The organism is Candidatus Eisenbacteria bacterium (genome assembly GCA_013140805.1).
GTDB lineage: Bacteria > Eisenbacteria > RBG-16-71-46 > RBG-16-71-46 > RBG-16-71-46 > JABFRW01.
Map to the genome: position 1 here is coordinate 1 of JABFRW010000052.1, position 57,671 is coordinate 57,671.

41 protein-coding genes (1 of these 41 running past the window's edge) are annotated in these 57,671 nt (G+C 66.9%); 32 read left to right on the forward strand and 9 right to left on the reverse strand.

Features of this window, described 5'->3' with window-relative positions:
- The first annotated feature begins 271 nt into the window (after positions 1-271).
- The 10 genes from HOP12_04745 to HOP12_04790 all read left to right on the forward strand — a co-directional run bounded on the left by HOP12_04745 (position 272) and on the right by HOP12_04790 (position 12,275).
- Complete coding sequence (locus HOP12_04745) at positions 272-1,090, forward strand: hypothetical protein (protein ID NOT33462.1); 819 nt, start codon at positions 272-274, stop codon at positions 1,088-1,090.
- Between the two features lie 84 nt (positions 1,091-1,174).
- On the forward strand, positions 1,175-2,584 hold the full coding sequence (gene mnmE, locus HOP12_04750) for a tRNA uridine-5-carboxymethylaminomethyl(34) synthesis GTPase MnmE (protein ID NOT33463.1): 1,410 nt from the start codon (positions 1,175-1,177) through the stop codon (positions 2,582-2,584).
- A 7-nt stretch (positions 2,585-2,591) separates the two neighbouring features.
- Positions 2,592-4,517 carry a tRNA uridine-5-carboxymethylaminomethyl(34) synthesis enzyme MnmG gene (gene mnmG, locus HOP12_04755; GenBank protein ID NOT33464.1) on the forward strand — a complete coding sequence of 642 codons (1,926 nt, stop codon included), beginning with the start codon at positions 2,592-2,594 and terminating at the stop codon, positions 4,515-4,517.
- A gap of 66 nt (positions 4,518-4,583) precedes the next feature.
- The gene (locus HOP12_04760; protein NOT33465.1) at positions 4,584-6,215 is read left to right on the forward strand and encodes a formate--tetrahydrofolate ligase; all 1,632 of its coding nucleotides are present in this window, start codon (positions 4,584-4,586) and stop codon (positions 6,213-6,215) included.
- A gap of 501 nt (positions 6,216-6,716) precedes the next feature.
- Positions 6,717-7,370 (forward strand): 16S rRNA (guanine(527)-N(7))-methyltransferase RsmG, encoded by a 654-nt coding sequence (rsmG, locus tag HOP12_04765; protein NOT33466.1) that lies wholly within the window; start codon positions 6,717-6,719, stop codon positions 7,368-7,370.
- 143 nt (positions 7,371-7,513) lie between these two features.
- On the forward strand, positions 7,514-8,275 hold the full coding sequence (locus HOP12_04770) for a ParA family protein (GenBank protein NOT33467.1): 762 nt from the start codon (positions 7,514-7,516) through the stop codon (positions 8,273-8,275).
- Positions 8,268-9,155 carry a ParB/RepB/Spo0J family partition protein gene (locus tag HOP12_04775; GenBank protein ID NOT33468.1) on the forward strand — a complete coding sequence of 296 codons (888 nt, stop codon included), beginning with the start codon at positions 8,268-8,270 and terminating at the stop codon, positions 9,153-9,155. Before HOP12_04770 ends, HOP12_04775 begins: the two co-directional genes overlap by 8 nt.
- 78 nt (positions 9,156-9,233) lie before the next feature.
- Positions 9,234-9,641, forward strand: coding sequence for a polymer-forming cytoskeletal protein (locus HOP12_04780; protein NOT33469.1), 408 nt, complete (start codon positions 9,234-9,236; stop codon positions 9,639-9,641).
- A gap of 266 nt (positions 9,642-9,907) precedes the next feature.
- Positions 9,908-11,296, forward strand: a complete 1,389-nt coding sequence (locus HOP12_04785) for a PDZ domain-containing protein (GenBank protein NOT33470.1) — start codon at positions 9,908-9,910, stop codon at positions 11,294-11,296.
- A gap of 1 nt (position 11,297) precedes the next feature.
- Positions 11,298-12,275: an EamA family transporter gene (locus HOP12_04790; protein NOT33471.1), complete on the forward strand. Its 978-nt coding sequence runs from the start codon at positions 11,298-11,300 to the stop codon at positions 12,273-12,275.
- A 31-nt stretch (positions 12,276-12,306) separates the two neighbouring features.
- Here HOP12_04790 and tnpA read toward each other — a convergent pair whose 3' ends face one another.
- The 4 genes from tnpA to HOP12_04810 all read right to left on the reverse strand — a co-directional run bounded on the left by tnpA (position 12,307) and on the right by HOP12_04810 (position 16,708).
- Entirely contained in the window at positions 12,307-12,726 is a 420-nt protein-coding gene (tnpA, locus tag HOP12_04795) for an IS200/IS605 family transposase (protein ID NOT33472.1), read from the reverse strand.
- Positions 12,727-12,879: 153 nt separating this feature from the next.
- Complete coding sequence (gene lexA, locus HOP12_04800; GenBank protein ID NOT33473.1) at positions 12,880-13,494, reverse strand: transcriptional repressor LexA; 615 nt, start codon at positions 13,492-13,494, stop codon at positions 12,880-12,882.
- Positions 13,495-13,985: 491 nt separating this feature from the next.
- Complete coding sequence (locus HOP12_04805) at positions 13,986-16,037, reverse strand: TonB-dependent receptor (GenBank protein NOT33474.1); 2,052 nt, start codon at positions 16,035-16,037, stop codon at positions 13,986-13,988.
- Between the two features lie 77 nt (positions 16,038-16,114).
- On the reverse strand, positions 16,115-16,708 hold the full coding sequence (locus HOP12_04810; protein NOT33475.1) for a hypothetical protein: 594 nt from the start codon (positions 16,706-16,708) through the stop codon (positions 16,115-16,117).
- A 239-nt stretch (positions 16,709-16,947) separates the two neighbouring features.
- On the opposite strand from HOP12_04810, the gene HOP12_04815 reads away from it, so the two are divergent.
- The 5 genes from HOP12_04815 to HOP12_04835 all read left to right on the forward strand — a co-directional run bounded on the left by HOP12_04815 (position 16,948) and on the right by HOP12_04835 (position 22,871).
- Positions 16,948-18,525, forward strand: a complete 1,578-nt coding sequence (locus tag HOP12_04815; protein NOT33476.1) for a PilZ domain-containing protein — start codon at positions 16,948-16,950, stop codon at positions 18,523-18,525.
- A 79-nt stretch (positions 18,526-18,604) separates the two neighbouring features.
- Positions 18,605-19,510 carry a 4-hydroxybenzoate octaprenyltransferase gene (locus tag HOP12_04820; GenBank protein ID NOT33477.1) on the forward strand — a complete coding sequence of 302 codons (906 nt, stop codon included), beginning with the start codon at positions 18,605-18,607 and terminating at the stop codon, positions 19,508-19,510.
- Positions 19,510-20,064 (forward strand): UbiX family flavin prenyltransferase, encoded by a 555-nt coding sequence (locus tag HOP12_04825; GenBank protein ID NOT33478.1) that lies wholly within the window; start codon positions 19,510-19,512, stop codon positions 20,062-20,064. The genes HOP12_04820 and HOP12_04825 overlap by 1 nt, the downstream gene beginning before the upstream one ends.
- A gap of 1 nt (position 20,065) precedes the next feature.
- The gene (locus HOP12_04830) at positions 20,066-21,955 is read left to right on the forward strand and encodes a UbiD family decarboxylase (protein ID NOT33479.1); all 1,890 of its coding nucleotides are present in this window, start codon (positions 20,066-20,068) and stop codon (positions 21,953-21,955) included.
- A 7-nt stretch (positions 21,956-21,962) separates the two neighbouring features.
- Positions 21,963-22,871, forward strand: a complete 909-nt coding sequence (locus HOP12_04835; protein NOT33480.1) for a DMT family transporter — start codon at positions 21,963-21,965, stop codon at positions 22,869-22,871.
- Here HOP12_04835 and HOP12_04840 read toward each other — a convergent pair.
- Both HOP12_04840 and HOP12_04845 read right to left on the reverse strand, forming a co-directional pair.
- Positions 22,868-25,867 (reverse strand): hypothetical protein, encoded by a 3,000-nt coding sequence (locus HOP12_04840; GenBank protein ID NOT33481.1) that lies wholly within the window; start codon positions 25,865-25,867, stop codon positions 22,868-22,870. The genes HOP12_04835 and HOP12_04840 overlap by 4 nt on opposite strands.
- 131 nt (positions 25,868-25,998) lie before the next feature.
- Positions 25,999-27,414 carry a DUF255 domain-containing protein gene (locus HOP12_04845; GenBank protein ID NOT33482.1) on the reverse strand — a complete coding sequence of 472 codons (1,416 nt, stop codon included), beginning with the start codon at positions 27,412-27,414 and terminating at the stop codon, positions 25,999-26,001.
- Between the two features lie 218 nt (positions 27,415-27,632).
- Here HOP12_04845 and HOP12_04850 point away from each other — a divergent pair, with 218 nt between their 5' ends.
- From HOP12_04850 to HOP12_04860, 3 genes are read left to right on the forward strand one after another with little or no spacing between them, the layout of a single operon-like run.
- Positions 27,633-28,409 (forward strand): BtpA/SgcQ family protein, encoded by a 777-nt coding sequence (locus tag HOP12_04850; GenBank protein ID NOT33483.1) that lies wholly within the window; start codon positions 27,633-27,635, stop codon positions 28,407-28,409.
- A complete protein-coding gene (locus HOP12_04855) occupies positions 28,406-29,431 on the forward strand; it encodes a carbohydrate kinase family protein (GenBank protein ID NOT33484.1) in 1,026 nt (341 codons plus the stop codon). The genes HOP12_04850 and HOP12_04855 overlap by 4 nt, the downstream gene beginning before the upstream one ends.
- Positions 29,432-29,444: 13 nt before the next feature.
- Positions 29,445-30,359: a pseudouridine-5'-phosphate glycosidase gene (locus tag HOP12_04860; GenBank protein NOT33485.1), complete on the forward strand. Its 915-nt coding sequence runs from the start codon at positions 29,445-29,447 to the stop codon at positions 30,357-30,359.
- Positions 30,360-30,365: 6 nt separating this feature from the next.
- Here HOP12_04860 and HOP12_04865 read toward each other — a convergent pair whose 3' ends face one another.
- Positions 30,366-31,223 carry a hypothetical protein gene (locus tag HOP12_04865; protein NOT33486.1) on the reverse strand — a complete coding sequence of 286 codons (858 nt, stop codon included), beginning with the start codon at positions 31,221-31,223 and terminating at the stop codon, positions 30,366-30,368.
- 214 nt (positions 31,224-31,437) lie between these two features.
- Between HOP12_04865 and HOP12_04870 the strand changes: the two genes are divergently transcribed.
- The gene (locus HOP12_04870) at positions 31,438-34,032 is read left to right on the forward strand and encodes a carbohydrate binding family 9 domain-containing protein (GenBank protein ID NOT33487.1); all 2,595 of its coding nucleotides are present in this window, start codon (positions 31,438-31,440) and stop codon (positions 34,030-34,032) included.
- A gap of 119 nt (positions 34,033-34,151) precedes the next feature.
- Here the strand turns inward: HOP12_04870 and HOP12_04875 are convergent, their stop codons facing one another.
- Positions 34,152-35,132: a T9SS type A sorting domain-containing protein gene (locus HOP12_04875; GenBank protein ID NOT33488.1), complete on the reverse strand. Its 981-nt coding sequence runs from the start codon at positions 35,130-35,132 to the stop codon at positions 34,152-34,154.
- A gap of 213 nt (positions 35,133-35,345) precedes the next feature.
- Here HOP12_04875 and mqnE point away from each other — a divergent pair, with 213 nt between their 5' ends.
- The 4 genes from mqnE to HOP12_04895 all read left to right on the forward strand — a co-directional run bounded on the left by mqnE (position 35,346) and on the right by HOP12_04895 (position 39,908).
- Entirely contained in the window at positions 35,346-36,518 is a 1,173-nt protein-coding gene (gene mqnE / locus HOP12_04880; GenBank protein NOT33489.1) for an aminofutalosine synthase MqnE, read from the forward strand.
- Positions 36,515-36,892: a sulfurtransferase gene (locus HOP12_04885; GenBank protein NOT33490.1), complete on the forward strand. Its 378-nt coding sequence runs from the start codon at positions 36,515-36,517 to the stop codon at positions 36,890-36,892. Before mqnE ends, HOP12_04885 begins: the two co-directional genes overlap by 4 nt.
- Positions 36,889-38,940 carry a TonB-dependent receptor gene (locus tag HOP12_04890; protein ID NOT33491.1) on the forward strand — a complete coding sequence of 684 codons (2,052 nt, stop codon included), beginning with the start codon at positions 36,889-36,891 and terminating at the stop codon, positions 38,938-38,940. The genes HOP12_04885 and HOP12_04890 overlap by 4 nt, the downstream gene beginning before the upstream one ends.
- 71 nt (positions 38,941-39,011) lie before the next feature.
- Positions 39,012-39,908 (forward strand): radical SAM protein, encoded by an 897-nt coding sequence (locus HOP12_04895; GenBank protein ID NOT33492.1) that lies wholly within the window; start codon positions 39,012-39,014, stop codon positions 39,906-39,908.
- 8 nt (positions 39,909-39,916) lie between these two features.
- Here HOP12_04895 and HOP12_04900 read toward each other — a convergent pair whose 3' ends face one another.
- Entirely contained in the window at positions 39,917-40,099 is a 183-nt protein-coding gene (locus tag HOP12_04900; protein ID NOT33493.1) for an energy transducer TonB, read from the reverse strand.
- A 565-nt stretch (positions 40,100-40,664) separates the two neighbouring features.
- On the opposite strand from HOP12_04900, the gene HOP12_04905 reads away from it, so the two are divergent.
- From HOP12_04905 to HOP12_04945, 9 genes are all read left to right on the forward strand, one after another.
- On the forward strand, positions 40,665-41,459 hold the full coding sequence (locus HOP12_04905) for a menaquinone biosynthesis protein (protein NOT33494.1): 795 nt from the start codon (positions 40,665-40,667) through the stop codon (positions 41,457-41,459).
- 33 nt (positions 41,460-41,492) lie between these two features.
- Positions 41,493-42,056 (forward strand): NAD(P)H-dependent oxidoreductase, encoded by a 564-nt coding sequence (locus HOP12_04910; GenBank protein NOT33495.1) that lies wholly within the window; start codon positions 41,493-41,495, stop codon positions 42,054-42,056.
- Between the two features lies 1 nt (position 42,057).
- A complete protein-coding gene (locus HOP12_04915) occupies positions 42,058-42,858 on the forward strand; it encodes a TIGR00266 family protein (GenBank protein ID NOT33496.1) in 801 nt (266 codons plus the stop codon).
- A 164-nt stretch (positions 42,859-43,022) separates the two neighbouring features.
- Entirely contained in the window at positions 43,023-45,062 is a 2,040-nt protein-coding gene (locus HOP12_04920; GenBank protein NOT33497.1) for a M13 family metallopeptidase, read from the forward strand.
- A gap of 166 nt (positions 45,063-45,228) precedes the next feature.
- Complete coding sequence (gene mqnC / locus HOP12_04925; protein ID NOT33498.1) at positions 45,229-46,425, forward strand: dehypoxanthine futalosine cyclase; 1,197 nt, start codon at positions 45,229-45,231, stop codon at positions 46,423-46,425.
- A 3-nt stretch (positions 46,426-46,428) separates the two neighbouring features.
- Complete coding sequence (locus tag HOP12_04930; GenBank protein ID NOT33499.1) at positions 46,429-47,964, forward strand: anion transporter; 1,536 nt, start codon at positions 46,429-46,431, stop codon at positions 47,962-47,964.
- Between the two features lie 288 nt (positions 47,965-48,252).
- A complete protein-coding gene (locus tag HOP12_04935; protein ID NOT33500.1) occupies positions 48,253-51,420 on the forward strand; it encodes a PKD domain-containing protein in 3,168 nt (1,055 codons plus the stop codon).
- A gap of 31 nt (positions 51,421-51,451) precedes the next feature.
- Entirely contained in the window at positions 51,452-54,610 is a 3,159-nt protein-coding gene (locus HOP12_04940) for a PKD domain-containing protein (protein ID NOT33501.1), read from the forward strand.
- A gap of 22 nt (positions 54,611-54,632) precedes the next feature.
- A protein-coding gene (locus HOP12_04945) for a PKD domain-containing protein (GenBank protein NOT33502.1) crosses the window boundary here: on the forward strand, positions 54,633-57,671 show its 5' portion. Its footprint extends 117 nt past the window's final position; 3,039 of the gene's 3,156 nt are visible here — the first part of the coding sequence; its start codon is at positions 54,633-54,635; its stop codon lies beyond the right edge, outside the window.

Below are 57,671 nucleotides of genomic sequence, written 5' to 3' on the forward strand. Positions count from 1 at the left end.
TCGTGATGAAGCCGAAGCGGGAGCAGCGGATGACGGAAGCCGCCGTCGTCGCCGCGGACGTCGCGGAGGCCGTCGCCGCCGCCGGGATTCGGAGTCCCGCGAAGGGATTCGCACCTCGCCGGGCGACCCGAAACCGGCTGAGACGTCACGGGCGATTCGCCCGGCCGCACCGCCCGCACCGGCCTACGCCGCGAGCGAGCCGGCGCAGGCATGGCGCGAGCCCGAACGGAACGACGAGCCACGCGGGCTCGACGTCTCACGCGCCGAAGAGGTGTACGCGGGAACTTCGGAGAGCCTCGAGCTGCCGCACGACCCGCTCGAAGATCACGAAGTCGAGGCGTTCGACGCTCAAGACGAGCTCGACGAGCACCTCGATGCGGCGGAACATCACGATGACTCGGACGAGGACTCGCACGATGACTCGGATGAGGACTCCGACGACGACTCGGACGATGACATGGATGACGAAGCGGACGATGACATGGACGACGACTCGGTCGAGGAGGCGCAGGTGGAGGAGATCACGCTGCCGGAACGCGGGGAGCGCTCCACGCGTCGCGATCGGGACGATGACCGCGAACGCCGCGATCGCGGGCCCCGCATGCCCGCTGATGCGCTTCGGGACACTGCGGTTCGCCATGCCTCGGAGCTGCTGAAGGCGATGGGATTCGATGCCCACGTAACCGGCACGGCGGCGGACGATCGCGTGGACCTGGTGATCCAGGTGGCCTCGGGTGAGGAGTTGCTCACCGGCCGCAAGGGCGAGACGCGGGACGCGCTGCAGCATCTGCTGACGCGCAGCCTCAATCGCGGCGACGGGGCCTACTACCATCTGCAGCTCGAGATCAACGACTCGTGGAAGAAGCGCGAGGACGAGCTGGTCGAACTCGCGCATCATCTCGCCGATGCGGCGGTGACGACGGGTGCCGAACAGGTGACCGAGTTCCTGAATGCTCAGGAGCGTCGGATCATTCACGTCACTCTGCGCGAAGACGGACGGGTGCGAACTCAGTCGGTCGGCGATGGAATGGTCAAACGTCTGGCGGTGGCTCCGGCGCATTCCGCCGAGACCTCGGGCGCTGGTTCCTAAGCCACACCCGCCGTTCGGATTCGAATGACGCGCCGGAGCCCTCGAGGCCCCGGCGCGTTCTCGTTGCAGGCTGGAGCACCTTTCATGAGCGGGACCCTTCCGATCCTCGACGACACGATCGCCGCCATCGCGACTCCTCCCGGAGCGGGCGGGCTCGCCGTCGTGCGGGTGAGCGGTCGCGCCGCGATCGAGGTCGCCGATCGAGTGTTCGCGGGTGGCATGCGGCTCGACCAGGCCGCGAGCCACACGCTTCACCACGGCTGGGCGCGGTGGCCGGCGGATGTCGAGCCGTCGCTTCAACGGAGGCTCGACGAAGTGGTGGCGGCGGTGTTTCGGGCACCGCGCTCCTACACGCGGGAGCATGTGATCGAGCTGTCCTGCCATGGAGGCGAGCTACCGTCGCGCCGCGTGCTGGCGGCGCTGCTGGCAGCGGGGGCGCGTCTGGCGCGGCCCGGCGAGTTCACGCTGCGGGCATTTCTGAACGGTCGACTCGATCTCACGCGCGCCGAGGCGGTCGCGGACGTGATCGCCGCGGCGAGCGAGGCAGCGAGCGATCTGGCGCTCGCTCAATTATCGGGCGCGCTTTCGCTCCGGCTCGACGCCCTCCACGACCGAATCTGCGATGCCCTCGCAGAGATCGAGGCGCGCGTCGACTTCGCCGAGGACGTGGGTGGCGTCGAAGTTCCGCCTGCCGTGATTTCCTCGATCGACGAGGTCGCGAGCGAGCTGGGCGCGATGCTCGCGGGCTCAAGCTACGCGCGCGCGATCCGTGAAGGTGTGCGCGTGCCCCTGATCGGGCGTCCGAACGTCGGCAAGTCCTCGTTGTTCAACGCGCTGCTGGGCGAGGCACGGGCGATCGTCACGCCGTTGCCCGGCACCACCCGCGACCGGGTCAGCGAGGCGATCGAACTGGCGGGCATTCGAGTCACGCTCTCCGATACCGCCGGCATCCGGGCCACGCGCGACCCGATCGAGGCGCTCGGGGTCGAACGGTCTCGCGGCGAACTGAACGCGAGCCCGTTGGCGGTGTGGGTGGTCGACGCCTCACAGCCGCTGACATCGGAGGATTTTCAGATCGCTTCCGCCCTCGCGGGGCGCCGCTCGCTGGTGGCGCTCAACAAGAGCGATCTCGACTGCCGGGTCGGATCCTCCGAAGTGGCCGAGCTCCTCTCGGGTGGCCCGAGCATGGCGGTCCCGGTCTCGGCGCTGCACGGAGCTGGCGTCGATGCGCTTCGCGAGGCGCTCGCAACCGCACTCGGCGCGACCGACGGTGCACTCGGCGAGGCGGTCTCGAACCCGCGTCACGCCGAGGCGCTGGCGCGTGCGCAGGCGGCCGTCGTGCGCGCCGGTGCGGCGGGCCGTGCGAGCGCGCCGGGCGAATGCGTAGCGCTCGAACTTCGCGAGGCGCTCGCGGCGATCGGTGAAGTCACCGGGCGCTCGGTGAGCGAGGAATTGCTCGACCGCATCTTCAGCCGCTTCTGCATCGGGAAGTAGGAACGTCATGCGATCCGATTACGACATCGTGGTGGTGGGAGCGGGGCACGCCGGCTGCGAGGCTGCGATCGCCTGCGCACGACTCGGGCTCCACACCGCACTCGTCACGGTGCGGCTCGAAGACTCGGCGAAGATGTCGTGCAATCCGGCGATCGGCGGAATCGCCAAGGGCCACATGGTGCGTGAACTGGATGCGCTCGGTGGCGTGATGGGGGTGATCACCGATCGGGCGGGCATCCAGTTCAAGATGCTCAACCGTGCTCGTGGTCCCGCCGTGTGGTCGCCGCGCGCGCAGTGCGACAAACCGCTCTACTCGGAGGAGATGGCGCGACTCCTGGCGGCGACGCCGAACCTCGAGCGCCTCGCCGGCGTGGTCAATCGGGCGGTGATCGCATCGGGTCAGCTGGTGGCGATCGAACTGGACGACGGCCGCCGACTCGAGTGCCGGGCCGCGGTCATCACTCCGGGGACGTTTCTCAACGGCCTCATTCACGTGGGGGAACGACGCATCGAGGGCGGACGGATCGGCGAGCACGCGGCACGAGCGCTCAGCGATTGCCTCGCCGACCTGGGACTCGAACTGGGTCGCCTCAAGACCGGCACCCCGCCGCGGCTGCACCGCGACAGCATCGACTGGTCGGCCGTGGCGCCTCAGTCGGGTGATGATCCCCCTCAGCCCTTCTCGTACTGGACCGAACGGCTCGAGTTGCAGCAGGTGTTGTGTCACCTCACGCACACGAATGCGAAGACGCACCAGGTGATCCGCCGCAATCTCGCTCGCTCGCCGCTCTATTCAGGCGCGATTCGCGGCACCGGGCCGCGCTACTGCCCTTCGATCGAGGACAAGGTCGTCAAATTTCCCGAACGCGAGTCGCATCAGGTGTTCCTCGAGCCCGAGGGGCGCAGTGTGCCCGAGATCTACGTGAACGGCGTGTCGTCGAGCATGCCCGAAGAGGTGCAGCTCGAGTTCATCCGCACCATGGAGGGGCTCGAGTACGCCGAGATGATTCGACCCGGCTACGCGGTCGAATACGACTTCGTGAGTTCGCACCAATTGCGGCCGACGCTCGAGTTGAAGCAGGTGCGCGGGCTGTTCCTGGCCGGCCAAATCTGCGGAACTTCGGGCTACGAGGAGGCCGCCGCACAGGGCTGGGTCGCCGGCGTCAACGCCGCGCTGCAGGTGCTGGGGCGTGACCCGCTGGTGTTGCGACGCGATCAGGCGTACGTCGGGGTCCTGGTGGACGATCTGGTGTCGCGCGAGCACACCGAGCCCTATCGCATGTTCACATCGGCGGCCGAGCATCGGCTGCTGCTGCGCGCCGACAATGCCGACCAGCGGCTGGCTCCGATCGGACACGCACTCGGGCTGCTGAGCGATGCCCAACGGGAGCGTGTGCGCGAGAAGTACGCGGCGATCGAAGCCGAGGAGCGGCGTCTCTCGCGAATCAGCGTGAGGATTCCCGCGCACTCGCTCGCCGGTCCTGCCGGCCCTGCCGGCCCCGCCGGCTCCACGAGCTCTGCCGACCCGCCGCCGGAAGAGCCGCGGTCGGTGCGCGCACTGGAGTATCTCGCCCGGCCGGAATCGAGCCACCAGCGCCTGGCGGAGCTGGGCGTGCACAGCGAGCTGCCCGCGGCGTGGGCCGACGCGCTCGAGATCCGCACCCGCTACCGCGGCTACATCGAACGACAGGAGCGTGCGGCCGCGCGAGCGATGACGGTCGAGGGCGCTCCGATCCCGACCTCGGTCTGGGACGGTGACTTGAATGCATTGTCACGCGAAGCGCGGGAGAAGCTGTTGCGCTGGCGACCCGCGACGCTCGGTCAGGCGGCGCGAATCTCCGGCGTCTCGCCATCGGATGTCGCGGTGCTCATGGTGATGTCACGGCGACGCCCCGAAGCGGCAACGGTCGAAGCGGAGCCACTCACGCACTGACGCGATCGCGTGCGGATCGCGCAATCGGGCGAGCGGTCAGGATCCACCTTGCTATAGTGCGCCGCCATGCGCCCGATCCTCGAAATCGCCCGCCAGCTCGAACTCGATCCGGAAGCCCTCGAACCCTACGGTCGCTACAAGGCGAAGATCCCTCCCGCCGCACTCGCGGGGCGTGTCCCGCGCGGTGCGCTGGTGCTGGTATCGGCGATCACGCCGACGCCGGCTGGCGAAGGCAAGACCACCACCTCGGTCGGACTGTCGCAGGGGCTCGCGAAGATCGGCATGCGGGCCGCCGTGGCGTTGCGAGAGCCGTCGCTCGGGCCGTTTCTCGGCATGAAGGGCGGCGGAACCGGCGGTGGAGCCTCGCAGGTGGTGCCGTCGGACGACATCAATCTGCACTTCACGGGCGACATTCACGCCGTCACCAGCGCCAATAATCTGCTCGCCGCGATGCTCGACAACCACCTGCATCACGGCAATCAGCTGGGGCTCGATTCGCGCCGCGTGATCTGGCGCCGGGCGATGGACATGAACGATCGCGCTTTGCGCTTCATGGTGAGCGGGCTGGGTGGGCGCACCGAAGGGGTACCGCGCGAGACCGGTTTCGACATTTCGGCCGCCAGCGAAGTGATGGCGGTCTTGTGCCTCGCAAGCGACATCGGCGATCTCAAGACGCGGCTCGCGCGCATCGTGGTGGGCTTCCGGTCGGATGGTTCGCCGGTGACCGCGGCGAACCTCAAGGCGGTCGGCGCGATGTGCGCGCTGCTCAAGGACGCGATCAAGCCGAATCTCGTGCAGACCGTGGAAGGCGTTCCGGCGTTCATTCACGGCGGCCCGTTCGCGAACATCGCTCACGGCACCAACTCGATCGCCGCCACTCGCATGGCGCTCTCACTGGCGGACATCGTCGTGACCGAGGCGGGTTTCGCGTTCGAGCTCGGCGCGGAGAAGTTCTTCGACATCAACTGCCGCTACGGTGGATTCGCGCCGAGCTGCACGGTGCTGGTCGCCACGCTGCGCGCGCTCAAGATGCACGGCGGAGTTCCGCTGGCGCAGATCGCCTCGCCCGACGTCGCGGCGGTGGAGCGCGGTCTCGCCAACCTCGACAAGCATCTCGAGAACATTCGAAAGTTCGAACAGCCGTGCGTGGTCGCCATCAACCACTTTCCAACCGATACCGTCGAAGAGGCGGAAATGGTGCGCAGACACTGCGCGGCGGTCGGGATCGAAGCGGTGCCCTCGAAGCCATTCACCGAAGGGGGCGATGGCTGCCGGGCGCTCGCCGAGGTGGTGCGCGATCGCGTTTCGGCGAATCGCCCGCACTTTCGCCCGCTCTACGACTGGAACGCGCCGATCGCCGAGAAGATCCAGATCATCGCGCGCGAGATGTACGGCGCCGAGGCGGTCGACTTCAGCACCCGCGCCAGGCGCGATCGCGCGCAGCTCGAGAAGCTCGGTTTCGACAAGCTGCCGGTCTGCATCGCCAAGACGCAGCAGTCGCTGTCGGACAATCCCGCGCTGCTCGGTCGGCCGAAAGACTTTCTCGTCACGGTGCGCGAGATTCAACTCGCAGCCGGCGCCGGATTCATCGTGCCGATCACCGGAGAGATCCTGCGCATGCCGGGGCTTCCGAAGGAACCGCTGGCGGAACGCTTCGATCTCGAGGAGTCGGGCGAGATCGTGATTCGCAGCGAGTAGCACCGCGCTTCGGTCCGCGAGCCAGGCTGCGTACGCGGTGCTCGCAGTGCCGCCCTGTGTACGGCCGGGCCGCCGCTCGCGTAGAGTGCGCGAGCCATGACTCCGCCACGCTCGAACTCGAATCGCCGCGATTCCCGCACGTCGACCCGGCCTGCCCGTGTTTCGGGGGAGATTCGTCGCGGCTCGGCTTCCGAGGGCCGTGTGGGCGCGACCAAGAGTTCGAGGCGCGGTCCGGGAGCTCCAGCAGGGCCGGGAGCTTCCGGCTCATCGCGCCGCGGGCCCGGCACCAGCGGTCGGCCTGACTCGCGCGGCGGGACTGGCGCCGGCAGCGGCTCGGGGTTCGCCCGTGACTCGCGCGGTGGCTCCGGTTCGGCGCGCGGCCAGGGCTTCGGAGGGGATTCGCGAGGCGAGCGGTCCGAGCGTGCCGGACGGGGATCCTCCACCGCACGGCGAGGTGAGTTTGCGCCGCCCAGACGACGCGCGAATGCCAGTCCGGAACGCATGGTCGAGCGCCAGAACTGGGATTCGCTGATCCCTCATCTGTTGCGGCTCGGTGCGGAACCCGACACGACGCTCGAAAAGCTCAAGCTGTTCACGCGCGCCTTGCTCGAGTGGAATCGCGGCGCCTCGAACCTGATCTCGGCCGGCGACGAGGTGCGAGTCGTCGAACGTCATGTGGTCGAGTCGATCGAACCCGCCCACTGGCTCAAGCAAAATGGCGGAAACCGTTGGCTCGATTTGGGAAGTGGCGCTGGATTTCCGGGTCTGCTGCTCGCCATTTGCGGAGTCGGTGATCACTGGACGCTGGTGGAATCGCGCCGCAACAAGACTCTCTTTCTGCGAAAGATCTGCCAGGATTTCGCGCTTCGCCACGTCAAGGTGGTGACGGAACGACTCGAATCGCTGGTCGAGAACGAGGAATTCGCGCATGACTTCGATGGCTTCACCTCGCGCGCGACCATGAAGCTGACCCCGACCCTCGAGCTCGCAAATCGATTCGTTGTAACCGGTGGGCAGGCCTTCCTCTGGAAAGGCAGCGGTCGCGACAAGGAGATGGAGGACGCGCCGGAGTGGCGTTCTCACTGGCGCCTCGAGGGCCTGCTCGGAGTCGGATCCGGCCCCAATGTCGTGTGCAGATTCACAAGGACCGCTTAGCCTTCTGTCGTTTCGCGTGACGAAGTTCCACGTGGAACATACGCCTTGAGCGATCGCTCGGCTGTTGCTACTGTGCCCGCCCCAAGTTCACACCACCGAGATTCACGCGGTGGACACGATGTCCGCCCTAAGAATCCAACGGAATGGCCAAAGTCATCGCTATCGCCAGCCAGAAGGGCGGCGTCGGGAAGACCACGACCGCCATCAATCTGGCTGCGTGCCTCGCTCAAGAGAGCAAGCACGTTCTGCTGATCGACATTGATCCACAGGGTAACGCGACGAGCGGACTGGGAATCAATGGCAACGATCAACGAACCAGCATCTACGAGGCGCTGCTCGGCCAGATCGAGATGCGCGCTGCGAGCATGCCGACTGCGCTCTCGAACCTCGATCTCGTGCCTGCGGGCCAACGTCTATCGGGCGCGGAAGTCGAGCTCGTCGGCATGATGGCGCGCGAGAACCGCCTGAAGAGCAGCCTCGCCCCGGTGCGCGACGAGTACGAGTACATCATCCTCGACTGCCCACCGGCGCTGGGGATGCTCACCATCAATGCGTTGACGGCCGCGGACTCGGTACTGATCCCCCTGCAATGCGAGTACCTCGCACTCGAGGGCTTGACTTCACTCATCAACGCGATCGGCCTGGTCCAGAACAGCCTGAACCCGTCGCTTCGAATCGAGGGTGTGTTGTTGACGATGTTCGACGCACGGCTCAATCTGTCCCAACAAGTCGCCGACGAGGCTCGAAAATTCTTCTCCGATCGTGTGTATCGCACCGTGATTCCGAGAAACGTCCGACTCAGCGAAGCTCCGTCGTTCGGCAAGCCGATCGTTCTCTACGACCCACATAGCAGCGGCGCGGACAGCTATCGAGAGCTCGCGCGGGAGGTATTGGATCATGCCTAGGAACGCCCTTGGTCGTGGACTCGAAGCGTTGATTCCCGGAGCGGGCGCACAGGCGACCGCGACGCTTCCAGCCCCTGTGGAGAGTCCGGCCACCTCCACCGGAGAGGCTATTCGCTCGATTCCGATCGACCAGATCGGTTCGAATCCCTTTCAGCCGCGCACGCGTTTCAACGATGACTCGCTTCGAGAGCTCGCAGAGTCGATCAAGTCGAGCGGCATCATCCAGCCGATGATCGTGCGTCAGCTCGAAGCGGATTCCTTCGAGCTGGTCGCGGGCGAGCGACGCCTTCGTGCGGCGGCATTGGCGGGTCTCAAGCAGGTTCCCGTCATCGTCCGTACGGTCGATGAGCGCGAGATGATGGAGATGGCGCTGATCGAGAACGTCCAGCGCGAGGATCTGAATCCGATCGACGAAGCCAAGGGCTACCAGGCGCTCATGCAGAAGGTCGGGCTGACGCACGATCAGCTGAGCGAGAGAGTCGGAAAACAGCGCAGCACGATCACGAACTCGATTCGCCTGCTTGGACTTCCGACAGAAGTACAGGACATGGTTTCACGTGGAACATTGAGCGCTGGGCACGGTCGGGCACTCATCTCGCTGGAGAACGCGGGCGATCAGCTGACGTCGGCGCGCTATGTCTCCTCGAAGGGCTTTTCGGTGCGCCGAACCGAGGCGTTCGTGGCGCGAAAGCTTCGACGCCAGCACGCGCGACCCAAGGCGGCGCGTTCGAGCGGCCTGACCGAGTGGGAGAACAAGCTCCAGCAGCGATTCTCGACGCATGTCGCCATCGTTCCAGGGCGCAAGGGCGGCAGGATCGAGTTCGAGTACTACGGACAAGAAGATCTCGAGCGACTCTTCGAAGCGTGGGGTGTGATGTAGCGCATTGAGGACGCAATCGGGGGGCGGCGCTAAGTCGAACCCCGCGAATCTCGTGTACCGGATCACGGAGGAGCTATGATGAGATTCAGACCTCGCGCGAGCACGTCGGAAGTCCCCGAGGCGCCGAACACCTACGTCGGCGTGGGGTCGAGCGTGCGTGGAACGCTCATGATCACGGGCACGCTTCGGATCGATGGCGAGTATGAGGGCGACATCCTGAACTGCGACCGGCTCGAAGTTGGTGAGCACGGCATCATGCGATCGGATGTCGAGGTCAAGAGTGCGCTGATCCTCGGCCGGGTCCACGGCAGTATTCGAGCACTCGGCGTCATCGAGATGAAGACCGGCTGCCGAATCGAAGGCGATGTCACCGCGACCAGCGTGGTGATGGAGCCGGGCGTGTTCTTCACCGGTCGGTGCACGATGCTCGAGAACGGCGCCGAGGCGATGGAATACGGAACCGAATTCGCGAGGGCCCGCGACTAGTGCGCGCCGATCGAGCGGTCGAGCCACGGCATAATCCGGAGCCGCGAGGTGTGGCGAAGGGTCGGCTCGCGCGAATGCTGTTCCCGCTCGGGATCGCACTCGTCGTCTCAGTCTGGCTCCCGACGATCACGAGCGCGGAGACCTCGTCGACCCGGCAGGACTCGCTCCCAGACGGAGCCTATTCTTTTCCGTTCGAATTGTATGAAGGTCTTGTCATTGCAAAAGCAACCGTGTCTGCAGATGGTGGCGACTCGGCGGGGACGTTCGTGCTCGACACCGGGGCCGGCTTTCTCGCAATCGACGATTCGCTCGCAATGTGGCTCGGAATCGCGGATTCGATTCCGTTTGGCGGCACCCCGTCGCTTGCTCCGCGTGCGTTGAAGCGATTCCAGATCGGCGATCACTCGATCGACTTCGTTCAACCGATCATGACGATTGATGCCGACGTGATTCGCCGCGTCACCGACCGACCGGTGCTCGGGCTTCTGGGTCAGCGGCTCTATCAGGATCGCGCGCTGGTCCTCGACTATGTCGCACGTCGCGTCACGATGGTGCCGTCGGCAGGTCATGATGCGGGCTCCCCCGCGCTCGAGGCTTCGCGCGTCGTGGCGAGTTCGTTCTACGGGGTCGGTGCGCGCGCCATTCCGTTTCGGCTCGCAGGCGACGGCAAGATCCTCGTGACCGCGCGCATCGTGGTCAGCCGATTCGCGCGTTCCAAGCCGTTCACTCTGGTGCTCGATACCGGAGCCACCAAGAGCACCCTTTTTCGATCCTCGCTCGAGGAACTTCGCGTCGATCCAAAATCGTGGAATGCGATCTGCGGCATCACACTCCCGACCCTGTTCGGAACACCGTCCGCATGCGTGGTGCGCGTACCGAGACTGGAGCTCGAGGGCTTCGTGCCGCATTCGGCGGCTGCTGCGGAGGCCGGGACGCCGCGCGAGACTCCACCGTCGAACGCATCCACTGCCCACGCCTCGAAAACCACACGCCGCATGCGGCCCGCAGTCAGCGCCACGCTGGGCGGCAACGCATCCGCGAACGCCAATCCTGCGACGCCAGTGGCGAAAGCGCAGGAGGATTCGGCGAATGCAGTTTCGGACGAGTCGAGCCGAACGGCTGCCGATTCCGCTGAGCTGCGAACGAAGAATGCGCAGGACGCGGATCGCCGTACCGCAAAGGAGCCGTGGCGCGCGGAGACCGTCGCGATCCGGGATCACGATGCGATCCTCATGGACTCGCCGCTTCAGGCGGTGCTCAGCCAGATCGCGGGAGAATCGGTGCATGGCTTGATCGGATACTCGTTCCTCAAAGCTTTTCGAGTGACGATCGACTATCCGAATCGAGTGCTATGGCTCGCTCCCGCCGCCGATCCAGATCCTCGACCTTTCGAATACTCGACGCCGGGACTCCAACTCGAACGCCGGGGTACCGAAGTTCGGGTCACGGGCGTGGTGGAAGATTCTCCGGCCGCCGCGGAGGGCATCTCCGTCGGCGATCGGGTGGTGAGCATCGACGGCCGCCAGGCGGCCTCGACCGATCTGACGACACTCGGTCGAGCACTCGAAGGCGAGCCCGGAAGTCATATCGAAATCGTGGTAGAAGGCACGAAGGGCGTCCGAACCCTGAAGCTGCAGCGCCGCAAGCTGCTGTGAAGTGAGCCGGGTGCCTGGCGAGCCGCTCGCCACCGCCGCAGCAGCAGCCGCCACGCGCCGCGCCGGAAACGGCCGCTGGCTGGTCGCGGGGGCCGCAACGTTGTGGGGAACAACCGCGACGCTCGCTCGCTTCGTCTTTCATGATCGAAGCGTTTCGCCGTTCGTGGTTGTCGAGTTGCGCCTCGCGATCGCGGTCGCGGTACTCGGACTCTGGCTCGCGATTCGAGACCCGAGTGCGTTTCGAGTGTCAGCGAGCGCACTGCTCGAACTGGTCGTTCTCGGTGCCGTCGGTGTCACGCTGGTCCAGGTCAGCTACTACTACTCGATCGCGCATCTGGGCGTGGGACTGGCGATCCTGCTGCAGTATCTGGCGCCTTCGTTGATCGTGGCGCTCCACCTGATCCGCCGCCAGCCGACTCGCCGTGAGACTGCGCTCGCCGTGTTGATGGCGGCGAGTGGAACTGCGCTGCTCGTGAGTCGCGTCCCTCGAGAGGCGGCGGATGCCACTCCGCTGCAATGGGCGGTGAGTTTTGCGTCGGCAGCCTTTTTTGCGGGCTACATCCTGCTCTCGAAACGGATACTCAAGACGCATCGACCCGAGACGACGCTGTTCTACTCGTTCTCGACCGCGGCGGTCGTCCTTGCGATCGTCGCGCCACCGTGGCGAATCGCCGCCGCCGGGTACGGCGCCGATCTGTGGCTGATGTTCGTGGCTCTCGGCCTACTCTCGACCCTCGCGCCGTTCGTACTCTTCAATTTCGGGCTCCAGCGCATGCCGGCCGCCGAAGCGGGCATCGTTGCGACACTCGAGCCGGTCGTCGCGGTCATCTCGGCGTGGGTATTTCTGGGCGAACGCCTCGAATCACTGCAGTGGGCAGGCGCGGCACTCGTTCTCTCAGCAGCCGTCCTGGCGTCCGGTGCTGAAACGCCGACCGCAAAACGAATCCCCGCCACGCCGAGGCAGAGCAAGTTGTCGTGAGTTTCGGCATGGCGGGGTGAATCCTCGGTGCCTAGCTGGCCCGAGCCAGGTTCGACTCGTCGCTGACGCGATGATGCGAACGGTGCACGGTGTGCAGTCGCGACTGCACTCGCTCGAGCCTCGATGCGCTCACGGTCTCGACCGCGTAGCGTTCGTCCCACACCAGATTCCCGCCCAGCCACACACGCAACTCGGGGTGTCGCTCGAGCAGCACCACACTGGTGCGACCCTTGAGCTCTCGAATCGCGCTCGCGATGCTCTGCGCCGGACGCAGGCCCATGAGCACGTGAACGTGATCGAGTCCGACCGCGAGATCGACGACTTCGAATCCCCGCTCCTCGCACAGCGTGCGAATCAAGGACTCGAGCGTCACCGCATGGCGGTCCTTCATGACCGGTCGCCGACCGCGCGTGCTCCAGGTGACGAGATAGTGGAGTCGACTCCGGTACACGGGCTCCCATCGGCCAAGCAGAGCGTTCTGAACTGAGGGAGCGATGACATTGCTCATGATGCCGCCTCCTGCGGGGTGCTGAACGGATGTGCAGTTAATGGGTCCGAAAAACGGGAGCTTTCGCTCCCGTTCGGGGTGCCGGTGCCGAGCGACTCAGCGACCGACGGTTCGCATGACACCTTTCACGATTCCGAGCACACGAAACTCCTGATCGCTTCCAACCAGGATCGGCTTGTACTTCTCGTTCGCCGGTTCGAGTTCGAGGTGGGTTCCGCGAGGGCGGTAGTACTTCACCGTCGCCTCATCGCCGATCAACGCGACGATCATGTCACCCGACGAAGCACGATCCTGACTGCGAACGATCACGAAGTCTCCTTCGAGGATCCCCGCGTCGATCATGCTGTCACCGCGAACCTTCAGCGCGAACAGTCCCTGCGTATCGCCGAACAGCTCGCCGGGCTTGAGCGATTCGTCGAACGAAGTCTCGGCGAGAATCGGTTCGCCTGCCGCGACGCGCCCGAGAATCGGAATGCCGCCGAGTTGCGGTAGTGGTCCGTCGTCATGCAGGAGCAGATCGATCCCGCGCGAAATCTTCGCGTTGCGGCGGATGAAGCCTTCCCGCTCGAGCGACGTCAGATGATGTCGGACGCCATTGGTCGACATGATCTCGAATGCTTCGCCGATCTCGCGAATGGTCGGCGGGTAGCCTCGCTCGCGAGCGAAGGTCCGGATGTAGTCGAGAATCTCTCTCGCCCGCTCACTGAGCATGGCTTCTTCTCCTTCGGGGTGGGTCCGTCAGGGCCCTAGCACGTGCGGGACCGTACTGCACACGCGTGCAGCCGTCAAGAGAAAGAGTTCGGCTGGCGAGCGAAGCCCGTCGGACGGCCCCGATTCGTCACGCTCGTCGCCGCCTCGACGCCGAGGGCGTCACGCGCGACCACTGGGGCGCCGGTCGAGTCGAGCAGGTCTCATGGAATCCGGCGCAATTGCGTTCCTCCTGCGCGTGAAGTCAGCGCCCGATGAATGGCCCTCGACTTGCCCTATGACTTGAACGAGGTCGCAAGGCCTCGAACCACGACAGGCAAGGGGCGGGCGGCACGAAGCTCCGAGGTCGATCGCAATCGGGGGCCGGTCACTGAGGAGTCGGACCACCGCTGCCTTGTCGGTCGGGGGAAGCGCACGCAAACGGGGACCGAAAGCGACTTCGGTCCCCGTTTGTTCGTGCACTGCAAGGCTCTCGCGTGCGGGCATCGCGAGCGTCAGCGGATCGAGAGGCTGAGCCCTGCCGACCAGTTCTGCGGCAGACCGGGCTCGAAGTACTGCCCGCTGATGCCGTTGATGAACACCGACGAAACGTGCTCCTCGTCGGTCAGATTGTCGCCGCTGACGAACGCGCGCATGACGCCGATCGGCATCGCGTGCGCGTACTCGAGCAGCGCGCCGTACAGCACGTAGCCCTCGACGAACGCGGTGTTCGCGTCGTCGGCGAAGTAGTGACCGACGTGCTTCAAGTTGCCGGACACGCTGAGCCCCGCCGGCAGCTGGTAACGGGCTTCGACGTTGACCAGCGCCTCGGGAAGTCCCGCGACGTCGTTGCCGTCGAAGTCGCCGAGTTCGTTCTGGTATTCGACGTACTCGTTCTGCGAGAACGTCAGCGCACCATTGAACGAGAGCTTGTCGACCGGCGACCACCCGAGCCCCAGTTCAGCTCCGCGCCGTCGCGACTTGCCGGCGGTAAAGAAGAACGCGCCGCCGTTGAACGGCACCACTTCGTTGCGCACGTCGATCCAGTACAACGCCGCGTCGTAGCTGAGGCGACCGAAGCGCGAGTCCTGCGCTGCGAACTCGCCCTTGGCTCCGAACTCATAGCTGGTCGAACTCATCGGCTCGAGGAACGGGTTGAAACTCGTGAGCGTGTCATAAGGCGGCGGCGGATCGATCTCGTTGAATGCCGGAGCCTCGACGCCTCCACCGACCGAGGCGTAGATCGTGTGCCGCTCGAACATGCGCGCGACCGAACCCTTCGGCGTCACCTGAGTGAAGCGTTTGGTCGCATTGAGCCGCGGCGTCACTCGATCCTCCGACAGGTACCAGAGGTTGTCGTAACGGGCAGCCACGCGTACCGCCCACTGCTCGCTCCAGGTCAACTCAGCTTGAACGAAGCCACCGGCCGAGTTGGAACCCTCGCGCTTGTTCTGGAATACGGTGGTGCTTCGATTGCCGCCCGGGGCGAGGTTGTAGAACTGGATCGCGCCGTCCTGGAACTGATCGTCGGCGCCGGCAGTCCAGGTGCCGTAGAGCTCGGAGCTGAACGTGGTGCGATGTTGCACCGCGAGGTTTCCACCGATGTGATAGCGATTGAAATCGCGGAATCGATTGCGCTCGGAGCGCTGAAGCGACTTGGGTTCCGCAAACAGCGTCGCCGAAACGCTCGTATTGCCCTCGAGTCCGCGCTCCAGCGAGAAGCCGAGTCGGCCCGCCCGATTGAAGCGCCGCTCGTTCCGGGTGACGAAAGTTGGGTTCGCCTGCTCGGGATCGGCCTCGAGCTGCGCCTGCGTCAGCGCGCCCGGAAAGAAGTTCAGATTGCTGACGAAATCCGCCAGCACACCGAGCCGCGTGCGGTCGTCGAGCGGCGCCGAGAAGCGCGACTGGATCGACGTGGTGGTGCTGCGACTGTGGGCCCGCCAGCCGTCGAAGTTCGAGTTGAAAACCGAGACGGTGCCGCGTCCGCTGCCCATCGCGATGCCGGCCGCGCCCTGTTCGCGGTGATAGCCGAACGACCCTGCGCGCTCCTGGTATTCGATCCACGGTCGCTCGAAATCGAATGCGGTGCGAAGCTGCACCACGCCGCCCGAGGCATTGCCGTAAACGACGGATCCGTTGCTGCGCAGCACCTCGATCCGGTCGGCCGAGCCCAGATCGATGAACTCGAGCGAGGTGCGGCCGTCGGGCTCGGTGAGTGGAATGCCGTCGGTGAGCACGCGAATGCCGCGCATGTTTCCGGCATTCGATCGTTCGCCGTTTCCGCGCGCGCCATAGCCGCGAATCGTGATGCGAACGTCCTGCCCGCCGCCGCGACTCTGCGAGAACACGCCCGGTACTCGAGCGAGTCCGTCGAGCAGGCTGATCCCGCGCGTCGAGCGCAGCGTATTTTTCGTGACGACCGACAGCGCCGCCGGCGTGCGCAGCACGCTCTCCGGCACGCGCGAGCCGGTGATCGAGATGCCTTCCAGCGGCACCACGGTCGAATCGGTGAATGTGCCGCCGGGCGCCGTAGCGAGCGCGATCGGCAGCACCAGGAACCAGGACATGGAGTGTCCCTCCGGGATGAATCCACGATGACGAACGGCATGGGGTCACAGGCTTCCAGTTCACGGAAGCACGCGACTCACGTTTGCATCGGGAACCGGCGCGGAGGCAGAAATCGTTCGATGGACGAACCCATCGTGGTTCGGCACGGGCACCGCGGCCCGACGAGGCGCACACCCGCCGTCGCACTGCGCTCGAGTGCGCGAGCCGGTGCGTCGCATGCGATGAGCTCGCACGTCGATGCGAGCGAGAGCGCCACGCGGGCAGGACCCCAGCCGAGCGGGTAAGGGCCGCCCTCCGAGTCGAGCCCGCGCCACCAGAAACCCTCGTGCATCAGGTCGCGCTCGGGTGCGTCGCCGGCCGCGAGTTCGATCGTGAAGCGTTCGCCGGCCGCCGACTCGTGCTCCCGTTCGTCAACGTGCATGCGCAGCTGCAATCGCGCGGTCCGAGTGGCCAACCGCGGGACGCGCCAGCGAAAGTGCGTTTCGCGGCCTTCCAGCTCGGGGGTCACGCGGAGCGGAAAGCTGCGTCCGTCGTCGAGCGAGAGCAGCAGCTCGAGTTCCTCGACCGAAGCGCCGGGATCGTCCCAGTGAATCTCGACCAGACTGCCGGCCTGCACCACGCCGTCGTGCTCGAGCGCGATGCGAGGAACGGGCGGCACCGGGGCGCTCACGGCGGGTCCCGCAACCATGCCGCACCCGAACACCAGCACGAGCACCGCGTGCCGGCGCGCGAAGGCCCCGGATCGTCTGGCGGTGGGCGAGGTTAGAAAATGGATGGGGAGCATCGTGGGGGTGGGCGCGAGAGGGCCGGCAGGCTAGCACAGGCCCCGCGAGTCCGAACTCACGCCCGCACGAACGCCGGCCGATACCGGACGGGAACCCCGTGGCGCCAGGTCCCCGGAGCATGGCCGTGGAACTCGAACTACCCGACTACTGGAAGCCCATCCTCGAACCGTTGAGGGCCGGCGACCGACACGAGGCCGTGAAACGCCTGCGCATGCAGGTGGATCACGATCCGTTCGCGCTTGCGCCGCGTCACGTCCTGGCGACGCTCCTGAGCGAACTCGGTCAGAGCAATGCTGCGCAGGTGCAGTACGAGAAGCTCCTGACCGCTTCGGTCTCGCGCGGAGACGTGTTCCGTGCGATCGCGGCGCAGCGGCGCATCAGCGAGATCGAGGGTGGCGCGCAGTCGACAGCGCGACTGGTCGCGCTGCAGCGCTGGTTCCGACTGCTCGGGCCTCAGAGCCTGACCGCTTTCGGCGATGGACCGCGCGGAGGCGTGCGCCCGATCCATTTCCTGCGTCTGCCCGAGGATCTGTTCGCCCACGCTGCCGCCGGCATGCGGCTCGAGCGCTTCGATCTGACGTGGCGCTTCGAGGGGGTGGACCGCCCGCGACAGTGGGTGGTGCTGTGGGGTGCGTTGCGCTGGGATCTTCGCCATCCAGACGACAACGCCACCGCGATCGCGCACTGCCGCGAGGGTGACGTTCTGTTTCCGGGCGCCTCGAATCCCGTCGGGACCATGCTGCGCATCGCGGCCGATACGCCGTGCGAATGCCTCGTCATCGAGCCTGACCTGATGGCGGAACTCGCCGAACGCGATCCGGGAGTGCTCGACTCCGGTGCGGCGACGAGTCCCGAGATCGTTCACGACGAGCGCGCGCATCTCCCCGCGCGACCGCGCAGTCGCGGCGATCTCGACGACCGGCGCTTCGCACCTCCGAGTCCCGACACCGATGCGCCGCGCCAGCTTCATATCGCACCCGAGTCGCGCGCACCGGATGAGGGCCGCGACGCCGGCGAGTGGCTCGAGTTTGGCGAAGTGTCGCTCGACGGGACCGCGAACGGCTCCGGCGAAAGCAATCGCTCGCACGACGACATGGGCCTGCCGACCCTCGATCTCGTGAGCCCTGCGGACATGACGAACGGTGCGGGAGAGATTCCGCGGGTGCCGCGGCTGACACGTCCGAGCACGCCGGCCGCAGACAGCCCAGGCGACCCGACCCACGGGGCACGCGAAATCGAGCTGCCCACGCCGATCGATCCGCGGACTTCCTCCGCCGGCTCCGAAGGCAAACCCAGCGACCGCAGGAACCGCCGGCGTACCGGCGTCTCGTACCAGGGAACCGTGCAGCTGCTGGGCCTCGGCCAGGCGACCGGTGTGCGGCTCGAGTGCGAAGTGGTGAATCTGTCGACCACCGGAGTCGGCATCAAGATCCCGCGCGACGCCGTGCTCTCGCTGGTGAGGATTCTCGAGGACGAAACCCTGCGACTCGAGCTCGGACCCACAAGTGGCCGAGTGGAGCTGGCAGGCCGGGTGCGCTGGCTCGACTCCCAGTCGAGCGAGGCGGTGTACGTGGGAATCCAGTTCGTTCTGCTCACGCGCGACGACACCGCCGCACTCGAGGGTCTGATCGCGCGCGCCGCACGCAAGCCCGCACCGCCCTCGATCCGCGTGCCGCGCGACCCGGACGCTCGCGCCGCCTAGTTCGCGGTGCCGCGCGCATCCGCGCGCCCATGTCCTCCGGTTCGCCGGCTCCCGCGACGTTCGCTATCCTCGTCGGCCCATGTCCTCCGCCTCCCCGAGCGCGAACCCATTCGAACGCGTCCGCACCTACGCGTCGTTCGTGCGCTTCGAGCACACGCTGTTTTCTCTGCCGCTGGTGCTCGCCGGCATCTTCAGCGTCGCGGGCCCGGCGCTTGCCGCCGCCCGCTGGGGCTGGATCGCGCTCGCGGCCGTCGGTGCCCGCACCGCCGCGATGGCGATCAATCGCATCGTGGATCGGCGGCTCGATGCCCTGAACCCGCGCACCCGATCGCGCGAACTGCCCGCCGGAACCATGAAAGCACTCGAAGCCTGGGGGCTGCTGGCGGCGAGTGGTGTGGCGTATCTGATCGCATGTCGTGCGCTGGGGCCCTGGTACCTGCGCGTTTCGTGGGTGCCGCTCGCGGTGTTCACGATCTACCCGTATCTCAAGCGGTTCACGCCGCTCTGCCACTTCGGGGTCGGTGCCGCACTGGCACTCGCGCCTCTGGCAGGCTTCGCAGCCGCGCATCCCGATCTCGAGATGTCGCGCACCGCGCTGTGGCTGGCCGGTTTCGCGCTGGCGTGGGTGTCGGGCTTCGACATCATCTACGCGACGCTCGACGAGGACTTCGACCGCCTGCACCGGGTGCGCTCGATGGTGACGTGGCTCGGCCGCGACCCCGCCCTGCGGGTCTCGGTGGCCCTGCACGGCATCGCGTTCCTGTGTCTGCTGGGCGTCGCAGGATCGGTGCTCGCGAGTGTCGGCGACCCGCCCGCGTGGGCGTTCTTCGCGGTCGTGGTACTCCTCACGCTCAGCGGCGTGCTGCTGTGGCTTGAGCAGCGCTGGGCGGAGGACGTGGACCTGGCGTTCTTCAAGGTCAACGTATGGGTCGGCGCCGCGGTGCTCGCGACCGTGCTGGTTGCGCGCGCGGCCGGAGGATTTTGATGAAGCGCTACCTGATCGGCATGACCGGCGCCTCGGGCAGTGTCTATGGCGTGGACTTTCTCAAGCGCTGCCCGGGCGAGAAGTTCCTCGTCATGAGCGACTGGGCGCGACAGGTGTTGCAGTCCGAGACCGGGCTCAAGGCGTCGGACCTCGAAGCGCACGCGAAGAAGTTGTTCCTCGACAGCGACCTGGCGGCACCGTTCAGCTCCGGCAGCAATCGCTATGACGCTTACGTGATCGTGCCGTGCAGCGTCTCGACGCTCGCGAAGATCGCCGCGGGCATCGCGGACACGCTCATCACGCGCGCCGCAGCCGTAGCGCTCAAGGAACGCATGCGCATGGTGCTGTGCGTGCGCGAGACTCCGCTGTCCTCGATCGCGCTCGAGGCGTGTCTCAAGCTGTCGCGAGAGGGCGTAGTGATCATGCCGGTTTCGCCGCCCTGGTACGCGAACCCGCGTGATCTCGATCAGCTGGTCGGCGGCTTCAGCCACAAGCTGCTCGCGCTGCTCGGCGAAGGCGCAGGCCCCGGCTGGCGCGAAGAGGCGCTCGAGTAACGTGGCTCCCTTCCGCTCCCTCACCGACTTCCTCGACCATCTCGATCACCACGGCGACCTCAAGCGCGTGACGCGCGAGGTGGACTTCGCGCATGAAGTCACCGAGATCGCGTGCCGCGAGGCCAGGGCACAGGGCCCCGCGCTGCTGTTCGAGAAGGTGCGCGGCGCGCGCTTCCCGCTCGCGGTCAACGTGCTCGCGGCCACGCGACGCATCGAGTGGGCGCTCGGCCGCACCGCGAAGAGCGTCGGCGCCGAAATCGAAGAGATTTTCCACGCGCTGCCGCCACGGCGGATCTCGGATCTGTGGAAGCTGCGCGGCAGTGTGCCGCGACTCCTCGCCTCGCGCCCGCGGACGATCGGCGTCGCCCCGGTGCACGATGCGCGCGGCGTGACCTTCGACGATTTGCCGCTGCTCAAGCTGTGGCCTCGCGACGGCGGGCGTTTCGTCACGTTTCCGCTCGTGTTCACGGAGGATCCCGACACTCACAAGCGCAATCTCGGGATCTATCGCATGCACGTGTACGACGCGAAGACCAGCGGCATGCACTGGCAGATCGGCAAGGGCGGCGGCTTCCACTTTCACACCGCCGAGTCGCGCGGTCTCCCGCTCGGCGTGGCGGTCGCGGTGGGCGCCGACCCGGCGACTCTGCTCGCGGCGGTCTCGCCGCTGCCCGAGGGCATCGACGAACTCGCGTTCGCGGGATTCCTGCGCGGATCGCCCACGCGACTCACGCGCGCCCGCACCATGGACATGCTGGTGCCGGCGGATGCCGAGTTCGTGATCGAAGGCGTGGTGCCGGCCGGTGAGCGCCGCACCGAGGGCCCGTTCGGCGATCACTTCGGGCACTACTCGCAGTCGGCGCCGTTCCCGGTCTTTCACGTTCGCGAGATCACGCACCGCGCGCGTCCGGTGTTCCAGGCCAGCGTGGTCGGCAAGCCACCGCAAGAAGATCTGTGGATGGGCGAGGCGATCCAGGACATGTTCCTCGGCGTGCTCAAGGTGATCCACCCCGAAGTGGTGGATCTGTGGGCCTACTTCGAAGCCGGCTTCCACAACCTGCTGGTGGTGGCGGTGAGCAATCGCTTCGCGCGCGAAGCACGCAAGACCGCCCTGGGCTTGATGGGCACCGGCCAGCTCTCGCTCACCAAGTGCATCGTGCTGGTCGATGGCGACGTGAATCCTCGCGATCGACGCGCGGTGTTCGAAGCGCTGGCGCGCAACTTCGACGCGACCGAAGACTTCATGCTGATCCCCGGTGTGCCGCTCGACACGCTCGACTTCACGAGCTACCGCATGAACCTCGGCAGCAAGATGGTGCTCGACGCCCAGTCGTCACCCGGCGGTGCGGCGGCCCGCGCCGGAGGATCGAGCGGGCGCGTCGCCGCCGTCGCGCCGCTCGACCCGCCGCTCGAGGTGCCGGATCCGCGCGCATTCGCGGACGGCATCACGGCGTGGCGCCTCAAGTGGAGCGGCATTCTCGCGGTACAGGTGGCGGGCGCCATCGGTGGTGACGCCGCGACCTGGGAGATCGAAGCTGCCGAGCGCGCGGGCGATTCGTCGGAGCCCGCCGGGAACGACACCGTGCCGGCGACCCCCGGGCGCGCAGTCGTGGAAGCGCTGGTGCGGCGCCCCGAATACGCGGCGGTGCGATTCATCGTGGCGGTGAGCGGCGATGTCGACCTCGACGACGACGCGATCTTCCTGTGGGGCTGGTTCACGCGCTTCGACTGTGCCCGCGACGTGGTGCCCGCTCATGCCGAGACGCGAGGTGCGTGGCTCACGTGTCGCGGGCCGCTCGGAATCGACGCCACCTGGAAGCGCGGCTACCCGGAACCGGTCGCGAATCTGCCCGAAGTGATCCGTGCGGTCGACGGCTGGTGGGGGAAGTGACTCGTTCGTGAGCCGGCGCCCCGCTCGCTCGCTCGTCTACGCCGGCATGGTGTGTTCCGCGCTGATCGCGGGCAGTTCGTACCCGATCTTCAAGCGCACCGTCGCCGAGATTCCTGCGATGCCGTTCACGCTGATGCGCTTCGCGCTGGCGGCGGCGTTCATGGCGGTCGCGCTACGCGTTTCGGGCGACCGACAAACGATCGCACCGGCCGATCGTAAGCGGCTGTGGCTCGCCGGCATTCTGGTGGTGCCGATCAACGCCGGACTCTTCATCTTCGGAATCCAGTGGACCAAGGCGGCGCACGGCGCGCTTCTCTACGCGCTCACTCCCGCGGCGGTGCTGGTGATCACCAGCATTCAGTCGCGGCGGCTTCCCTCTCCGCTCGCGTGGGTCGGCGCCGGGCTCGCGTTTGCGGGGGTCCTGGTGCTGCTGCTCGAGCGCGGGTTGTCGTTCGAGTGGCACGCGCTGCGCGGTGACCTGCTCATCCTGATCGCGGTGTTCGCGTGGGCCTGGTACACGGCACTCGGCCGCGGACTGACCGCGAGCTATGGCGCGGTCGGCACCGCAGCGCGCGCGGTGCTCTACGGCACGATCGCGTTCGCGCCGTTCGGATTGCTGTTCTGGGGCGGCTTCGATCCGCGCACCGTGTCGATGGTGGCATGGGCGGGGCTCGTCTACCTGGCGTGGTTCGTCGCCGGCATCAACTTCATCCTGTGGTACTGGGGCGTGAAGCAGCTCTCGCCCGCGGGGGTCGCGGTGTTCGCGAATCTGCAGCCGCTGGTCGCCGCAGGTATGGCGTGGTGGCTGCTGCACGAGGCGCTCGCACCCTCGTTCTGGTTGAGCGTCGCGCTGGTGCTCACCGGCGTCGCGGTGACGCAGCGGGCGGCCCAGGCGGCGGTGCGCGCCTCGAGCTAGCGAACCACCGCGAAGCGGCGCGCGGCACGGCGGCCATCGCACTCGAGCACCGCGACGTAGACGCCGGCGCCGACGCGGCTCGCATCCCAGTTCACGCGCTGCAGTCCCGCCGAACGCGGCTCGTCGATCACTCTGGCTACCAGTCGTCCGCTCACGTCGAACACGTTCAGGCGGATGCGCGACGCCTTCGACAGTGCGAAACCGAAGGCGGCACGCGAGCCGAGCGGATTGGGAGCCACGGCGAGTTCGAGCTCGTCCCGCGCCGGCAGTTCGATTCCCGGTTCGACCGCGGTCGCGGCGGACAAGCGCACGCGTGCGCGAACGGCCGAGACCGTGACGCCGCAGCGCGCGCTGCCGGGCGGCTTGGTCAGATTGTCGTTCGAGTGCAGATAACCGATCGCGGTGACGTCTTCGAAGACGTGCGGAACGAATGCGGCTGCGGGCAGATCGAACTTGAAGTTCTTGGGTGGCGAGGGCGAGTAGAGGGCCCAGCGACGCGCGTCCGGATTCGTCATCACGAAGTCGGCGGTCGCGCTGGCGGCCGGACCCGCGAAGTCTTCGGAGACCCAGAACTGCGTGCCGTCCCGCACCACGAATCGCAGCTGGCCGGAATTGAGACTGGGAGTGGCGAAGCTGCCCGAGTAGTCGAGCAGTTCGAGCGTGCTCGAAGGACCGAAGGCCACGCGCGGAGCGTGGGCGCCGACTCGGAAGTCTTCCTTCTTCCAGTAGCGCAGGTCCCAGCCGATGGTGCCGGTCGGGCCACCCGAGTGCAGCGCGTCGAGCGCGCCGCGATCCCACACTTCGGCCTCGTGATAGGCGAAGAAGCCGAAGTAGCTCTCCATCAGGAGTCCGCCGTAGAAGCGGCCGTTCACACCGAGCGTGTCCGCGGCGGCCGTCATCAGCGGCAGGACGTCGCTGAATGGAATCGACCAGCGTGCGCCGGTGGCGCCGCCTTCGAGCTGCACCTGCAGTTCGGCGGGCGTGTTGAATTCGCGCAACAGAGCGTCGCCCGTGTGGGTGTAGTCGCCGCTCCAGTCGAGCGCGAGGATGGTGTCCTCGGGCGATGAAACGTAGCGCGCGACATAGGCGGTCGGAGTCGCGGGTGTGGCGACATCGTGGGTGTCGGCCGTTGCGTCGGACCAGCCTGCGAACAGCCACACCTTGCCGTTGGCGGTCTGCACGCCGGGTGCTCCGAACGAGCGCAATACGCCGATGGTGCTCGTGAACGCGAGCGGCGTCGGAATGAGTCCGCCATCCAGTACCAGCGGGATGCCGGGTGGATCGGTCTGCAACGTGAGCACCGTGGTGTCGGGCAACACATCGCGATACACCGTGGTGGTGAGTCCCTGGGAATCGACGACCCGCAGGTTCACCCGCAGCCAGATGTTGTTCTCGATGTGATTGCGCGCCGCGATGCCGTAGCTGCCGCTCGCGAGCCCCGAGGTCTCGGGCAGCCCCGGGTGCAGGTGCTGGTCGTGATGCAGATCGATCCACCACGTATACGCCGCGGGCGGCAGCGTGCCGTCCTCCGGATCGCTCGCGGTTCCCGAGAACTCGAGCGTGGTGCCGCCTCGAAAGCGCGCGCCCTCGGGCGGCGTGACGATCGAGGCCAGCGGTGACTGCGATCCGATCACCGACAGGATCGCGGCGTCGCTGGTGTCGGCGCCGGTCGCGTTGCTCACGATACAGCGAAACGTGGCGCCGCTGTCGGCCTTGACCGCGTCGCGGAGCACGTAACGCGGTGTGTTCGCGGCGCCGATCGGCGCGTTGCCTCGCAGCCACTGATACGCCAGCGGAGGCGTGCCGTTGGCGGTGACCGTGAACTCGGCCGAATCGCCGGTCGCGATGCTGACGCTCTGCGGATGGAGCCCGATCGAAGGCGCGAAGCTCGCGGTGTAGGCGATCTTCACCAGCACGCCGGTGTTGCTGCCGTCACCGCGCGCGATGTAGTAGAGGTTGCCGTCGACTCCGAGCGCCACGCCGACCGGATTGATCGCGAGCGTGATCCCCAGCACCTGAGAAGTCGCCGGCGAGGCCGGATTGATCCAGCGGATCTCCTCGGCGCACAGGTCGCTGAAGAAGTAGCGGCCGCGCCACTGCGGCGGCCACCGCGTGGTGTCGGGATCGAAGAATGCGCCGCCCACGATCGCGCAGCCGTTCGAGTGGTTGTAGGCGTGCAGCGGCGGCACGTAGGTCGGAGCGCCGCCCGGGCCCTCGACGCTCGGCCAGCCATAATTCGAGCCCGGCGCGAGATCGTTGATCTCTTCGAACGCATCCTGACCCACGTCGTTGACGAACATGCGGCCGGTACCTGGCTGCACCGCGAACGTGAACGGATTGCGAAAGCCGCGCGCCCAGATCGCGCGATTCTTGCCGGTGGTCTGGGCATAGAACGGATTGTCGGTCGGAATCGTGCCGTCGCGTCGGATGCGCGAAATCTTGCCGCGCAGGCTGGTGAGGTTCTGCGCCTCGTTGCTCGAGGCGTTCTCGCCCATTGCGATGTACAGCATGCTGTCGGCGCCGAAGCGAATCGCGCCGCCGACGTGGAAGTCGGAGAGGTTCTGATCGAGGTCGAACAGGTTGACCGCACTGCCGACCAGCGCGACGTCACCGTTGGCGGTGAAGCGCGTGATGCGATTGAACGACGACGGCGTGGTGTAGCAGGCGTACACATGACCGTTGGTGGTGAACGCGGGATCGAATGCGAGCCCGAGCAACCCCTGCTCGCCGGGTGTCATCACCGAAAGCGTGGTGAACGCGGTGGGCAGCAACGCACCGTTCTTGACCACGCGAATCGCGCCACCTTGTTGACCGATGAAGATGCGACCGTCGGGTGCCATCGCCATGCAGGTGGGCGTCTGGAGGCTCGAGGTCAGCACCGTTTCGCTGAAATCCGCCGGCACGCTCGCGCGCGAGCGGCCGGGCGTGACGCACCACAGGCCGAGCAGCAACGTGAGGGCACAGCACGGCGTGAAGCGTGGCCAAGTCGAGGTCACGAACGGGGCTCCGGGCGCGGATCTGGATGAAAAAGGGAGGCGACCCGCGCACTCCATGCCGAGTCAGGCTGAGGAGTGTAGAGAGTCGCCTCACATGGACTCAAGTCAGAACCAAAGATTTCTCGGTGCAACTATTTCAATTCGGCGAGCTGCTTCTTGAAACCGTCGATGGTACGGGTCGAGCGCTGGCTTTCGGGCATCGACTCGGCCTCCGAAATCGCCTGCGCGAGTGCGCTGCGCGTGTCCGCCGGGTCACCGCGATCGGTGAGAATGCCGATTCGAGTGCGCCACAACAGGAAGCGCCGCGGACCGTAGGCGAGCGCCATGGCGCGGTCGGAGGCCGCCAGCGCCGTGTCATATCGTTTCATCGCACGAAGTGCGGTGGCGAGCCGCGCCGGCGGATTGTAGTCCTGGGGCAGATCGCGCTCCGAGGCCTCCAGCATCGGCACGGCCTTCTCGGGCGTGCCGAGTTCCAGATACGCCGAGAGTCGGTGCGAGTCGAAGACCGCACGCGCGTCCGGCGTCTTCGCCTTCGCCGCCGCGCCGTCGAGAAACGCCGACCACTCGATCGCGACCTGATGTGCGGCGGTCGAGTCTCCGCGTTCCTGCAGCGCGTCGAGCAGCGAGATGTAGACACCGCTGCGATCGTCGCCCGCAAGGTCGAGCTTCGAGTCCGCGAGGATGCTGCGCACCGCGCGTTCGAAGTGCGCGACGGAGCGCTGCTTCTCGGGGTTCGAGTCCGGCAGCGCAACCGCCGAGGACAGGCCGTAGGCCGCGACATTCGCCGAAGTCGACTGGCCCTCGAGCCGCGTCCACGCCACGCCGGCCACGTCCACCACCGCCTGATTCTGATTCGTGTTCGAGAGCGCGAACAGCAGCGCGTCGATCGCGCGCGAGTAGCTGGGCCAGTTCGCGGGCGCCAGCGCGATCGCGCCGCGATACGCCTCCGCGGCCAGCGAGTCCTGCCCCTCGCCGTAGAGCGAGTCGGCGCGGGCGAGCGCGCGGTCGGCCGGCGAGGCCTCGCCGTGCTGGGTCCAGGACACGATCGCCTGGTCGAGGAAGTGATGGAGCTGCGTCACGGTCATGCTGCCGACCATCCGCATCGTGACCTTCTCGGTGTTCGGATCGATCACGTAGTAGCTCGGCAGCGCCGGCAACGGATAGCGCTTGCGAACCTCGGCGTTGACCGAGTTCTCGGCGTCCACGCTGAGCCACACGAAGCGCTCGGCGTGGCGTGCGAGCGTGGGATCGGTGAACACGTAGGCCCGCATCGAGCGGCAGGTGTGACACCACGGCGCCCACGCCTCGACGAACACGGGAGCCTTTCGCTGCTTTGCCAGCGAGAGCGCGCGCGCAAGATCGTCGTCGATGAACGGAACCGCGGCGGCCAGCGCGCCATGCTTCGGCACCGAGGTCGGCCGCGGCGCCGCCTTCGTGGTCGCGAGCGGCGCTGCGAAGCCGCGAGGCGCAGCGATGGAAATCGCGAGGCCGGCCGCGAGTGTCAGCGCGATCCAGCTCGGAAGCGGACTCGAAAAACGAGCGGGCATGTCGGACGTTCCTCGGACGAAAGCTCGAGCACGCGAACGGTGAGACCACGGGTGCGGAGGACGGGTCGTTCGGCGACGGCTTTCTGATAGGGTGCGAGCGCGATCCTAGCACGCGAATCGCGTCATTTCGCAGTTCACGACCGGGCTTCCGACCCGACGAGCGCCGCATGCCGAACGCCACTCCCCGAGCCACCCAAACGATGCAGGCGTGCTTCGGCGTGCCGCGTGCACTGATCGGCATGGTGCACGTCGGAGCATTGCCAGGAACGCCGCGCGCGACCGATTTGCTGCCAGTTATCACTGAGCGCGCGGTCGAAGAGGCGAGGCTCTACCACTCGGCCGGTTTCAACGCGGTGATGGTCGAAAACATGCACGACCGGCCCTATCTCGCGCGTGATGTGGGTCCCGAGATCACGGCGGCCATGACCGTGGTGGCGAGTGCCGTGCGCCGCTCGGTGCCGATTCCGCTTGGAGTGCAGGTGCTGGCGGGAGCCAATCGTGAAGCGCTCGCGGTCGCGCTCGCCAGCGATGCTTCGTTCGTCCGCGTCGAGGGTTTCGTGTTCGCGCACGTCGCCGATGAAGGGCTGATCGAGGCCGACGCGGGAGCCCTGCTGCGCTACCGCAATGCGATCGGCGCCGGGGGCGTGAGGGTGTTCGCGGACATCAAGAAGAAGCACTCCTCCCACGCAGTGACGATCGACGTGGACCTGGTCGAGACCGCGCGCGCCGCCGAGTTCGCACTCGCGGACGGCGTGATCGTGACCGGCGCAGCGACCGGGCGTGAGACCGATGCGACCGAAGTCGAGTCGGTGGTCCGCGCCGTGGATCTGCCGGTGCTGGTCGGCTCCGGGGTCACGGCGGACAACGTGTCGCGCTATCGAGCGGCGCATGCGCTGATCGTGGGTTCGTGGGCGAAGCGAGACGGCCGCTGGGACGCACCGTGCGATCCCGATCGCATCGCACGGCTCGCGGCCGCCTTCGCCGAGCTGCGGTGAGCTTCGAAGTCACGACACGGTCTGCGGAGCCAGGGTTCCCGCTTCGCGTGCCGCCCGGATCGCCCGAACTCGTCATCGTTGGCAATCTGCTGATCGACGACCTGGTATTCGAAGACGGGCGCACGCTCGAAGCCGAACCCGGCGGAGCGGTGCTCTACGCAGCACTCGCGGCCGCCCTCTGGCGCGTGCGGGTCGGAGTGGTGAGCCGTGTCGGCAACGACTATCCGGCCGCGACGCTCGCAGAGCTCGAGTCGCGAGGCGTCGACCTGTCGGGCCTGCACTCGATCGAGGGCCCGGGCCTGCGCGCCTGGCTTCGCTACGGGCCGGCCGGTCGAGGCGTCGAGCATCGACCCGGCGCAGCCACACACCTCGCCGCCTCGCCGGAAGTCTCCGAGATTCCGAGTCCGTTTCGGTCGGCCGCATGCATCCACATCGCGCCCATGCCGTTCAATGCCCAGGTCGAGATCCTCTCGCGGCTGGCGGCAACTGACGCCCGTCCTGCGTTGAGCCTCGATCCGCACGAGGCGATCACGCCCGATCGATTCGATGAGTGGCGTGCGCTCGCGGCAACGCTCCAGGTGCTTTCGCTCGGACTCGATGAGGTCCGCATCCCCGGCGTGCTCGAGCGACCCGACGCGTTGATCGAGGAACTTCGAGCGTTCCGATCGCTCGATTTGTTGTTTCGGATGGGCGAACGCGGCGGCGTGCTTTTCGCTCCGCGCGGGGCGTCGGCGGCCGAGCGCTGCGATTGGCGTGCGTGGGCCCGCCACGTCGTCGACTCGACCGGCGCGGGCGATGCCTTTACCGCGGGTTACCTCGCCGGCCGCGTGCGGGCGCGAAGCCGCGCAGCATCGGTCGCGCGCGGGCTCGTCTCGGCGAGCTTCGCGCTCGAAGACTTCGGAGCTCGCGGCCTGCTGCGGGCCACGCCCGAGGAGGCCGAGCGACGCCTCGCGCGCGTTCCCGAACCAGTGCTCGTGCCCCACCCGGCGCGCGACCACCGTGAACCGAATGCCGAGCTGTGATAAGGAGAGCCGCATGACCCGACTGATTCGCATCGCTCCGTTCGTCGAAGCCGCGTTGCGCGACCACCGCCCGGTCGTCGCACTCGAAACCACGGTGGTGACGCACGGGCTTCCCGAGCCGCAGGGTTTCGAGCTGGCCGGGGCACTCGAGGCCGAGATCATCCGCCACGGCGCGGTGCCCGCGACCATCGGCGTGCTCAAAGGCTGCGTGCGGGTCGGCCTGTCGCGCGACGAACTCAGCGAGCTGGCGCACGCACCGGAGGTCGCCAAGCTCAACCTGAGCAACCTCGGCGCTCAGCTCGCCGAAGGCGGTCCCGGCTCGACGACGGTGGCCGCGACCATGTTCATCGCTGCGCGCTGCGGCATTCAGGTGTTCGCAACCGGCGGAATCGGCGGGGTGCATCGAGGCGAATCCGAGACCGGCGACGTTTCGGCGGACCTCACCGCACTGGCGCATCACCCGGTCGCGGTGGTGTGCGCGGGCGCCAAGGCGGTGCTGGACCTGCCGCGCACGGTCGAGGCCCTGGAAACCCTCGGCGTGCCGATTCTGGGCTTCGGCACCGCGGAGTTCCCGGCCTTCTGGCGGCGGTCGAGCGGCTTGCCCGTGGATCGGCGCTACGACGAACTGGCGCCGCTCGCGCGCGCGATCCGCGCGCACTGGGAGCTGGGTGCCACCAGCGGCGTGGTGGTCGCGAATCCGATCCCGGAGGCTGACGAGATGGACGCGGCACTCTACGAGACCGCATTGAATCAGGCGCTGTCCGACGCGCGACAGCGGCAGTCGAGTGGTCGCGACGTGACGCCATTCCTGCTCGACCGCATGCGCGAACTGACCGGCGGCGCGAGCGTGCAATCGAACCTGGCGCTCCTTGTGAACAACGCTCGAGTCGCAGCGGAGCTGGCCGCCGCGATCGAGGCGGTGCGCTGAGTCCGCCTACAACACCTCGGCCGAGAAGGTGTCGCCCTCTCGCATGTCGCCGGTCTCGTAGCCGCGCATGAACCAGCGCTGGCGCTGCTCGGAAGTGCCGTGTGTGAACGCGTCGGGAACCACGTAGCCCTGCGACTGCTTCTGCAGGCGGTCGTCGCCGATCGCTTCGGCCGCCGCCATCGCTTCTTCGACGTCGCCGGGTTCCAGAACACCCTTGTCGCGCTGGGTGTGATGCGCCCACACGCCGGCGTAGAAGTCGGCCTGCAGTTCGAGCCGCACCGAGAGCCGGTTGTACTCGGACGCGCTGAGCCGACTCTTCATGGCGTGCACCTTGTCGGTGACGCCGAGCAGGTTCTGCACGTGATGTCCGACTTCGTGCGCGATGACGTAGGCCTGGGCGAAGTCGCCCGGGGCGCCGAGGCGCTGGCGCAGCAGTTCGTAGAACGACAGGTCGATGTAGACGTGCCGGTCCTCGGGGCAATAGAACGGGCCGACGGCCGCGTTCGCCAGACCGCAGGCCGACTCGACGCGATCCGTGAACAGGGTCAGCTGAGGATCTTCGTACTGGCGCCCGAAGCGCTGGAACTCCGACTTCCACACGTCTTCGGTCTGGGCCAGCACCACCGCCACGAACTGGCTCATTTCGTCGTTCGCGGGCGGTGCTGCGCCCTGCGTCGCCGTCGGCGCCGGATTCGTGCTGTCGAGACCGAGCTGGTTGAGCAGCTGCCCCGGGTCAACGCCCGTGAAGAGCGCGATCAGCAGCACGATCACGAGGCCGCCGCCACCCAGCGCCAGTCCGCCAGCCGCTCCCCGACCTCGGCGATCCTCGACGTTGTCGCTGCGACGTTCGTTCTGCCAGCGCATGTTCGACCTCCGTTGACGGTTCGCGACTCGAATGTGGCCGCGAGTATGCGACACGACCCGACCCCTCGCCACCTTGCCACCGCGTCCGTCGCGTGCGAACGGGCGATCGTCGGGGACGCGTGGCGCGGGTCGGGTCGGATGTCAACGTTTCAGGGGCGTGGGCCGTCATACCGCTCGGCCACCCGAACTTGCTCACCCCCTCGAGAGATCCGACATGTCGCCGCGCTCCCTGATGATCATCGGTCTCCTCGCGCTGGCTGCTCCGGCGATGGCACTCGCCGCCGCTGCGCCGCCGCACCCGCCAATTCAAGCCCAGCGACTCGCCGCGCCGATCACCATCGACGGCCGACTCGACGAAGCCGTGTGGTCGAGCGGCACGCCGATCACGGCCTTCTACCAGGCCGGACCGGACCAGGGCGAGCCGTCCTCCCAGAAATCCGAAGTGCGCGTCTACTACGACGATGACGCGCTCTATGTGGGCGCCCGACTGTGGGACAGCGCCCCCGACTCGATGATCGCGCGGCTGTCGCGGCGCGACGTGTCGGTGCCGTCCGATCGCTTCTCGGTCTACCTGGACCCGTACCACGACAAGCGGAGCGGTTATTACTTCCTCATCAATTCTGCCGGCACGCTGTTCGATGGAACGCTCTCGAACGACGGCTGGGAGGACACCTCGTGGGACGGGGTGTGGAACGCGCAGGCCCATCGTGATTCGAAAGGCTGGACCGCCGAGTACCGCATTCCGTTCTCGCAGCTGCGCTTTCAGAACGCCACCCCGCAGGTGTGGGGCATCAACTTCCGGCGCGTGATCCTGCGCCGCAACGAAGAGGCGTTCGTCGCCTATCAGCCGCGCGACGAGAGCGGCTTCGTTTCGCGCTGGCCGGAGCTGGTGGGCCTCGACGGGCTGCACGCTTCGCGCACGGTCGAGCTGCTGCCTTACGCGACCAGCAAGGGCGAGTTCGTGAATCGCGTGAGCGGCGATCCGTTCCACGACGGTTCCCGCATCAATGGGGACATCGGGTTCGACCTGCGGACCTCGATCGGCAGCCGCATGACGCTCAACGGCACCGTCAATCCCGATTTCGGGCAGGTCGAGGTCGATCCGGCGAGCCTCAACTTGAGCGACGTGGAGACCTTTTTCCAGGAGAAGCGCCCGTTCTTCGTCGAAGGCTCGTCGAACTTCCGATTCGGCAACGAGGGCGCGAGCGACTACTGGAACTTCAACTGGCCGGAGCCGACGTTCTTCTACAGCCGCCGCATCGGCCGCTCACCGCAGGGCTCGCTCCCCGGCACGCCGGACCCCGACAACGACGTGGTCTACGCCGACGTGCCGATCGGCACGACCATTCTGGGTGCCGCCAAGCTGACGGGGAAGATCACGCCCAGCACCAACTTTGGCACCCTGCACGCGATCACCGCTCGGGAGCGCGCGAAGATGTGGGTGAATGGCATCGATTCCAAGGCCGAGGTCGAGCCATTCGCTTACTACGGGGTGATGCGCGGGCTGCGTGAATTCAAGGACCGCAAGCAGGGACTCGGCAGCATGGTGTCGCTGGTGCAGCGCTCGTTCGACCGCGACGACCTGAGCAACGAACTCAACCAGACCAGCGCGGTCGGAGCACTCGACGGCTGGACCTCATTCGGACCGAACCGGCTCTGGGTGCTGTCGGGATGGGCCGCCGGTACCCATGTGCGCGGAACCGAACACCGCATGCTGGCGCTTCAGCAGAGTTCGCGCCGCTACTACCAGCGTCCCGACGCGGGCCACGTCTCGCTCGACCCTGATGCCACTTCGCTAAGCGGTGCCGGTGCGCGCGTGTGGCTCAACAAGGAGCGCGGGCAGTGGACGACGAACTCGGCGTTCGGCGTGATCTCGCCGGGCTTCGAGATGAACGACATGGGATTCCAGACCCGTTCCGACGTGACCAACGGACACGTCTCGGTGAGCCGGCGCTTCAGCACGCCCGGCAAGTACCGCCAGTACCTGCAGCTGAACGGGGCGCTGTTCGGAGCCACCGATCTCGACGGAAACTTCACCAACGGCGGCATCTTCCACAGCGGCAGCCTCGAGTTCCGCAACCGCGTGAGCCTCGAGTGGTGGGACACCTACAACCCGCCCGCCACCAGCGTGCGCGGGACGCGTGGTGGCCCGCGTATGAAGCTTCCGGGCGGATTCGAGAGCGGTTTCTACCTCGACAGCGACGGAACGCGCACGCGCTTCTACTCGCTGAACGGCAACCTGTACGTGAAGGCAGACGGCAGCCAGGACTGGTCGATCAGTCCGTACATGGAGTGGAAGCCGGTTTCGAACGTGCTGCTGAGCTTCGGCCCCGGGTTCAATCGTTCGATCGAGAAGTCGATGTACGTCGAGACGATCGAAGATCCGCTCGCGACCTCGACGTTCGGCAATCGCTACGTATTCGCGAATCTCGATCAGACCACGATCTCGACCAACTTCCGGCTGTCGTGGGCGTTCACGCCGACGATCAGCCTGCAGACCTACGTACAGCCCTATCTGTCGGCCGGGACGTACACGAACTACAAGGCGCTGGCTCAGCCGAACACGCGCGAGTTCGTGGCGACGGTTCCGAGCGCTCCACAGGACTTCAACTACAAGTCGCTGCGCGGCAGTGCCGTGTTCCGTTACGAGTACATGCCGGGTTCGACGCTCTACCTGGTGTGGACGCAGGATCGCTCGGACTACGTCGAGAACGGCGAGTTCGAGTTCGGGCGCGACGCGCAGCGCCTGTTCGATCGCGACGGCGACAACATCTACCTGGCGAAGGTCACCTACTACCTGGGGCTCTGATCCCGGGCGCGACCCGCGAGTCGCGAAGCAGCTCGCTCTCCAGCTCCGGACCGGGCGGGAAGCGAAACGAGGCCCGGCGCAGTTGCCGGGCCTCGTTGCACGTTCGGCGGTCGACGCGCTCAGCGCGCCATGATGATCTTCTGCGTCAGCGCGACTTCGCGACCCGGTGCCTTGAGCTTGAGGAAGTAGATCCCGTTGCGCGCGTAGTCGCCGGCTTCGGTCCGACCGCTCCAGGTGCTCGCGTGCGTACCGGGCGGGCGGGACTCGTGCATCAGCGTCTTCACGCGACGTCCGGCCGCATCAAAGACCGCCAGATCGACGAAGCCGCCGACCGGGATCGTGAAGTCGATGTTCGTGCACACCTTCATGGGATTCGGGAACGGCTTCTCGAGCGCGTAGCTCAGATCGAGCGGCGAAGGTCCGACGCCCACCGCACCACCGGCTGCCATGCTGTCCGAGGTCGTGAAGATGTAGTCGTCGCTGCCGAACGAACTGCCGTCGCCGTTCGCCGAATTGCCGGCTGCGAAGAAATAGACGGTGCCCTCGGTCGCGGCCGGCGCGGTCCACAGCAGATTCCATTCGATGCTGGGGCCGGGATTGCCCTCACGAATCGAGCCGCACATCATTTCGAAATCGCGGAATGGATCGCAGGTGTGTTCGAGGTAACGGCGATTGCGGTAGACGCTGCTGGCGGCAGTCTTGGTGATCTGGAACGAGTCCGGCTGCGCGCCGTTGACGGGGGCCCAGCTTCCGAGGCTGTCGCCGGTCTGCGAAGACACCGCCTGGATCTCGAATCCCCACCGAACAAAACCCTGTTCGGGAGGCGGCAGCTGCGGCCACGTGTGCGTGAGTCGCAGGCGCAGCGGGTAGGTGATCCCGGCGTCGTAGGTCTCCGGCAGGTCGAGGATCTCGAGCTGCCCGACCGGCAAGTTGAGCGGATTGCCGTTGTGGCACAGCGTGCAATTCGACTCGGCGGCCTTGTTGGCGACCGCGAATGCTCCGGTGCGCGCGGCTGGCGGCCCGGTCGAGAAAGCGAACGCGATCGATGCGCCCAGAATCAGCGCGACAAGGATGGCGGCCCGAAAGATGTGGCGCGACATGGGCGATCTCCGATCGGGGGAAGCGGAGGAAGGGTGGGTCAAGCTGCCGCCGACGATGATAGTCGAGAAATCGACCGATTTCCGTATCGAATTTGCCCCTGCCTCGGGACTCGGAGATGACCGTTTCCGCGGGTCGGGGCTATACTGCGGCCCGTTTTGAGCATCCTTTCCAGCGCTCAGCAAGGAGCCCCCGTGAACGAACTCGTCGCCGCGCTGCGGTTACGCGATCCCGTGGTCGAAGCCGCTCGCGTCCGGCTGCTGGCCGGCGAACGCCTGAGCCAGGAGGACGGCCTGCGCCTGTATGACGCCCCGGTGATGGAACTGGGGCGGCTGGCCGATGCAGTGGCGCGAGATCGGCATGGGGACCGCGTGTACTTCACGGTCAATCGTCAGCTCAATCCGACCAACGTCTGCGTGCTGGCCTGCAAGTTCTGCGACTACGCGAAGAAGCCCGACGATCCGACCGCCTACACGATGACGAAGGAACAGATTCTCGGGCACGTGGACTCCGAGATCACCGAGATCCACATCGTGGGCGGGCTCCACAACAAGTGGCGCTTCGACGACTACCTGAACGTGATCCGGTGGGTGAAGGAGAAGAAGCCGAGCCTGAGCGTCAAGGCCTACACGGCGGTCGAGATCGACTTCTTCTGCCGACTCACCAAACAGTCGGTCGAGTGGGTGCTGACCGAGTTGAAGCAGGTGGGGCTCGATGCACTGCCGGGCGGTGGCGCCGAAGTGTTCAGCGAGCGGGTGCGGCGCGAGATCTTCCATCAGAAGATCGGTGCACAGCGCTGGCTGGAGATTCACGAGACCGCACATCGGCTCGGGATCCCCAGCAACTCGACGCTGCTCTACGGCCACATCGAGACGCGCGCCGAGCGCGTTCAGCACCTGATCATGTTGCGCGATCTCGAGGATCGAGCACCCGGCTTCTTCGCCTTCATCCCGCTCGCGTTTCAGCCCGGCACCACGGGCCTGGTGCGCCGGCAGGTGTCGGCGATCGAAGACCTCAAGACCATCGCGATCTCGCGGCTGGTATTCGACAACGTGAAGCACGTGAAGAGCTACTGGATCATGCTCGGACAGGACACGGCGGCGGCCGGCATTCACTTTGGCGCTAGCGATCTCGACGGCACGATCGGCCAGGAGAAGATCGCGCACGCCGCCCTGGCCCGCAGCCCGATCGGCATGGCCGAGGCCGGCATGGTGCAGATGATCCGCGAAGCCGGAAAGATCCCGGTGCAGAGAGACGCGCTGTACCGGGTGATTCGCGAGTATCCGCGGCGCGAAGTCGAAGATGCTCTGTCGAGCTTCACGGGGGTGACGGTGCGGCGGACGGAGCCCTCGGCCGGCGGTGTCGCAACCATCGAGGCGCCGCGATGAAGCACTCTCCGGGGTTTCTCGCGCTCGTCAACGACGCCAAGTCGCGCGTGAAGCAGATGTCGATCGAGGACTACCGCCGTCGCGTCGCGGCCGGCGAGGCGTTCGTGCTGGTCGACACTCGCGAAGACAACGAGTGGGCGAGCGCGCATGCGACCGGTGCCATGCACCTGAGCAAGGGCGTGATCGAGCGCGAGATCGAACAGGCGGTGCCCGAGAAGGACGCCCCGGTGGTGCTCTACTGCGGCGGCGGCTTCCGAAGTGCTCTGGTGGCCGACAACCTTCAGAAGATGGGCTACACCAACGTGATCTCGCTCGACGGCGGCTGGCGCGGCTGGGTCGCGGCCGGGCTCCCGACCGAAAAGGGTGGCGCGTGAGCGCGCCGCGCTGCATGACGACGGCCGCGATCGCGTGCGCACTCGCGTGTGGCTCGGTGGCGACGTTCGCGCACCCCGGACACTCCGACGTGGTGCCGGACACGCAGGTCGTGCGGCTGCCCGAGGAGATCGTGAGCGCGCTGCGCAGCACCGAGGACGCGCGGCGGTTGCCGGCTGCCACGTTCGTGCTCAAGCGCGGCGAGCTGGTCGCACGCGCCGACGCGCGCGTCTCGACGCTGCTCGCGAACCTGCCTGGGCTCTACGCCTATCGCACCGGTCCGGGCGGCGAGCCGCTGACCGTCGATCCGCGTGGCTTCACGGCGAACGGCGAGGTCTCGTACCTCAAGGTGCTGGTGGATGGCAACGACGTGCGCGACCTGGAGAACGGATTCGTCGACTGGGACTGGGTGCCGCCCGCGGATATCGAACGCGTCGAGGTGATCGAGGGGCCGGGCGCATGGCTCTACGGCGATGGTGCAGAGGGCGGGATCGTGAACATCGTGCGGCGCGCGCCGCTGCAGGGGCTCGAACCATTCGCGCGGCTGCGGCTCGGTGACTTCGAAAATCGCGGCGGCGAACTGGGCCTGCGCGGCGGTCGCGGCGAGTGGAGCGGACTCGTGAGTGGCCGCGGGCGCGACGTCGAGGGCTGGCGCGACCGCAGCGCCGAGCAGATGCGGGGCGGAAGTGTGTCGCTGCGGCGCCCGCTCGGTGGTCCGATCGGGCTCACGCTCGACGTGCGGTGGCTCGATGCCGAGCGCGAGGAGCCCGGCTCCCTCACACCCGAAGCGTTCTACGCGGATCCCGCCGAGGCCGAGACTCCGATCGACTTCACGAACCAGGAGCGCAGCGCGGTCGCGCTCACGCTCACGCACTCGAATGTGATGGGTGGCGAGCTCAAGCTGGCGCCGTTCGCGCGCCGCGAACTCACCGAACAGATTCGCACGATCTTCTTCGACCCCTCGCGTCATCGCAGCGATGGCACCTCGATCGGTGGCGAACTGTCGTGGAGCCGTGTGTTCGCGCCGATGCAGCATGCGCTGCGTCTCGACCTCGGCTATCAGGTGGACCGGGGCGAACTGGAGACCGAGTGGGACAACCGAGAGTTCTTCGGTTTCTTCCCGAATCGGACCGCGGGCACCGGAACGCGGCTCTCGCACTCGCTGTTTTCTGCGCTGCGGTGGGACGCGACGCCCGCGCTGGTTGCGCGTGCCGGGCTGCGCGGCGACTGGCTCTCGGTCGAGTTCGAGCCCGACGCCACGAGCTCGCCGGTGCCGCCTGAAGTTCCCGCGCGCACGCTGTCGGCGACGAGTCCATTTCTCGCCGTGACTCATGCGCTCGGTGACCGCGCACATGCCTACGCCAGCGTGAGCGGCGCCTTCCATGCGCCGACGCTCAATCAGTTGTTCGATCCGCACGCGTTCCCGGCGCTGTTTCCGCCCGGCTACATCCTGATTTCGAACGGCTCGCTCGAGCCGCAGCGCGCCACCAGCTTCGAAGTCGGCGCGCGCTGGGACGACGAGAGTGGTGCGAGTGCCGCGCTCACGCTCTATCACGTGAGTGTGAAGGACGAGATCGACTTCGACGTTTCGACGTTTCAGTACGGGAACATCGGCAAGAGCCTCCATCAGGGAGCGCTCGCGCGGGTGCGGTGTCCATTGCCGATGGGTCTGATGGCCGAACTCGACGGCACGGTTTCGCCGACCACGATTCGCGACGGCTCGCTCGACGGCAACCAGATCAACGCGGTGCCGAAGGGGCACGCGAGTGGACGCCTGGCGTGGCGCTGCGAGGATCGCTTCGCACTCGATGCCGGGGCGCGCTGGGTCGCCAGGCAGTTCCTCGACAAGGAGAACGTCTACCCGCTCGGCGAGTACACCGCCCTGGATCTCGGCGGCAGTGCTCGCGTGTCGCGGACCCGCGTCTCGCTGCGGGTCCTGAATCTGCTCGATCGCCGCTACGCGGATACCGGATTCCTCGGGGCGTTCGGCGAGGAGCGGTGGATCCCGGCCGCGCCTCGAACCGTGGTCGCCTCGCTCTCGTTCGAATAGCACTGCTCACTTGTGCAGGCGCGACGGAGCCGCGATAATGGCGGCCGGTGCCGGGCCAGGAGGGCAGAAGCATGCAGATCGAGTATCGAGAAGAGCCGTGCCGCAGTGCGCTCAATCGAGTCGTCGGCATGGGATTCGAGTGGTCGCTCAATCCCTACATGGGCTGCGCGCATCGATGCGCGTTCTGCTATGTGCGGCAGTTCGAGCGCCGCGCCGAGCGACCGAGCGGCGAGACCTACGGGCTCTCGATTCGCGTCAAGACCAACATCGCGCAGGTGCTCCGAACTGAACTCGCGCGACCCTCATGGAAACGCGAGCAGGTGGCGATCGGAGCCGCGACCGATCCCTACCAACCGATCGAGGGACAGTATCGGCTCACCCGTGCGTGCCTGATCGAGCTGTCGCGTGCACGGACTCCATTCGGGATCATCACGCGCGGACCGCTGATCGTGCGAGATCTCGACGTGCTCACCGAGGCGGCGAAGCGCGTGAAGGTGGGCGTCAGCATCTCGATTCCTACGCTCGACGAGGCGGTGTGCCGCACGCTGGAACCCGGCGCACCACCGCCGCGTGCGAGGCTCGAAGCCGTGCGGCGACTGGTCGACGCGGGCATTCGCGCCGGCATCGGAATGGCGCCGATTCTTCCGGGCCTATCGGACGCGCCGGAGCAACTCGCGGCCGTCGTGCGCGCCGCGCGCGAAGTGGGCGCGGTCTCGCTGTGGGCCGGCGTCGTGTACCTGAAAGACGCACCACGCGAGCACTTTCTCGACGCGCTCCGGCGCGAGTGGCCGGAGCAGCTGGCGTACTACGAGAAACTGTTCGCGAGTCGCTCGTATCTACCCAGGCGGCTCACCGCACCGATCGTCGAGAAGGTGCGAGAGCTCAAGCTGCTGCACGACATCGCAGACCGGCGCACCCTGCGGCTGGAGCCAGCACCCGAGCCGGGGCAGTTGCTGCTGGGGGTGTGAAGTTGGGATTACCGCAGCGAGAATTTGATCGGAATCGTCACCCACACCGCCACCGGTTCGCCGTTCGTCATCCCGGGCGTGAATCGCCACTGTCGAACGCAATCGACTGCGGCATCGTCGAGCATCGGGATCGACCTGACGACGCGCGTCTCCGCAACGGAGCCATCTCGAAACACGAGCGCCTGGACCAATAGGGTGCCCTCGACGCCGGCGGTTCTCGCTTTCTGCGGAAGAATCGCGGGACTCGTGAAATTGCTTCGGGCAACTCGTCGACTTGAACGTACTCGCCGAATTTGGGCGGGCCGTTCGATTCGGGGGCGCGAAGTCGTTGCCAGGTCACCCGAGTCGGGTCGATCGCGCTGCGATCGAACTCGACGGACACCGATGGGGCATCATCGCTCTGGAAACCGACGAGGTGCCGGCCGGTGAGACCAACGAGATTTGGTCGCGAGTCCCGCTCATATCGAAAGACTCCGCGATAGGCGGAGCCCGCTAGGATCCCAATGCCCTGCCAGCCCTCGCTCGATCGCAGGTGAGATCCGACCCGATCCGAATCGAGCGGACGGACCTCGCTGGAACCGGAGCCCTCCGCGGCACTCAGCGAAAGGGGCGGCGTGAGAATTCCTGCGGCCGCGCAGGCGAGCGAGAGTGCGATCAGTCGAACGGACATGCGTTCCTCCTCGAGCAGGTGGGTTCCACTCAGCAGGCTAGCACCCGATGGTGCCACGCCCCCCACTTGGCTATCCTCCGGCCCGCATGAACCGCTCCCACAAGCTGCTCACCGGCACGGTCGCGGCGCGCATTCCGTACGCGAACGCCGCACCGTTCTATGCGCTGTGGAACGACGCGCCCTTCGCGGTGCGCAATCTGGTTCCGCGCGATCTGGGGCGGGAGGCCGAAGCGGGTGGCGTGGACCTGGGCCTGATGGCATCGGGCGATTACCTGCGCTTGAAGGATCGCTTCGAGATCGTGGGCCCATTCGGCGTCGCGGCGCGCGGGCCGGTGCTGTCGGTGCTGCTCTACTCGCGGCGTCCGGCGGCCGCACTCGGTGACGCGCTCATCTCGGTGACGCCCGAGACCTCGACCTCGATCCGGCTACTGCGCCTGCTGCTCGACGTGCGGCGCGGGCTGACCGGCATCCGCTACGTGCGCGGCCTCGAGCCGCGGCAGGCGGCCGCACTGCTCATGATCGGCGATCGCGCGATGCGCATGCGCGATCAGCGCCCTGAGGGCTTCACGCACACGCTCGATCTGGGCGCCGACTGGCTCGAGTGGACGAATCTCTCGTTCGTCTACGCGGTGTGGGTGATCCGCCGAGCACTCGATCCCGAAGTGAAACGCGAGTTGACGGAGTTCCTCGAGTCGTCGCTGGCCGCCGGCCTTGCGAACCTGCCCGAGATCGCGCGCCAGCAGATCGAGCCGGGCTGGAGCGCCGAGGAGACCGAAGCGTATCTGCGTCGCTTCCACTATCGCCTCGGCCCCGAGGACCTGGCGGGTCTGGATCGATTCGAAGCGCTGCTGCATCAGCACGGCCTGCGCGAAGTCGACTGAGTGCTCGCGGCCGCCCCGCACGAAAGGAACTCCATGAGCACGCCTCTTCGCATCGTCGCGCTGGCCGGCAGTCTGCGCCGCGCATCGCTCAATCGCGGTGTTGCGCGCGCGGCGGTCGAACTGGCGCCGCCCGGCACCGTGGTCGAAGCCGCCTACATCGACGACATCCCGCTCTACAACGGTGACCTCGACGGGGCCACCCAGCCGCCGGGAGTCGCCGCGCTCAAGGCGAAGCTCGCGGCGGCCGACGCGGTTCTGATCGTGACCCCCGAGTACAACTATTCGGTGCCCGGAGTGCTGAAGAACACCCTCGACTGGCTGTCGCGGGGCACCCAGAAGCCGCTCAAGGGCAAACCCGTGGCGATCGTCGGCGCTTCGCCTGGCTACTTCGGTACCGTGAGGAGCCAGACGCACTTGCGGTGGGTGCTCGACGTGCTCCAGGCGCGCAACATGCCGCAACCCGAGATGATCGTTCCGCTTGCCGACAAGAAAGCCGACGCCGACGGCAACCTGACGGACGAGGAGACGCGTAATAAGCTGCGCGGGCTCCTGGAACGACTCGTCGAATGGGCGGCCCGCTTTCCCAAGGAGGACTGAAGTGGCCCAGATGCATGAGATCGAATACCAGATCGTCGGTGAGGATCTGCAGTTCGTGAAGATCGAGCTGGATCCGGGCGAGGCGGCGGTCGCCGAGGCCGGCATGATGATGTACGTCGAAGACGACATTCAGATGGACACGATCTTTGGCGACGGCTCCCAGCAGAACAAGGGTTTCATGGGAGCACTCCTGGGCGCCGGCAAACGACTGCTGACCGGCGAGGGGCTGTTCACGACCGTCTTCCACAACGAAGGCAAGCAGAAGCGCAAGGTCGCGTTCGCCGCGCCTTACGCGGGCCGCATCATGCCGATTCACCTGTCGGAGATGGGCGGCGAGCTGCTCTGTCAGAAGGATTCGTTCCTGTGCGCCGCCAAGGGCGTGTCGCTCGGAATCGCGTTCAACAAGCGATTCGGCGCCGGCCTGTTCGGTGGCGAAGGCTTCATCATGCAGCGGCTGACCGGCGACGGGTGGGTGTTCGTGCACGCGGGCGGCATGCTCGAGGAGCGAGTGCTGGGCCCCGGCGAGACGCTGCGCGTCGATACCGGCTGCCTGGTCGCGCTGGTGCCGTCGGTGACGTACGACATCCAGCTGGTTGGCGGCCTGAAGACGGCACTGTTCGGTGGTGAGGGATTGTTCTTCGCCACGCTGCGAGGCCCGGGCAAGATCTGGCTCCAGTCGCTGCCATTCAGCCGGCTCGCCAGCCGCATCTACGCGGCCGCTCCTCAAGCCGGCGGCCGGCGTCGCGAAGAGGGCTCGCTGCTCGGTGGGCTCGGCAATCTGCTGGATGGCGACGGGCGGTAGCGCCTCGCGTCCAGGCGGGCCAGCGACGGCCCGCGATCGATCTGCGCGGCTCCGCGCCCGTCGGGTGCGGGGCCGCGTCTGTCTACGCGAACCAGCGTGGCCTGCGCGGCTTTCGTAGCCTGCAAGCCTCTTCCCACCCCAGAGACTCGAACCCCGAGGAGCACATGAGACTTCGAATCACCGCGCTGGCCGCGCTCGCGCTCTGCGCGCTCGCGAACACCGCGCTGGCCCAGTCGAGCGGCATTCAGCTCGGCCAGATCGACAAGACCTGCCAGCCGTGTCGCGACTTCTATCAGTACGCAAACGGTGCGTGGACCGACACCGTGAGCATTCCCGCCATGTACAGCTCGATCGGCGTGGGCCGCGAGATGTTCGACCGCAACCAGGACATGTTGCACTCGGTGCTGATCTCGGCCGCGCAGAACATCTCGGGCGAGAGCAACGAGACGCTGGTCAAGGTCGGTGCGCTCTATGCGACGCTGATGGATTCCGCGCGCGCCGAGCGTGACGGCGTGACTCCGATCCAGCCGTACCTCGATCGCATCAACGCGATCCAGAGCCGCAAGGTGCTGCTGTCGGAGCTCGCGGACATGCACAAGCTCGGACTCCTGGTGCCGTTCTACTTCGGCGCTCAGGCGGATGCCAAGCAGAGCCAGTGGATGCTCGGCACGTTCTACCAGGGCGGGCTCGGGCTGCCGGAACGCGACTACTACATGAAGACGGACACGGCGAGCGTCTCGCTGCGCAAGGCCTACGTCGCGCACGTGGCGAAGACATTTCAGCTCGCCGGCATGGCCGCGGACGCGGCGGTCAGAGACGCCGAGCGGGTGATGGCGTTCGAGATGGCGCTCGCGAAGGCGTCGCGGCCGAATGTCGAGCTTCGCGACCCCGACAAGAACTACAACAAGATCACGGTTCGCGAACTGCAGAAGCAGGTACCGGCGATCGCGTGGGCCGACTACTTCGCTTCGCTCGGCGTCGCAACGCTGGCGTCGCCGGATTCGTTCGTCAACGTGGCGCAGCCCGACTTCATGAAGGAAGTCAGCCGGCAGGTCGCCTCGACCCCGCTCGAATCGTGGCGAGCCTATCTTCGCTATCACGCGATCGACAACAGCGCGGGCTGGCTGAGCCAGGAGTTCTTCGACGAGAACTTCACGTTCAACGCGCGGCTGACCGGCGCGCGCGCTCCGCTGCCGCGCTGGAAGCGCGCGGCCGACGCAGTGGACGGTGCTCTCGGTGAAGCGCTCGGGCGTGCGTGGGTCGAGAAGAACTTCACGCCGGCCGCCAAGGCGCGAATGCTCGAGCTGGTCGACAATCTTCAGCGTGCCTACCAGAAGCGCATCGAGTCGCTGGCCTGGATGAGCGACGCGACCAAGAAGCAGGCGCTGGTCAAGCTCTCGACCTTCACGCGCAAGATCGGATACCCGGACCGGTGGCGCGATTACTCGGCGATCAAGATCCAGGCCGGGCAGCCGGCGATTCTGAACCTGGTCGAGTCCAATCGTTTCGAGCGAGCGCGCGATCTGGCGAAGATCGGCAAGGCGGTGGATCGCAATGAGTGGTTCCTGTCGCCGCCGACCGTGAACGCCTACTACAACCCGCCGAACAACGAGATCGTGTTTCCGGCCGGAATCCTGCAGCCGCCGATGTTCGATCTGAACGCCGATGACGCGGCGAACTATGGCGCGATCGGCATGGTGATCGGGCACGAGCTGACGCACGGCTTCGACGACGAGGGCAGCAAGTACGACGCCGAGGGAAATCTGAAGAACTGGTGGACCGAGGGCGACCGCAAGGCGTTCGAGGAGCTGGCGGGCCGCATCGACCAGCAGTACTCGGGCTATGTCGCGGTCGACACGCTCAAGGTGAACGGCAAGCTGACGCTGGGCGAAAACATTGCGGATCTCGGCGGGCTCACGATGGCCTACTACGCCTATCAGGCGAGCCTCGAGGGCAAGCCGCGTCTCGCGAATCTCGACGGCTTCACGCCCGAGCAGCGTTTCTTCCTCGGCTTCGCGCAGTCGTGGCGGCGCAAGATGCGGCCCGAGCGGCTGAAGCTCATGGTCAACACGGATCCGCACTCGCCGGCCAACTGGCGCGTGAACGGGCCGATCGCCAACATGCCGGAGTTCGCGAAAGCGTTCGGTTGCAAAGCCGGTGACGCCATGGTCCATCCGCCCGAGAAGGCCGCGGTGATCTGGTAGTCGGGGTATCCGGCGAGCTTCACCGCCGCAGACTCTGCGTGTATCGTTGCGGCCCGCGTCTCACGGCGCGGGCCGCAATCGTTTCGTCCGCCGTCCGTCCGCCGTCCGTCGTGCGCCGCGCCAGGGGCAGGAGAGACTCGCCGTGTGGTCACGCATCGAATCCAAGCTGCTTGCGGGTGAACGGCTGATTACCGCCGAAGGCGTCTATCTGCTCGCCGAAGCGCCGCTGCTCGAGATGGGTGCACTCGCGAACGAAATGCGGGCTCGCAAGACCGATCCGCGCGTCGTCACGTACGTGATCGATACCAATCCGAACTACACCAACCTGTGCACGGTCGACTGCCACTTCTGCGCGTTCTACCGCAAGCCGGGCGCCAACGCCGCCGACGCCTACACGCACGACGTCGAGGGCGTGATGAAGATGATGGCGCAGGCGCGCAAGGTCGGCGCCACCACCGTGCTTCTTCAGGGCGGCCTCAACCCCGAGATCCCGTGGGAGTTCTACCCGACCATCGTGCGCGAGGCGCGGGCGCGTTACCCAGAGATCACGCCGCACTTCTTCTCGGCTCCCGAGATCCACCAGATGATCGAGGTGTCGGGGCTCACCATGCGCGGAGTGCTCGAGGCGCTCTACGAGGCGGGTCAGCGCACGCTGCCCGGCGGCGGAGCTGAAATCCTCGCCGACCGCGTGCGCAAACGCGTGTCGGTCAAGAAGGGCGGGCCCGAGGCGTGGCTCGAGGTCCATCGCACCGCGCACGCGGTCGGCATGCGCTCGACCGCCACCATGATGTACGGCCACGTCGAGACCCACGCCGAGATCATCGAACACCTCGACTACGTGCGTGCGCTCCAGGACGAGACCCGCGGCTTCACGGCGTTCGTGCCGTGGTCTTACAAGCGCGGCAACACGCCGATGGAATCGAAGGTCAAGCACGTGGCCGGTGCCGGCGCCTACCTGCGGGTGCTGGCCGCAGCGCGGCTCTACCTGGACAACTTCGATCACATTCAGGCGTCGTGGTTCAGCGAGGGCAAGAAGACCGGCCAGATCGCGCTGCACTTCGGCGCCGACGACTTCGGCGGCACGCTGTTCGAAGAGAACGTGCACCTGGCGACCGGCTGGTCGAACAAGACCACGCTGGCCGAGATCGAAGCACTGATCCGCGAATCGGGCTTCGCCCCGGCGCAGCGCACCACGCTCTACGAGATCCTGCGAGTCGGCGAGGGCCCCGAGGCGCTCGCGAACCTGTCGGCCGACGTGCCGCTGTTCGTCGAGGCCCTGCGCGAAATGCCGGCCGAGTACCCGGTGCAACTCGAGGGCGAAGAGCCCGTCGCGCCCGGGCCGCCGCTGATCATGCCGCGCTAGCGAGTGGTCCCGCGCGCGCAGACATCACCGGATCGAACGCCGCCGATCGACCCCGAGGAGCCGCTCGGTCCGACGCGCCACTTCAAGCCGGTTCCGATCCTGCTCTCGGTGCTCGCCGCATTCATCGTGGCGCAGCTGCGGATTCCCCACCTCGGCCCCGCGGCGCACGACACCCTCACGATCCTCACGCTCGCGATCGGGCTGTGGTTCACCGAAGCGGTGCCGATCGTGGTGCCGGCGTTGCTGATCCCGATTCTCGCCACGATGATGGGCGTCACCACGGTTCGTGGCGCGTTCTCGGGCTTCGGCGATCCGATCGTCTACATGTTCCTCGGCACCTTCCTGCTCACCGAGTCGGCGGCGCGTCACGGGCTCAACGCGCGACTCGCGGCCACGGTGATGAACGCACACTGGGTGCGCGGCAATCCGAAGCATCTGATCTGGGCACTGGCGCTGCTCGGCTGTGCGATCTCGGCGTTCGTGAACAACACCGCCACCACCGCCATGATCCTGCCGCTGGCACTCACCGCCGAGCGCACGCATCATCGCGGGCTGCTGGTCGGCGCGCTGCTCATGGCTGCGTATGCGCCGTCGCTCGGCGGGTTCGCGACGCCGGTCGGCACCGCACCGAACCTGATCGGACTCGGATTGCTCGAAGCGGCGACCGGAGTGCGACCCTCGTTCGGGCGTTGGATGCTGGTGTTCGCGCCGCTCGCGATCCTGTTCACGATCGGCAGCGCCGCGTGGCTCCGGTGGCGCGCCGGCTCGGTGGCGCCGGTCGAGCTCACGCGCGACACAGCGATCCCCGCGCCGAGCATCGCCCGCCCGTGGTCGCTGGCCGAGCGGCTCCTCGTGCCGGTCTTCGGCGTGGTCGTGCTCCTGTGGATCGGTCCCGGCCTGCTTCAGAGCATGCCGGCGCTGGCGAACGCGCCGTTTCTCGAGCTGCTGCGCAAGCGCCTGCCCGAGACGGTCGTCCCTCTGTTCGGCGGTCTCCTGCTGTTCCTGTTGCCGAGCGGCGGACCCGGCGCGGGCGGGCGGCGCGGATGGCGCAACGGCGAGCGCATTCTGGATGTGTCGGTGTTTCGCCGCCTCGAATGGAGCACGCTGCTGCTGTTCGGTGGTGGTCTGTCGCTCGGTGTCATGATGTTCGACACCGGTCTCGCTCATTGGATCGGCGGCGGTCTCGCGAATCTGCTGCGCCTCGAGGGGACACCGCTCGCTGGCACCTTCGGTGTGGTGCTGGTCTCGACGCTGCTCGGAGTGCTGGTGAGCGAGATCACCAGCAACACCGCGAGTGCTTCCCTGGTGGTGCCGGTCGCGATCGCGCTCGCGCAGGTGGCGGGAGTGGATCCGGTCAAGCCGGCGCTGGCGGCAACGGTCGCATGTTCGTTCGGATTCATGCTGCCGGTTTCGACGCCGCCGAATGCCCTGGTCTACTCGACCGGGCGGCTGCGGGTCCGCGAGATGATCGCGAACGGAGCGCTCCTCGACCTGGCGGGCATTGCAGTGGTGTCGGTGTGGGTGACGCTTTTCGCCTGATCCGGCGCCGCCTCAACGCCACACAAACCAGGCCGCCGGGCTAACTCGCGATGGCTCGCGACGCTGCCGCCTCGGAGGCCCCAACCCATTGAGTGGCTTGCACCTTGCAAGTCCCAGGGTAGGAATCGTGCATTCCAGCCAGGCCGAACGGGGATTCGAGGGCGTGCGCGAAGAATCTCGAGTGCGCGCTTGGGGACTCGCGCATCTGCGTCCTACCATGTTCGACCCTTGCACCCCGCCGTCCGAGCGCCGCGCACACCACATCGAGAGTTCAGGGAGGTATTCCCGTTGTTCCGTCGCCTGAGGATCCAGGCCGGTTTCGCGGTGCTGCTCGCGGCGATCGCCGTGTCGGCGACCGCCTCGCAGGTCGGCGCGTCGATCACGCTGCCGTACCCGTTCTGGTACTTCAACGCGGCGCCCGGAACCACGTTCGACACTCCGACCGGCATCGCGTTCATGCCCGACGGCCGGCTGCTGGTGTCCGAGAAGCGCGGCCGCGTCTACGTGATCAAAGATGGCACCCGGCTCACGACTCCGCTGTGGCAGCGCGAGAACGAGGTGCTGAACAACGGCGACAAGGGATTGCTCGACGTCGCGGTGGATCCCGACTTCGCGATCAACCGCTACGTCTACCTGCTCTACACGGTGGACCCCGACACCAACGGCGTCGACGACAACGAGGACGCGTTCGGGCGTCTGACGCGCTACCAGGTCAGCGCCACCGATCCGAATGTCGTCGACTACGACACCCGCACCGTGCTGATGGGTCGCGTGTGGAACGAGGGCCCGACGATCGGATCGATCACGCACTCGATCGGATCGTTGCGGTGGGGCACCGACAAGACGCTGCTGATCTCGATGGGCGACGGCGCGCAGTTCACCGTGATGGACCCGGGTGGGCTCGACCCGGCGATGTTCGGCCCCGGCAAGGCGAATCCCTACGAAGACATCGGCGCGTTTCGCGCACAGGACATCACGGTGCTGCCGGGCAAGGTGTTGCGAATCGATCCCGCGACCGGGCACGGCATGCCGAGCAATCCGTTCTACGACGGCAACCCGAGCTCGAACCGCTCCAAGGTGTGGGCCTACGGAGTGCGCAATCCGTTTCGCATCTGCGTGCGTCCCGGCAGCGGCAGCAGCAATCCCGCCGACGGTGACCCCGGTAGCGTGTACGTCGGCGACGTGGGCTGGGAGACCTGGGAAGAGGTGAGTGTGATCAAGACCGGCGGCACCAACCTGGGCTGGCCGTGCTTCGAGGGCACCCACAACAATTCGCCCTATCAGTCGGCCTCTCCGGCGCACAACGGCTGCGGCAGCGTGGGCAGCGCCACCAATCCCTCACCCTTCACCGCGCCGTTCACCGACTGGCATCACGCCAACGCATCGCTCAGTTCGCCGTCGGGAGTGAAAGGCAATTCAGCGATCGGCGGCACGTTCTACACCGGCGTGTCGTGGCCGCTCGCCTTTCGCGGGCGCCTGATCGTCGGCGACTACGGCTACGGCTTCATGCGGGTCGCCACCGTCGACGCGAACGATGACGTGACGGCGTGGACCTCGTTCGCGGCCGAAACCGACGGCCCGGTCGACATGGCGACCGGCCCCTACGACGGCGATCTCTACTACGTCTCGATCACCACCGGCGAAGTGCGCCGCATCCACTACTTCCGCCCGCTGGGCGGCAACCAGGCGCCCAACGCGGTGGCGGGCGCCGACCTGCTGCTGGGCACCGCACCGCTGACCGTGCAGTTCTCGAGTGCCGCCAGCAGTGATCCCGACGGCGATTCGCTGCGCACCACGTGGACGTTCGACGACGGCTCCGGCTCATTCCTCGCGAACCCGACGCACTCTTTCCAGTACGCGGGGACCTATCAGGTGCAACTGCTGGTCGACGACGATCGGTTGAACGAAGGCACCCACACCGTGACGATCGTGGTGAATCCGTCTCAGCCGTTCCCGGCCACCGGCACGCTCGATGACTTCAACCGCGCCAACGGGCCACTCGGGGCTTCGTGGAGTGACCCGGTCCATGGCGCTGCGGCGGCCGCGGTGAACGGCAACGACCTGGTGCAGAGCGGCGTCACGCCCACCGAACCGGTGTGGGACCCGCAGGTCTTCGGCACCGAGCAGGAAGCGTACGTGCGCTTCGACGCCACGACCTCGAACTCGCCCGAGCAGGCGCTGCTTCTCAAGCTGCAGGGGGCGCGCTCCGATTCGTCGCACATCCGCGTGGTCTACGACGCGCGCTTCCCGCACGTGCAGGTCGCGACTTTCCAGCCCGGCATCGGCGAGGTGGTGCGAGGGGCGGCGATTCCGATCGAGTTCGTGGTCGGCGACACGCTCGGCGCCCGCGCGTTCGGTAACGGCACCGTGCAGGTGTTCCACAACGGCGCGCTGATCGGCACCGTAAGCGTGGGCTCGTGGCCCTATGCCGCGAGCGGCGGCCGCATCGGACTGGCGCTTACCGGCGCGCTGCTCACGCGCCTCGACGACTTCGGCGGCGGCAACTTCGCAGGTGGAGCGAACACCGCGCCGCTCGCGGTCATCGACGCGCCGATCGACAGCGCGTTCTTCGCCGCGCAGGATTCGATCCACATGAGCGGCAGCGGTGTCGATGCGCAACAGCCGGCCGAGGCGCTGCAATACTTCTGGGATGTCTACCTGCATCACAACACGCACGTGCATCCGAACACCTTCACGAGCTCCAATCGCAACGCCGCGATGGTCGCCGAAGATCACGAAGACGGCACCGGCGTGTGGTACGAGGTGCGCCTCTACGTGCAGGACGCCGAAGGGCTGCGCGATACCGCACGCGTCGATCTGTTCCCCGAGATCAACCTGCGCGCGAGTGAACTCGCGGTCACGCCGGATCCGCCGACCGAGGGTCAGTGGGCGACCTGGAGCTTCAAGCTCCGCAACCTGGGCCGCATGCCGGCGCCGATCTCGCGCTGGCGTCTGGTACTCGGCAACACACTGCTGGCCGAAGGCGACACTTTGATCGCGCCCGGCGACAGCGTGCTGATCTCGGCCACGCTCATCAACCCGTTGGGTGGCGGCAGCTTCACTGCCCGGGCGACCGGTGACACCCTGGCCAACGTGGTCGAGACCGACGAATCCGACAACGCCTCGATTCGGCAGGTCGAAATGGCCGGATCGCCGGTCGGAGTGGGGCAGGCGCCACAGCGTTTCGCGCTTTCACAGGGATTTCCCAACCCCGCCGGCGCCATGGTGCGATTCGGTCTCGATCTGCCCCGACGTGGTGCGGTAGCATTTCGGGTCCTCGACGTTCAGGGTCGCGAGGTGTGGACGCAAGGCGCGCGGGAATTCGCGGCCGGGCACTGGAATCTCGAGTGGCCGTCACGGTTGGCGGACGGTTCGCGAGCTCCGGCAGGTCTCTACCTCGCGTTGATTGCCGTCGAGGGCCGCACGTACGCTCGACGGATTGCGGTCGTGCGATGACTTCCCGCTTACGCATCGGAGACCTACCGGTATGCTCCCCCGGCTACCCGGCCTCGCCTTCGTCGTCGCCTGCTTGCTGCTCGTCGCCGTCGCGCTGGCTCCGCGACCCGCTGACGCCATCACCTTCACCGACTCCCTGTTCATCGCCGAGGATATCGCCCCGGCAGTGACGTGGACCACGCCGACCGGACTGGCGTACCTGCCCGGCGGTCGGCTGCTGGTGATCGAGAAGCGCGGCCGCGTGTATTCCGTGATGAACGGCATCAAGAGCGCTCAGCCGCTGCTCAATCTCGAGTCCGAGGTGTTGAACGAGGGCGACCGTGGACTGCTCGGAATCGCGGTCGATCCCAACTACGTCACGAACCACTTCGTGTACCTGCTCTACACCGTGGATCCCGACTCGAACGACATTGAGACCAACGACGACGCATTCAGCCGCCTGTCGAGATTCCAGGTCAGCTTCGCGGACTCGACCTCGATGCCCTACGCGAGTCGCGCGGTGCTGTTCGGGCACACCTGGACGAGCGGCGCGATCTCCGCGTCGTCTTCGCACACTGTCGGCTGCCTGCGCTTCGGTACCGACGGCACGCTGCTGGTCTCGATCGGCGACGGCGGACAGTTCAACGTCACCGATGCCGGTGGCGTCGACCCCGGGGCGTTCGGCGCCGGCAGGACCGATCCGCTCGAGGACATCGGCGCGTTTCGCGCGCAGTACCTGCAGAGTCTCGCGGGCAAGCTGTTGCGGATCGATCCCGCAACCGGCCTCGGACTGCCGAGCAATCCGTTCTACGAGTCGGCGAACCCCGGCTCGGCGCAATCGCGTGTGTGGTGCTACGGCCTGCGCAATCCGTTCCGATTCGCGCTGCACCCCGCCACCGGCAGCACCGACCCGAGCGCCGGTCAGCCCGGCAGCGCGTTCATCGGCGACGTCGGCTGGACGGCGTGGGAGGAAACCAACGTCGCGACCACCGGGGGGGTCAACTTCGGCTGGCCGTGCTACGAAGGTTTGAATCCGCAGGACGGCTATCAGGCCGCCACACCGCCACATCACGATTGCGCGACCATCGGAACGGTCACGAATCCATCGCCGGCGACGAGCCCCATCATGACCTGGCATCACCTCACGGCGAGTCTCAGCACGCCTCCGGGCCTGGTCGGAAACGCCGCGACCGCGTGCGTGTTCTACACCGGCGGGCGCTACCCGATCATCTACGCCGGGCGGTTCTTCTTCAGCGACTACGGCGCCGACTGGATCAACACCGCGGTGCTCGACGGCAACCAGGTACTGGTGAGCACTTCGCCGTGGGCGACCTCGGTCGGCGGCCCGGTCGACCTCGCGCAGGACCCCGTGAACGGCGAACTGATCGTCGTCAGCATCACGAACAACCAGGTGCTGCGGATTCGCTACGCCGGCACCGTGCCGAACGGCGAGCCGGTCACGGTCGCGAAGGGCACGCCGCTGGTGGGCATCATGCCGCTGACCGTGAGCTTCTCGAGCGCCGGCACCTTCGATCCGAACGGCGACCCGGTCACGATGACGTGGCTGTTCGGTGACGGCGAGGGGGCGAGCGGTCCGGCGCCTCAGCACACCTACACCAAGTCGGGAAGCTTCCTGGCGGTGCTCAATGCCGCCGACGATGACGGCAGCATCGGCCGCGATACCGTGAACGTGGTGGTGCTCGCTTCTTCGGCGTTCCCGACCACCCCGGTGCTCGACAACTTCAATCGCGCGAACGGACCGATCGGAAGCCCGTGGGTCGGAATCACGAGCGGGCTCACCATCAACAACAACATGCTGTGGCCGAGCTGCTGTTCACCGAGCACGGTGTGGAGCAGTCAGAGCTTCGGCCCCAACCAGGAAGCGTTCATTCGATTCCAGGCGATCAGCACCAGCGCGCCCGAACAGGACCTGATGCTCAAGGTGCAGGGGCTCTCGTACACCACCGGGCACATCGAAGTGCGCTACGACGCAGCGCTTCACGCGGTTCGCGTGGCAACCTACGTGCTGCCGGGCGGGTGGACGCAACGCGCCTCGTTCCCCACCACCATGGCGGTCGGTGACGTGATGGGGGCGCGCGCATTCGCGAATGGTGTGATCCAGGTGATCAAAAACGGCGCGGTGCTCGGCCAGACCAGCACCGGCAACTGGCCGTTTGCCGCCAACGGTGGCTATCTGGGATTGACGATCGCCGGAGCGCAGGCCGCGCGTCTCGACGACTTCGGCGGCGGAAACGTGGTGTTCAGCACCAACACGCCGCCGGCCGTCTCGATCGTCTCGCCGCTGCCCGGCGAGTTCTACGTCGAAGGTGAACCGCTGACGCTCAACGGCATCGCCACCGACGGTCAACAGGAGCCGGGCTCGCTGCCTTACGAGTGGTCGGTCAATCTGCACCACAACAATCACGTGCACCCGAACACCGTGGTCCTGTCGGGACCGACCACCGGATTCACGCCCGAGAATCACGACGACGGCACCGGGGTGTGGCTGCAGCTCAAGCTGAGTGTGACCGATGCGGAAGGGCTCTCCGACACGACCAGCATCGCGATCTTCCCGGAGATCGACCTGGTGGCAGCGCCCGCACTGATCTCGCCCGATCCGCCGGTGACCGGCACCCAGACGTTCGTGAACTTCTGGATCCACAACCGTGGACACATGCCGGCGCAGCTCTCGCGCTGGCGGCTGAATCGCGGCAACGAAGTACTGGCGGAAGGCGACACGCTGGTGCCGCCGCTCGATTCGGTGCGTGTGCAGCGCATCTACCCGGCCGGCAGCTTCGCCGCCGGCCCGCTCACGCTGCGATTCGTCGCCGACACGCTCGGCGTGATTCCCGAGACCGACGAATCCAACAATGGGGTGACGATCGAACGCGTGGTGACGGAAGGCGGCGCGGTGGACGTCGAAGCAGCGCCTCTGGCATTCAGCCTCGGTGAGGTGCGCCCCAATCCCAGCCCGTCGACGGTCGCGCTGTCGCTCGCGCTGCCGCGCGTGTCGCGCGTCGAGTTCGAAGTGTTCGACGCGCAGGGTCGCGTCGCGCTGCGACGCGCCACGCGCGCCTACTCGCCGGGGCGGCACGAGTTGCGCTGGGACGGCCGGCTCAATGGCCGCGAAGCCGCGCCCGCCGGGCTCTACTGGGCCCGCGTGACGGTCGACGGAGCTCGATATGCGCGGCGCTTCGTGATCGTGAAGTAGCCGGATGCATCGGAGGGTCGGCATGCTCTCGAGACGCGCCGGCCGCTTGTTCGCGGCTGCTCTGATCGTCACTGCAATTGGGATCGCACCCCGACCCGCACGCGCGATCGCCTTCAGCGATCCGTTGTTCGTTGCCGAGGACGTGGCCCCCGGAGCGAGCTGGAGCACGCCGACCGGACTGGCCTACCTGCCCGGCGGCCGGCTGCTGGTGATCGAGAAGCGCGGTCGCGTGTACTCGGTGATGAACGGAATCAAGAGCGCGCAGCCGCTGCTCAATCTCGAACTCGAGGTACTGAACGAAGGCGATCGCGGCCTGCTCGGAATCGCCGTCGACCCGAACTACGTCTCGAACCACTCGGTGTATCTGCTCTACACGGTGGACCCCGATTCGAACAACGTCGAGACCAACGATGATGCGTTCAGCCGGCTGTCGCGATTCCAGATCGGCTTCGCGGACTCGACCGTGATCGCCTACTCGTCGCGTGCGGTTCTGTTCGGCTCCACCTGGACGAACGGAGCGGTCTCGGCGGCGTCTTCGCACACCATCGGTTGTCTGCGCTTTGGAAGCGACGGAACCCTGCTCGTGTCGGTCGGCGATGGGGGTCAGTTCAGCGGCGCCGATGCGGGCGGACTGGACCCCGGTGCGTTCGGCGCCGGCAGGACCGATCCGCTCGAAGACATCGGAGCGTTTCGCGCGCAGTACCTGCAGAGCCTCGCTGGAAAGCTGCTGCGGCTCGATCCGGCGACCGGTCGGGGACTGCCGAGCAATCCGTTCTATCAAGCCGGCAGTCCGAGCTCTGCCCAGTCTCGCGTGTGGGCCTACGGACTTCGGAACCCGTTCCGCTTCGCGATGCGACCCGGCACCGGCAGCTCGAATCCTGGCGTGGGTCAGCCGGGCGTGGCGTTCATCGACGACGCGGGCTGGTTCACGTGGGAGGAAACCAACGTCGCGGTGACCGGAGGACTCAACTTCGGTTGGCCTTGTTACGAAGGGTTCAACCCGCAGAATGCGTATCAGGGTGCCGTGCCGTCGCACCACGGCTGCGCGACCATCGGCACTCCCGCGAATCCCTCGCCGCGAGCGAACCCGCTGATCGCGTGGCATCACGGCGACTCGCTGCTCAGCACGCCGGCGGGTCTGATCGGCAATGCGGCGACGGCGTGTCTTTTCTACACCGGGAGTCGCTACCCGACCGGCTTCGCCGGCCGGTTCTTCTTTAGCGACTACGGGCGCAATTGGATCGACACCGCCGTGATGGACGCCAGTCACGCGCTCGTGAGCACCGCGCCGTGGGCCACTTCCGCGGATGGCCCGGTCGACATGGCGCAGGATCCCGCGAGCGGCGAGATCGTGCTCGTGACACTCGCGAACAACAAGGTGCTGCGCGTTCGATACACCGGAGCGGGATCGAACGGTGCTCCGTTGGCATTCGCAGCCGGCACGCCGCGCGTCGGGGTGGCGCCCTGCCTGGTGAACTTCTCGAGCGCGGGCACGTTCGATCCGAATGGTGATCCACTCACGCTCAACTGGCTGTTCGGCGACGGTACCGGCGCGAGTGGTCCAGCGCCCTCGCACTCGTACACGGTGGCGGGCAGCTATCAGGCGACCCTCACCGCGCGCGACAATCACGGCGACATCGGTCGCGATACTGTGACCATCGTGGTGCTGGGCTCGTCGGTTTTTCCGACCACCGCGGTGCTCGACAACTTCAACCGCGCGAACGGCCCGCTCGGCGGCGCGTGGGTCGACAATGCGAACGGGCTCGCGATCAATGGCAACCAGCTCACGCAGACGTGCTGCACTCCGAGCACGGTGTGGAGCGGGCAGAGCTTCGGGCCCAACCAGGAGGCCTACGTCCGCTTCCTGGCCGTCACGCCGGGCGCCGACGAACAGGACCTGATGCTCAAGGTTCAGGGGCTCTCGTACAGCACCGGCCACATCGAGGTGCGCTACGACGCGGTGCTCGCGGCGGTGCGTGTGTCGACCTATCTGCCCTCGACGAGCTGGACGCAATGGGCAGCGTTTCCGACCACGATGGCGGTCGGCGACGTGCTGGGTGCCCGCGCGTTCTCGAACGGCATGATTCAGGTGATGAAGAATGGCGCTTTGCTGGGCGAGACCACGAGCGGTGAGTGGCCGTTCGCCGCCAACGGAGGCTACCTGGGGCTGACGTTTGCGGGTGCGCTGACGTCGCGACTCGATGACTTCGGCGGAGGCACCATCGTGCTCAATCCGAACACCGCACCGAACGCCACCGTCACCTCACCGCCCTCCGGCCAGTTCTATGTGGAGGGGATTCCGATTGCGCTGACCGGAACCGCCACCGATGCGCAGCAGAGCTCGGCGTCCCTTCAGTACGACTGGTCGGTCGACCTGCATCACAACAACCACGTTCATCCGAGCACCGTGGTGTTGTCGGGCGCTTCGACCGGCTTCACGCCCGAGAACCACGACGACGGCACGGGTGTGTGGCTCGAGGTCAAGCTGCTGGCGATGGACTCGGGCGGGCTCGCTGACACCGCCGGCATCGCGCTCTATCCTGAAATCGACCTCCAGGCAAAGGCCGGCTTGATCTCGCCGGATCCACCCACCACCGGGACGCAGACGTTCGTGAACTTCTGGATCCACAATCGTGGCCGCATGCCGGCGCAACGGTCGCGCTGGCGACTCAACCGCGGCGCGCAGATGCTCGCCGAGGGCGACACGCTGGTGGCACGACTCGACTCGGTTCGCGTTCAGCGCGTGTTCCCGGCCGGCACGTTCGTGGCGGGTCCACTCACGCTGCGATTCCGGGCGGACACGCTCGGCACCGTGCCCGAGACCAACGAGGCGAACAACGGAGTGACGGTTCAACGCACCGTGATCCAGGGCGGTGCGGTCGCCGTCGAGCCGCCACCGATCGCATTCGGTCTCGGCGAGTCGCGCCCGAATCCGAGTGCCTCGAGCGTTGCATTCTCGCTGGACCTGCCGCGGGCGGCGAGCGTGACGTTCGAAGTATTCGACGCCCAGGGCCGTGTCGCCTTTCGGAGCCTCGGACGGACACTCGCACCCGGGCGCCAC

Bases quoted from the DNA above. Each gene is read 5' to 3' on its own strand.
- mnmE (NOT33463.1), top strand. From the start codon at position 1,175: ATGAGCGGGACCCTTCCGATCCTCGACGACACGATCGCCGCCATCGCG.
- mnmG (NOT33464.1), top strand. From the start codon at position 2,592: ATGCGATCCGATTACGACATCGTGGTGGTGGGAGCGGGGCACGCCGGC.
- HOP12_04760 (NOT33465.1), top strand. From the start codon at position 4,584: ATGCGCCCGATCCTCGAAATCGCCCGCCAGCTCGAACTCGATCCGGAA.
- rsmG (NOT33466.1), top strand. From the start codon at position 6,717: ATGGTCGAGCGCCAGAACTGGGATTCGCTGATCCCTCATCTGTTGCGG.
- HOP12_04770 (NOT33467.1), top strand. From the start codon at position 7,514: ATGGCCAAAGTCATCGCTATCGCCAGCCAGAAGGGCGGCGTCGGGAAG.
- HOP12_04775 (NOT33468.1), top strand. From the start codon at position 8,268: ATGCCTAGGAACGCCCTTGGTCGTGGACTCGAAGCGTTGATTCCCGGA.
- HOP12_04780 (NOT33469.1), top strand. From the start codon at position 9,234: ATGAGATTCAGACCTCGCGCGAGCACGTCGGAAGTCCCCGAGGCGCCG.
- lexA (NOT33473.1), bottom strand. From the start codon at position 13,494: ATGCTCAGTGAGCGGGCGAGAGAGATTCTCGACTACATCCGGACCTTC.
- HOP12_04805 (NOT33474.1), bottom strand. From the start codon at position 16,037: ATGTCCTGGTTCCTGGTGCTGCCGATCGCGCTCGCTACGGCGCCCGGC.
- HOP12_04820 (NOT33477.1), top strand. From the start codon at position 18,605: ATGTCCTCCGCCTCCCCGAGCGCGAACCCATTCGAACGCGTCCGCACC.
- HOP12_04825 (NOT33478.1), top strand. From the start codon at position 19,510: ATGAAGCGCTACCTGATCGGCATGACCGGCGCCTCGGGCAGTGTCTAT.
- HOP12_04845 (NOT33482.1), bottom strand. From the start codon at position 27,414: ATGCCCGCTCGTTTTTCGAGTCCGCTTCCGAGCTGGATCGCGCTGACA.
- HOP12_04860 (NOT33485.1), top strand. From the start codon at position 29,445: ATGACCCGACTGATTCGCATCGCTCCGTTCGTCGAAGCCGCGTTGCGC.
- HOP12_04865 (NOT33486.1), bottom strand. From the start codon at position 31,223: ATGCGCTGGCAGAACGAACGTCGCAGCGACAACGTCGAGGATCGCCGA.
- HOP12_04870 (NOT33487.1), top strand. From the start codon at position 31,438: ATGTCGCCGCGCTCCCTGATGATCATCGGTCTCCTCGCGCTGGCTGCT.
- HOP12_04875 (NOT33488.1), bottom strand. From the start codon at position 35,132: ATGTCGCGCCACATCTTTCGGGCCGCCATCCTTGTCGCGCTGATTCTG.
- HOP12_04885 (NOT33490.1), top strand. From the start codon at position 36,515: ATGAAGCACTCTCCGGGGTTTCTCGCGCTCGTCAACGACGCCAAGTCG.
- HOP12_04895 (NOT33492.1), top strand. From the start codon at position 39,012: ATGCAGATCGAGTATCGAGAAGAGCCGTGCCGCAGTGCGCTCAATCGA.
- HOP12_04905 (NOT33494.1), top strand. From the start codon at position 40,665: ATGAACCGCTCCCACAAGCTGCTCACCGGCACGGTCGCGGCGCGCATT.
- HOP12_04910 (NOT33495.1), top strand. From the start codon at position 41,493: ATGAGCACGCCTCTTCGCATCGTCGCGCTGGCCGGCAGTCTGCGCCGC.
- HOP12_04920 (NOT33497.1), top strand. From the start codon at position 43,023: ATGAGACTTCGAATCACCGCGCTGGCCGCGCTCGCGCTCTGCGCGCTC.
- HOP12_04940 (NOT33501.1), top strand. From the start codon at position 51,452: ATGCTCCCCCGGCTACCCGGCCTCGCCTTCGTCGTCGCCTGCTTGCTG.